General features: G+C 63.1%; 63 protein-coding genes (1 of these 63 running past the window's edge). 36 read left to right on the forward strand and 27 right to left on the reverse strand.

Features of this window, described 5'->3' with window-relative positions; all coding sequences use genetic code 11:
* From GY769_08415 to GY769_08440, 6 genes are all read left to right on the forward strand, one after another.
* The coding region (locus GY769_08415; protein MCP4201941.1) for a hypothetical protein at positions 1-667 on the forward strand (667 nt) is incomplete at its 5' end.
* Entirely contained in the window at positions 664-930 is a 267-nt protein-coding gene (gene xseB / locus GY769_08420; protein ID MCP4201942.1) for an exodeoxyribonuclease VII small subunit, read from the forward strand. The genes GY769_08415 and xseB, both read left to right, overlap by 4 nt.
* Positions 931-933: 3 nt before the next feature.
* Entirely contained in the window at positions 934-1,785 is an 852-nt protein-coding gene (locus GY769_08425; GenBank protein MCP4201943.1) for a rhomboid family intramembrane serine protease, read from the forward strand.
* The gene (locus GY769_08430) at positions 1,772-2,248 is read left to right on the forward strand and encodes a M67 family metallopeptidase (GenBank protein MCP4201944.1); all 477 of its coding nucleotides are present in this window, start codon (positions 1,772-1,774) and stop codon (positions 2,246-2,248) included. Before GY769_08425 ends, GY769_08430 begins: the two co-directional genes overlap by 14 nt.
* Positions 2,245-3,426, forward strand: coding sequence for a molybdopterin-synthase adenylyltransferase MoeB (moeB, locus tag GY769_08435; protein ID MCP4201945.1), 1,182 nt, complete (start codon positions 2,245-2,247; stop codon positions 3,424-3,426). The genes GY769_08430 and moeB overlap by 4 nt, the downstream gene beginning before the upstream one ends.
* Before the next feature lie 29 nt (positions 3,427-3,455).
* Complete coding sequence (locus tag GY769_08440; GenBank protein ID MCP4201946.1) at positions 3,456-4,856, forward strand: hypothetical protein; 1,401 nt, start codon at positions 3,456-3,458, stop codon at positions 4,854-4,856.
* Here GY769_08440 and GY769_08445 read toward each other — a convergent pair.
* On the reverse strand, positions 4,778-5,467 hold the full coding sequence (locus GY769_08445) for a molybdenum cofactor biosynthesis protein MoaE (GenBank protein MCP4201947.1): 690 nt from the start codon (positions 5,465-5,467) through the stop codon (positions 4,778-4,780). The genes GY769_08440 and GY769_08445 overlap by 79 nt on opposite strands.
* 74 nt (positions 5,468-5,541) lie before the next feature.
* Here GY769_08445 and GY769_08450 point away from each other — a divergent pair, with 74 nt between their 5' ends.
* Genes GY769_08450 through GY769_08475 form a run of 6 tightly spaced genes read left to right on the forward strand, consistent with a single transcriptional unit; the run spans position 5,542 to position 10,768 of the window.
* A complete protein-coding gene (locus GY769_08450) occupies positions 5,542-7,185 on the forward strand; it encodes an acyl-CoA carboxylase subunit beta (protein MCP4201948.1) in 1,644 nt (547 codons plus the stop codon).
* A 52-nt stretch (positions 7,186-7,237) separates the two neighbouring features.
* Complete coding sequence (locus GY769_08455; protein ID MCP4201949.1) at positions 7,238-8,626, forward strand: hypothetical protein; 1,389 nt, start codon at positions 7,238-7,240, stop codon at positions 8,624-8,626.
* A gap of 3 nt (positions 8,627-8,629) precedes the next feature.
* On the forward strand, positions 8,630-8,998 hold the full coding sequence (locus tag GY769_08460; protein MCP4201950.1) for a hypothetical protein: 369 nt from the start codon (positions 8,630-8,632) through the stop codon (positions 8,996-8,998).
* On the forward strand, positions 8,926-9,798 hold the full coding sequence (locus GY769_08465; protein MCP4201951.1) for an enoyl-CoA hydratase/isomerase family protein: 873 nt from the start codon (positions 8,926-8,928) through the stop codon (positions 9,796-9,798). The genes GY769_08460 and GY769_08465 overlap by 73 nt, the downstream gene beginning before the upstream one ends.
* Positions 9,789-10,499 carry an HAD family hydrolase gene (locus tag GY769_08470; protein MCP4201952.1) on the forward strand — a complete coding sequence of 237 codons (711 nt, stop codon included), beginning with the start codon at positions 9,789-9,791 and terminating at the stop codon, positions 10,497-10,499. Before GY769_08465 ends, GY769_08470 begins: the two co-directional genes overlap by 10 nt.
* Positions 10,496-10,768, forward strand: coding sequence for a hypothetical protein (locus GY769_08475; GenBank protein MCP4201953.1), 273 nt, complete (start codon positions 10,496-10,498; stop codon positions 10,766-10,768). The genes GY769_08470 and GY769_08475 overlap by 4 nt, the downstream gene beginning before the upstream one ends.
* An 8-nt stretch (positions 10,769-10,776) precedes the next feature.
* On the opposite strand, the gene GY769_08480 is transcribed toward GY769_08475, so the two are convergent.
* Both GY769_08480 and GY769_08485 read right to left on the reverse strand, forming a co-directional pair.
* Entirely contained in the window at positions 10,777-11,136 is a 360-nt protein-coding gene (locus GY769_08480) for a rhodanese-like domain-containing protein (GenBank protein MCP4201954.1), read from the reverse strand.
* Between the two features lie 35 nt (positions 11,137-11,171).
* On the reverse strand, positions 11,172-12,002 hold the full coding sequence (locus tag GY769_08485) for an alpha/beta hydrolase (protein ID MCP4201955.1): 831 nt from the start codon (positions 12,000-12,002) through the stop codon (positions 11,172-11,174).
* 65 nt (positions 12,003-12,067) lie between these two features.
* Between GY769_08485 and GY769_08490 the strand changes: the two genes are divergently transcribed.
* Positions 12,068-13,105, forward strand: coding sequence for a folate-binding protein YgfZ (locus tag GY769_08490; protein MCP4201956.1), 1,038 nt, complete (start codon positions 12,068-12,070; stop codon positions 13,103-13,105).
* Here the strand turns inward: GY769_08490 and GY769_08495 are convergent.
* Positions 13,102-13,476 carry an iron-sulfur cluster assembly accessory protein gene (locus tag GY769_08495; protein MCP4201957.1) on the reverse strand — a complete coding sequence of 125 codons (375 nt, stop codon included), beginning with the start codon at positions 13,474-13,476 and terminating at the stop codon, positions 13,102-13,104. The two genes, GY769_08490 and GY769_08495, sit on opposite strands and share 4 nt — an antisense overlap.
* Before the next feature lie 131 nt (positions 13,477-13,607).
* On the opposite strand from GY769_08495, the gene GY769_08500 reads away from it, so the two are divergent.
* Complete coding sequence (locus GY769_08500; GenBank protein MCP4201958.1) at positions 13,608-14,183, forward strand: thymidine kinase; 576 nt, start codon at positions 13,608-13,610, stop codon at positions 14,181-14,183.
* A 62-nt stretch (positions 14,184-14,245) separates the two neighbouring features.
* Here GY769_08500 and GY769_08505 read toward each other — a convergent pair whose 3' ends face one another.
* Both GY769_08505 and GY769_08510 read right to left on the reverse strand, forming a co-directional pair.
* Complete coding sequence (locus GY769_08505) at positions 14,246-14,656, reverse strand: acyl-CoA thioesterase (protein MCP4201959.1); 411 nt, start codon at positions 14,654-14,656, stop codon at positions 14,246-14,248.
* Positions 14,653-15,150: a TIGR00725 family protein gene (locus tag GY769_08510; GenBank protein ID MCP4201960.1), complete on the reverse strand. Its 498-nt coding sequence runs from the start codon at positions 15,148-15,150 to the stop codon at positions 14,653-14,655. Before GY769_08510 ends, GY769_08505 begins: the two co-directional genes overlap by 4 nt.
* A gap of 73 nt (positions 15,151-15,223) precedes the next feature.
* On the opposite strand from GY769_08510, the gene GY769_08515 reads away from it, so the two are divergent.
* The 3 genes from GY769_08515 to GY769_08525 all read left to right on the forward strand — a co-directional run bounded on the left by GY769_08515 (position 15,224) and on the right by GY769_08525 (position 17,494).
* Positions 15,224-15,787: a sigma-70 family RNA polymerase sigma factor gene (locus GY769_08515; GenBank protein MCP4201961.1), complete on the forward strand. Its 564-nt coding sequence runs from the start codon at positions 15,224-15,226 to the stop codon at positions 15,785-15,787.
* Complete coding sequence (locus GY769_08520; GenBank protein ID MCP4201962.1) at positions 15,784-16,635, forward strand: anti-sigma factor; 852 nt, start codon at positions 15,784-15,786, stop codon at positions 16,633-16,635. Before GY769_08515 ends, GY769_08520 begins: the two co-directional genes overlap by 4 nt.
* Positions 16,636-16,786: 151 nt before the next feature.
* On the forward strand, positions 16,787-17,494 hold the full coding sequence (locus GY769_08525) for a zinc metallopeptidase (protein MCP4201963.1): 708 nt from the start codon (positions 16,787-16,789) through the stop codon (positions 17,492-17,494).
* 54 nt (positions 17,495-17,548) lie between these two features.
* On the opposite strand, the gene GY769_08530 is transcribed toward GY769_08525, so the two are convergent.
* Together GY769_08530 and GY769_08535 are read right to left on the reverse strand one after the other, a co-directional pair.
* Positions 17,549-18,904, reverse strand: a complete 1,356-nt coding sequence (locus GY769_08530) for a phosphomannomutase/phosphoglucomutase (GenBank protein MCP4201964.1) — start codon at positions 18,902-18,904, stop codon at positions 17,549-17,551.
* A 41-nt stretch (positions 18,905-18,945) separates the two neighbouring features.
* Positions 18,946-19,956, reverse strand: coding sequence for an alpha/beta fold hydrolase (locus tag GY769_08535; GenBank protein MCP4201965.1), 1,011 nt, complete (start codon positions 19,954-19,956; stop codon positions 18,946-18,948).
* 97 nt (positions 19,957-20,053) lie between these two features.
* Here GY769_08535 and GY769_08540 point away from each other — a divergent pair, with 97 nt between their 5' ends.
* From GY769_08540 to GY769_08555, 4 genes are read left to right on the forward strand one after another with little or no spacing between them, the layout of a single operon-like run.
* The gene (locus GY769_08540) at positions 20,054-20,524 is read left to right on the forward strand and encodes a 23S rRNA (pseudouridine(1915)-N(3))-methyltransferase RlmH (protein ID MCP4201966.1); all 471 of its coding nucleotides are present in this window, start codon (positions 20,054-20,056) and stop codon (positions 20,522-20,524) included.
* Between the two features lie 54 nt (positions 20,525-20,578).
* A complete protein-coding gene (locus tag GY769_08545) occupies positions 20,579-20,977 on the forward strand; it encodes a TraR/DksA family transcriptional regulator (protein MCP4201967.1) in 399 nt (132 codons plus the stop codon).
* 23 nt (positions 20,978-21,000) lie between these two features.
* A complete protein-coding gene (locus tag GY769_08550; GenBank protein MCP4201968.1) occupies positions 21,001-22,407 on the forward strand; it encodes a tetratricopeptide repeat protein in 1,407 nt (468 codons plus the stop codon).
* A gap of 24 nt (positions 22,408-22,431) precedes the next feature.
* Positions 22,432-23,910 (forward strand): hypothetical protein, encoded by a 1,479-nt coding sequence (locus GY769_08555; GenBank protein ID MCP4201969.1) that lies wholly within the window; start codon positions 22,432-22,434, stop codon positions 23,908-23,910.
* Here the strand turns inward: GY769_08555 and GY769_08560 are convergent.
* Positions 23,907-24,812, reverse strand: coding sequence for a hypothetical protein (locus GY769_08560; protein ID MCP4201970.1), 906 nt, complete (start codon positions 24,810-24,812; stop codon positions 23,907-23,909). The genes GY769_08555 and GY769_08560 overlap by 4 nt on opposite strands.
* A gap of 78 nt (positions 24,813-24,890) precedes the next feature.
* On the opposite strand from GY769_08560, the gene mutM reads away from it, so the two are divergent.
* From mutM to udk, 3 genes are read left to right on the forward strand one after another with little or no spacing between them, the layout of a single operon-like run.
* The gene (mutM, locus tag GY769_08565) at positions 24,891-25,733 is read left to right on the forward strand and encodes a bifunctional DNA-formamidopyrimidine glycosylase/DNA-(apurinic or apyrimidinic site) lyase (GenBank protein MCP4201971.1); all 843 of its coding nucleotides are present in this window, start codon (positions 24,891-24,893) and stop codon (positions 25,731-25,733) included.
* A gap of 47 nt (positions 25,734-25,780) precedes the next feature.
* The gene (locus tag GY769_08570) at positions 25,781-26,494 is read left to right on the forward strand and encodes an HAD family hydrolase (GenBank protein ID MCP4201972.1); all 714 of its coding nucleotides are present in this window, start codon (positions 25,781-25,783) and stop codon (positions 26,492-26,494) included.
* Between the two features lie 39 nt (positions 26,495-26,533).
* Positions 26,534-27,160, forward strand: coding sequence for a uridine kinase (udk, locus tag GY769_08575; GenBank protein ID MCP4201973.1), 627 nt, complete (start codon positions 26,534-26,536; stop codon positions 27,158-27,160).
* Positions 27,161-27,170: 10 nt separating this feature from the next.
* Here the strand turns inward: udk and GY769_08580 are convergent, their stop codons facing one another.
* Complete coding sequence (locus GY769_08580) at positions 27,171-28,964, reverse strand: SLC13 family permease (GenBank protein MCP4201974.1); 1,794 nt, start codon at positions 28,962-28,964, stop codon at positions 27,171-27,173.
* A 135-nt stretch (positions 28,965-29,099) separates the two neighbouring features.
* Here GY769_08580 and GY769_08585 point away from each other — a divergent pair, with 135 nt between their 5' ends.
* On the forward strand, positions 29,100-30,014 hold the full coding sequence (locus tag GY769_08585; GenBank protein ID MCP4201975.1) for a hypothetical protein: 915 nt from the start codon (positions 29,100-29,102) through the stop codon (positions 30,012-30,014).
* Between the two features lie 16 nt (positions 30,015-30,030).
* Here GY769_08585 and GY769_08590 read toward each other — a convergent pair whose 3' ends face one another.
* Positions 30,031-30,546: a hypothetical protein gene (locus GY769_08590; protein MCP4201976.1), complete on the reverse strand. Its 516-nt coding sequence runs from the start codon at positions 30,544-30,546 to the stop codon at positions 30,031-30,033.
* Between the two features lie 68 nt (positions 30,547-30,614).
* Between GY769_08590 and GY769_08595 the strand changes: the two genes are divergently transcribed.
* From GY769_08595 to GY769_08610, 4 genes are all read left to right on the forward strand, one after another.
* A complete protein-coding gene (locus GY769_08595; protein MCP4201977.1) occupies positions 30,615-31,301 on the forward strand; it encodes an O-methyltransferase in 687 nt (228 codons plus the stop codon).
* Positions 31,302-31,386: 85 nt separating this feature from the next.
* Positions 31,387-31,947: a CAP domain-containing protein gene (locus GY769_08600; GenBank protein MCP4201978.1), complete on the forward strand. Its 561-nt coding sequence runs from the start codon at positions 31,387-31,389 to the stop codon at positions 31,945-31,947.
* 127 nt (positions 31,948-32,074) lie between these two features.
* Positions 32,075-33,955 carry a hypothetical protein gene (locus GY769_08605; GenBank protein ID MCP4201979.1) on the forward strand — a complete coding sequence of 627 codons (1,881 nt, stop codon included), beginning with the start codon at positions 32,075-32,077 and terminating at the stop codon, positions 33,953-33,955.
* 69 nt (positions 33,956-34,024) lie between these two features.
* Positions 34,025-34,834: a hypothetical protein gene (locus GY769_08610; protein MCP4201980.1), complete on the forward strand. Its 810-nt coding sequence runs from the start codon at positions 34,025-34,027 to the stop codon at positions 34,832-34,834.
* Here GY769_08610 and GY769_08615 read toward each other — a convergent pair.
* The gene (locus tag GY769_08615; GenBank protein ID MCP4201981.1) at positions 34,831-36,132 is read right to left on the reverse strand and encodes a cystathionine gamma-synthase family protein; all 1,302 of its coding nucleotides are present in this window, start codon (positions 36,130-36,132) and stop codon (positions 34,831-34,833) included. The genes GY769_08610 and GY769_08615 overlap by 4 nt on opposite strands.
* 310 nt (positions 36,133-36,442) lie before the next feature.
* Here GY769_08615 and GY769_08620 point away from each other — a divergent pair, with 310 nt between their 5' ends.
* From GY769_08620 to GY769_08640, 5 genes are all read left to right on the forward strand, one after another.
* A complete protein-coding gene (locus tag GY769_08620; protein MCP4201982.1) occupies positions 36,443-37,723 on the forward strand; it encodes an NAD(P)/FAD-dependent oxidoreductase in 1,281 nt (426 codons plus the stop codon).
* Between the two features lie 32 nt (positions 37,724-37,755).
* On the forward strand, positions 37,756-38,073 hold the full coding sequence (locus GY769_08625; protein MCP4201983.1) for a TusE/DsrC/DsvC family sulfur relay protein: 318 nt from the start codon (positions 37,756-37,758) through the stop codon (positions 38,071-38,073).
* A gap of 145 nt (positions 38,074-38,218) precedes the next feature.
* The gene (locus GY769_08630; GenBank protein MCP4201984.1) at positions 38,219-38,632 is read left to right on the forward strand and encodes a hypothetical protein; all 414 of its coding nucleotides are present in this window, start codon (positions 38,219-38,221) and stop codon (positions 38,630-38,632) included.
* Between the two features lie 197 nt (positions 38,633-38,829).
* Positions 38,830-39,123 carry a metal-sensing transcriptional repressor gene (locus GY769_08635; GenBank protein MCP4201985.1) on the forward strand — a complete coding sequence of 98 codons (294 nt, stop codon included), beginning with the start codon at positions 38,830-38,832 and terminating at the stop codon, positions 39,121-39,123.
* Positions 39,124-39,168: 45 nt separating this feature from the next.
* Positions 39,169-40,392 (forward strand): MBL fold metallo-hydrolase, encoded by a 1,224-nt coding sequence (locus tag GY769_08640; protein ID MCP4201986.1) that lies wholly within the window; start codon positions 39,169-39,171, stop codon positions 40,390-40,392.
* Between the two features lie 12 nt (positions 40,393-40,404).
* Here the strand turns inward: GY769_08640 and GY769_08645 are convergent, their stop codons facing one another.
* The 5 genes from GY769_08645 to GY769_08665 all read right to left on the reverse strand — a co-directional run bounded on the left by GY769_08645 (position 40,405) and on the right by GY769_08665 (position 44,056).
* Complete coding sequence (locus tag GY769_08645; GenBank protein MCP4201987.1) at positions 40,405-40,977, reverse strand: hypothetical protein; 573 nt, start codon at positions 40,975-40,977, stop codon at positions 40,405-40,407.
* Positions 40,978-40,987: 10 nt separating this feature from the next.
* Positions 40,988-41,506 carry a sterol-binding protein gene (locus tag GY769_08650; GenBank protein MCP4201988.1) on the reverse strand — a complete coding sequence of 173 codons (519 nt, stop codon included), beginning with the start codon at positions 41,504-41,506 and terminating at the stop codon, positions 40,988-40,990.
* 360 nt (positions 41,507-41,866) lie between these two features.
* Positions 41,867-43,123, reverse strand: coding sequence for a (Fe-S)-binding protein (locus tag GY769_08655; GenBank protein MCP4201989.1), 1,257 nt, complete (start codon positions 43,121-43,123; stop codon positions 41,867-41,869).
* Positions 43,124-43,138: 15 nt separating this feature from the next.
* A complete protein-coding gene (locus GY769_08660; GenBank protein MCP4201990.1) occupies positions 43,139-43,780 on the reverse strand; it encodes a hypothetical protein in 642 nt (213 codons plus the stop codon).
* Between the two features lie 9 nt (positions 43,781-43,789).
* The gene (locus tag GY769_08665) at positions 43,790-44,056 is read right to left on the reverse strand and encodes a sulfurtransferase TusA family protein (protein MCP4201991.1); all 267 of its coding nucleotides are present in this window, start codon (positions 44,054-44,056) and stop codon (positions 43,790-43,792) included.
* A 174-nt stretch (positions 44,057-44,230) separates the two neighbouring features.
* On the opposite strand from GY769_08665, the gene GY769_08670 reads away from it, so the two are divergent.
* Positions 44,231-45,061 (forward strand): RNA polymerase sigma factor, encoded by an 831-nt coding sequence (locus tag GY769_08670; GenBank protein ID MCP4201992.1) that lies wholly within the window; start codon positions 44,231-44,233, stop codon positions 45,059-45,061.
* Between the two features lie 92 nt (positions 45,062-45,153).
* The gene (locus tag GY769_08675; protein ID MCP4201993.1) at positions 45,154-45,480 is read left to right on the forward strand and encodes a hypothetical protein; all 327 of its coding nucleotides are present in this window, start codon (positions 45,154-45,156) and stop codon (positions 45,478-45,480) included.
* Here the strand turns inward: GY769_08675 and GY769_08680 are convergent.
* The 10 genes from GY769_08680 to GY769_08725 form a co-directional block, all read right to left on the reverse strand.
* A complete protein-coding gene (locus GY769_08680; protein ID MCP4201994.1) occupies positions 45,469-45,753 on the reverse strand; it encodes a hypothetical protein in 285 nt (94 codons plus the stop codon). The genes GY769_08675 and GY769_08680 overlap by 12 nt on opposite strands.
* A gap of 9 nt (positions 45,754-45,762) precedes the next feature.
* Positions 45,763-46,917 (reverse strand): radical SAM protein, encoded by a 1,155-nt coding sequence (locus tag GY769_08685; protein ID MCP4201995.1) that lies wholly within the window; start codon positions 46,915-46,917, stop codon positions 45,763-45,765.
* Complete coding sequence (locus GY769_08690) at positions 46,904-48,103, reverse strand: lipoate--protein ligase family protein (protein ID MCP4201996.1); 1,200 nt, start codon at positions 48,101-48,103, stop codon at positions 46,904-46,906. The genes GY769_08685 and GY769_08690 overlap by 14 nt, the downstream gene beginning before the upstream one ends.
* Positions 48,100-49,251: a hypothetical protein gene (locus GY769_08695; protein ID MCP4201997.1), complete on the reverse strand. Its 1,152-nt coding sequence runs from the start codon at positions 49,249-49,251 to the stop codon at positions 48,100-48,102. Before GY769_08695 ends, GY769_08690 begins: the two co-directional genes overlap by 4 nt.
* A gap of 2 nt (positions 49,252-49,253) precedes the next feature.
* Positions 49,254-50,174 (reverse strand): radical SAM protein, encoded by a 921-nt coding sequence (locus GY769_08700; protein MCP4201998.1) that lies wholly within the window; start codon positions 50,172-50,174, stop codon positions 49,254-49,256.
* 83 nt (positions 50,175-50,257) lie between these two features.
* Positions 50,258-50,719, reverse strand: coding sequence for a hypothetical protein (locus tag GY769_08705; protein MCP4201999.1), 462 nt, complete (start codon positions 50,717-50,719; stop codon positions 50,258-50,260).
* Positions 50,720-50,735: 16 nt separating this feature from the next.
* Positions 50,736-51,764, reverse strand: coding sequence for a lipoate--protein ligase family protein (locus GY769_08710; protein ID MCP4202000.1), 1,029 nt, complete (start codon positions 51,762-51,764; stop codon positions 50,736-50,738).
* Positions 51,761-52,246, reverse strand: coding sequence for a MarR family transcriptional regulator (locus tag GY769_08715; protein MCP4202001.1), 486 nt, complete (start codon positions 52,244-52,246; stop codon positions 51,761-51,763). Before GY769_08715 ends, GY769_08710 begins: the two co-directional genes overlap by 4 nt.
* A gap of 64 nt (positions 52,247-52,310) precedes the next feature.
* On the reverse strand, positions 52,311-54,356 hold the full coding sequence (locus GY769_08720) for a (Fe-S)-binding protein (GenBank protein ID MCP4202002.1): 2,046 nt from the start codon (positions 54,354-54,356) through the stop codon (positions 52,311-52,313).
* Positions 54,357-54,369: 13 nt separating this feature from the next.
* Positions 54,370-54,824, reverse strand: partial view of an electron transfer flavoprotein subunit alpha/FixB family protein gene (locus GY769_08725; protein MCP4202003.1) — the 3' end only. 511 nt of this gene lie beyond the right edge of the window; only the last 455 of its 966 coding nucleotides appear in the window; its start codon lies beyond the right edge, outside the window — the gene reads right to left on this strand; the stop codon is at positions 54,370-54,372.

A 54,824-nucleotide genomic window follows, 5' to 3' on the forward strand; every position in this document is an offset into this window, starting at 1 on the left:
CGCGGAAGAGCTCGCCCGTGCCAGGGTCCCGGTGATTACGGGCCTCGGTCACGAAATCGACGAGGCCGTGGCCGACCTCGTGGCCCACACGAAGACCAAGACTCCGGCCCAGGCGGCGGAGTTCCTGGCCGCGCGAGTGCGCTCCGCGGACGTGCGTCTGACGGAGCTCACGGAGCGCGTTGTGAGAAGCGCTCGCGCACCTCTCGCGGCGGTGCGTGTGTCCCTGCAGAGGCTGAGCCGTGAGTTCTCCAGGGCTCGTTATCAGGTGACCGCAGGTGTTTCGCGGCTGAGCGTGCTGGTCCGCCGCCTTCGATCGGGCACGGGTGCGCGTCTCGCCGCGGCGGTTGGCCGTTCGAGCGCCCAGAGATCGCAGCTCCGGGCCGTGGCGTCCGTACGTGTTCGCCAGGCCGAAGCGAAGGTTGATCAGCTGGCAGTTCGGGCAAGTCGATCGTCACGCGCTGAGATGCGACGCCAGAGTGCCACCTTGACCAACCTCGAGCGCCTTTGCCGTCAGCTCTCACCGGAGCGAACGCTACGCCGGGGGTTCTCGATTACTCGTGACGAAGACGGTAAGGTGTTGCGAGCAGCTACGGATATTGCGCCCGGAAGCCGCCTTCAGACGCAGTTGGCCCGGGGAGTAGTCAATAGTCGAGTGGAGTCCCGATGAGCCCAGAGAGCGATACCAAAAAGAAAGACCTCGAACTCAGCTTCGGTGAAGCGATCTCCGAACTCGAGGAGATCTTGCAGCGAATCGAAGCCGAGGAGACCGACATCGACGAGCTCGCCGGTCAGCTCAAGAGGGCCACCGGTCTCTTGGATCTGTGTCGAGGGAAGATCCGCAAGGCCGAGACCGAGGTCAACCAAATTGTTGCCGATCTCGAGGCCGCCGAGGCCGGCGATGCGCCCGGGGGCGAAACGGAAGATGGCTAGTTGTTGAACCGCCAGACGAGCGGATCGGTTGTTTGCCCTTCCTGTGGCAAGCTGGTCGGGGTTCAGCAGGAAGCCTGCCCGTTCTGTGGCCGGAAGAACCCCGGAATGTGGGGTTTTGCGGGCGCCCTGCGCAGGCTGGATCTGGAGGATGGAGCCACTCACCTCATCGTCTGGGGATGCATAGTGCTCTACGTCCTGAGCCTCGTGGTTCAGCCTTCGGCGATCCGCTTCGAGGGGCTCTTCGGTTTGCTGTCGCCTGGGCGCGAGGCGCTGGTGCGGCTTGGTGCGAGCGGAGCTCTGCCGGTGGTGGTGGCGGGCCGATGGTGGACGGTTCTGACGGCCGGCTGGCTGCACGGGGGGCTGCTCCACATCTTCTTCAACATGATGTGGGTGCGTCAGTTGGCTCCGGCAACTACCCATCTCTACGGGCCGGGACGAATGCTCCTGATCTACTTGATCTCGTCGGTGGTTGGCTTCGTGGCCAGCTCCTTCGGTGGTGCGTACCTCTATCCACTGGCCTTTGTCATGGGGGGGTCTCCCTACGCGATCAGCGTCGGCGCGTCAGCGGCGGTGTTCGGACTACTGGGTGCAATGGTCTACGCCGGGCGTCGCGGTATCGCCGCGCATCTCGGTCGCCAAGCCTGGGGCTATGCAATTGCGCTCTTCGTTTTCGGGTTGATCGTGCCGGGCGTCGACAACTGGGCTCACCTGGGCGGTTTCGTCGGTGGTTTTGCGCTGGCTCGCATGCTCAATCCCTCGCTGCCCGAAAAACTCGATCACACTGTGGCAGCCGTAGTGATTCTCATCGTGACGTTGGCTGCGATCGGTCTCTCCTTTGTCGTTGGATTCGGCTGAACGCGGCGGCCCGATCGAAGCCAGGCGGTCTCTCGATCTGCCGGAAGAGCTTCTCGAGCAACTGGTTCGGCATGCCCAGGCGAGTCTGCCTGAGGAATGTTGCGGCATCCTGATCGGATCGGAAACCGGGTCCGGCCGGACGCGCGTATGCCATGCGATGCCGGTCGAGAACATGACCACGGAGCGAAGAAAGCACGAATACCAGGTGGCGCCGCTGGCCATCTTGGAAGCGCAGCGCCAGGCTCGGGAGGACGGACTGGAGATCGTGGGCTACTATCATTCTCACCCGAGCGGCTCGGCTCATCCGAGTGCACTCGACCGCCGTAACGCTTGGCCGGACACGTGTTATGTCATCCTCGGCATGCGCGGCGGCAAGCTGGCGGAGGTCAAGAGCTGGCGTCTGGGCCGCCGCGGCGGCGAGTTTGTCCAGGAAACGCTGAACTTCGATCGCCTTGAGTCATGACGAGCCAGACATCGCAGCCAAGTCAGGAAACCTTGACCCACGAAGAGATTCGGCGGTACGGCCGCCACCTGATCCTCCCCGAGGTGGGTCGCGAGGGGCAGGAGAAGCTCAAGCGGGGCAGAGTGCTGCTCATCGGAGCTGGGGGCCTGGGCTCGCCGGCCGCGCTCTACCTGGCGGCGGCGGGCGTTGGCACGTTGGGTGTCGCCGAGTTCGACGAGGTCGACGAAACCAACCTTCAGCGCCAGATTCTCTATGCGGCCGGTGATGTCGGCCGGCCCAAGATCGAAGTTGCGACAGAGCGCCTCAAGGAAATCAATCCTCACGTCACGGTCGAACCTCATGCCTTTCGGTTCGATGTTTCGAACGCTTTGGACTTGATCTCGAGCTACGATCTGGTCGTCGATGGCAGCGACAATTTCTCGACGCGATATCTGGTCAACGACGCCTGTGTGCTGGCGGGGAAGCCTGATGTCTTCGGCTCCATCTTCAGATTCGAGGGACAGGTCTCGGTCTTCTGTGCGCAGGAAGGTCCCTGCTACCGTTGCCTGTTTCCCGAGCCGCCACCTCCCGGAGCCGTGCCGTCGTGTGCCGAAGCGGGCGTGCTGGGTGTTCTGCCCGGAGTCATCGGATCACTTCAGGCCAATGAGGCCTTGAAGCTGCTTTTGGGTAAGGGCCGGCCGCTGGTCGGACGGCTGCTGCTCTTTGACGCGCTCGCGGGTGGCTTTCGCGAGCTCGTCCTGCCTCGAGACGACGCCTGCTCGGTTTGCGGCACGAATCCCACGCGAACTGCGCTCGAGCAGTACGATGAGACCTGCGCGACGTCCGAGACCGAGCCCGCGGTTTCGGAGACTCCGGGGAAGGGGGTGGACATTACTCCCGAGAGACTCCAGGAGTGGCTCCGAAACGGATCGCCGCTGACCCTGCTCGACGTGCGGACGGCGGTCGAGGTACAAATCTGCCGGCTCGACGGCTCTGCTTGGTTCCCGGTGAACGAACTGGGCGAGCGGTGGCAGGAGATCGACCGCGAGCAGCGCTCGGTGGTGTACTGCCACCACGGGACCCGTTCGGCGCAGGTGGTTCGTTTCCTGCGCGCCCAGGGATTCTCGGATGTTTGGAATCTCGCCGGTGGCATCGATCGCTGGAGCTTGGATGTCGATTCGAGTGTGCCTCGGTACTAGCCCGGGAGGCTCGGACGGGCGGTGATCTGGTGAGACGCGACCCCCTCGGCAAGCTCTTTCTCTTTGCGCTGGTGATTGCGCTGGCGGGACTGGCGGCCGTCACCCGGTTTCCAGACTCGTGGCTGGTCCACAGGGTGGCCAGGGCCGCGGTCATCGGTCCCTGGGTCGAGCGCCTGGCCGAGCTCTATCGCCAGCCGCCTGCCCCGGCCGAGGAGACGGACCTGGAGGGCGGCGTCGAGGTCATCTACCGGATCGCCTCCCGGCGGGGTCAAGTGCTGCCGACAATCCTGGTCGAGGAGGGCAGCACTCTCTTTGCCGAGGCCTCCGAGCAATCGACGCGGCTGGCCTCGCTGCCGGCCACCAGCGTCGAGCTTTTCGATCGGAAGGGGGACTGGTACGAGGTCGAGTACGACGACCTGAGAGGGTGGGTCTTTGTTCCGGAGTACCGGGAACCTCTCGCAGGCCAGCCGCCGCCCCTGGGCAGCGAGCCGGCGCCTCCTCTTCCGCTGCCGTCGCGGCCACCCGATCCGGAGGTGCTGGCGTCTGCAACCGAATTGCTGGCGGATTCAAAAGGCCCGGACAAGCTCGGGCCCTACAGGCTCTACACGGACGAAGAAAACCGAGGCCTCTTGATCTTTCTCTCCGCAGTAGCCGCTCAACTCGAGTCGGTGTACGTCAGCCGCTACGACGTGGAGCCCCTCCCGGGGGCCCGGGAGGCGGTGGTTCTGTTCGCTTCGGAGGCGAGCTATCTGCGGTTTCTCGAAGCGGCGTCCGAGGTGCCTCAGGTGTCGGTTCCAGGAATGCTCCGTGCGGGAGTGGTGGCCACCTATTCCGAGGGCCGTGGCTGGAGTGAGGTTGCGGGAACCCTGATTCACGAGCTCACTCACCTTCTCAACAAGCGCGCTCTGGGACCGGCGCTCCCGCCCTGGCTGGAGGAGGGACTGGCGGACGATCTAGCGCAGTCTCGAATCGAGGGGCTCCGAATCTTCCCGGGAACGCTCGGTGGCTCGTCGGTTCGCACGGGCACCCGAACCGAATACAAGGGCGGTCAAGCAGCCGTGATCGAGCTGGGTCGAGCGGTGAGTGAGGGGGAGTTGCAGGCGCTTCGGTCGTTGGTCGGGCTCGACTGGGAGGCGTTTCAGCGCGACGAGCGTCGCTTTCTGCGTTACGGGCACTCCTCGTTCTTCGTCCGTTCGTTGCTGGATTCGCCCGAACCCGGCCTGGCCACAGCGTTTCGCGGATTCTTGCGCGATGTCTCGGAAGGACGGCCGGCCACGGCCGAGGCGCTACTGAACCGGTTGGGCCGTTCCTGGGAGAACCTGGACTCGCGATTGGTGGCCTTTGTCCGAACTCAGGCGGATGAGGCGGGTCTGCCGGTTCCGGCCGCAAGCGGTTCTTCCTCTCGCCAGGCGAGCGAACCGTCGTCGTAGTGCTCCAGCTTCCAGATCGGGGTTTCGCGTTTGAGCCGCTCGAGCGCCTGGGCGCATGCGGCAAAGGCCTCACTGCGATGCGGAGCCCTGGCGGCAATGGCGACGCTCAGCTCACCCACCGGGACGTCACCCAGCCTGTGAACGATCCGAAGCTGTGTGCCTTCGCGCGACAGGTCGCGGCAAATGGCAAGCAGCCTGGCCTCGGCCATCGCTCGATATCCCTGGTAGGTGATCTTGGTCACACCGCGGCCCCTGCTGTGGTTTCGAACGCGACCCAGAAAGAGCACCTCGGCACCGCAAGTGGGGTCGGGGATCGAGACCTCGCTCGCGTCAATGGGCCGCGAAACCAGTCGCACGGGTGTCGTGTCGCCTCCCGAAACCGGGGGCAGCAACGCCACCTCGGCAGAGTCCGTCAAAGTCGTTTCCGGTGGCGCCAGCTCGCCGTTAACGGCAACGGCAAGCCGGTCGCGAAGCGGTCCAAGCCCCGGGGCCTCGACCTCCAGTCGAGCGAGCAGCTTGCCCACGGTGGTGCCCTCTTCGACGTCGAGCTCGAGCTCTCGGCTGCCCAATGCGTCGGCCGCGGTCGCGAAGGCCAGGACACGAACTTTCATTAAGAGATGCTACAACGCTTTTTCGATAACCTTGTGCCGCAGAGGGAGGCCTTGTGACTGCAATCCAAAGTACTCTGAACAAGAACGAGCTCTACGCCAAGCGCGACGAGCATTGGCGTGGGCGGCTCGAGGATCTGCGCCGGCAAGAGGACGTGATTCGCGAAGGCGGCGGGCCGGAGCGGCATGCGAGGCAGGCCGCGAAGGGGAAGCTCAGCGCCCGTGAGCGAATCGGAGCCCTATGCGATGAAGGTTCGGCATTCCTCGAGCTGGGTCTCTGGGTGGCGCACGGTTTCTACGAGGAGCATGGCGGCGCCCCGGCGGCCGGCGTGGTTGTGGGCCTGGGCACGGTTTCAGGCCGAGACAGTGTGATTGTCGCCAATGACGCGACCGTCAAGGCCGGGGCCTGGTTCCCCTTGACCTGTAAGAAGGTCCTGAGAGCCCAGGAGATAGCCCTCGAGAATCGCCTTCCGATCATCTATCTGGTCGACTCCGCGGGTGTATTTCTGCCCATGCAGGACGAGATCTTTCCCGACAAGGAGCACTTCGGCAGGGCCTTCTACAACAACGCGCGATTGTCCGCGGAAGGGATCTTCCAAATGGCGGCCATCATGGGTCCCTGCGTGGCGGGCGGTGCCTACTTGCCGATCATGAGTGACGAGTCGCACATCGTCGAGGGCACGGGTTCGATTTTTCTGGCCGGGGCGCATCTGGTGAAAGCGGCGATCGGTGAGGAGATCGACAACCAGGAGCTCGGAGGCGCCCTCGTTCAGTGCGACGTGTCCGGTGTCGTCGACCACCGGCATCCCGACGATCAATCGTGCCTGGCTGCGATCCGGCGACAGTTCGCGCAGCTCGCGGCTCCTGAGACCGCGGGTTTCGCGCGGCGTGAGCCGGCGGCGCCGGCCTATCCGGTGGAGGAGCTACACGGCCTCCTGCCGATTGATCGGACCCGGCCGTACGATTTTCACGAGGTGATCGCTCGGATCCTTGACGGAAGCGAGTTCGACGAGTTCAAGGCGAACTACGGTAAAACGCTTCTTTGCGGAACCGCTTGGATCGAGGGGTGGGCGGTGGGGATCGTGGCCAACCAGCGTTCGATCGTGTCGCGCAGAACCGGCACCGGGCCCGCCGACAAGGAGCTCCAGATCGGTGGCGTGATCTACTCCGATTCCGCCGACAAGGGGGCGCGGTTCGTGGAGCTCTGCAACCAGAAGGGGATTCCTCTGGTGTTCTTTCAGGACGTTACCGGCTTCATGGTCGGCAGCCGGGCCGAACGGGGCGGAATCATCAAGGATGGCGCCAAGATGGTGAACGCCGTTGCCAACTCGGTCGTGCCCAAGATCACGGTTTTCACCGGCAATTCCTTCGGTGCCGGGAACTATGCGATGTGTGGCAAGGCGTACGGTGCGCGCTTCGTCTACGCGTGGCCCTCCGCCGCGATTTCGGTGATGGGGGGCGAGCAGGCCTCCAAGACCCTGCTCTCGATCCAGGTCAAGAACGGCGCGGATGAGATCACCGAGGAAGAAAAGGAGGCTCTGCTCGAGAAGATTCAGAGGCACTACCGAGACGCGGTAGACCCGCGCTACGCGGCAGCTCGTCTCTGGGTCGACGCGATCATCGATCCCTGCGAAACCCGGGAGACCATTGCCCGTTCCCTGGAGGCGGCCGCGCGCAATCCGCATGTCGCCGAGTTCAAGACCGGTGTGCTGCAAACATAGCCGGCACGATTCCTGAGCCCTCGGATCGTCCGGTATCATCTGCAGGAGAACGATGTCGGAAGTCCAGATATGTGATGTGTCGTTGCGCGACGGCATGCAGATCCTGAATCGGCATGCCGTGATTCCGCTGGAATCGCGGCTTCAAGTCGTGGAGGCGCTGGTGCGCGCCGGAGTTCCGTACATCGAGGTCGGGTCGTTCGTGAACCCTCGTGTCGTGCCCGCGATGGCGGACACCACGGAGCTCTTGAAGAGAATGCCTCCTTACGATGGTCAGATCGCCGCGCTGGCACCGAAGCTCGAGTACTACGAGATTCTGCGCAACGCCGAGCGAGTGAACACGGTGGCCTTGTTCGTGGCGGCTTCCGAAGCGTACTCGCAGGCCAATACCCGCATGACCGTGGCCGAGGCCCTGGATGCGGCGGAGGAGGTTGCGAAGGCGGCGCGGCGTGACGGTTTCCAGCTGCGGGGTTATCTCTCGTACGCTTTCAGGGACAAGAGCCAGCCCAACGAGGAAACTCCGCTGGAACTGACGGAATCGATCTGCCGGCGACTCATCGACATGGGTTGCGGAGCGGTAGCGCTCTCGGACACGGACGGTCTGGCGACGCCGCTGGATATCGAGCGGGTCATTGGCCAGATCGAGGATCACATCGGGCTCGAGCACATCGGCGTCCATCTCCACGATCGGCGCGGGCTGGGCGTGACCAACGCCTACGTCGCCTATCAGGCGGGAGTGAGGATTTTCGACTCGTCGATTGGAGGTATCGGCGGCGCGATCACGGTGCGGCATTCGGTCGGGAACATTGCTACCGAGGAGCTGGTCAGCATGTTCGAGAGTCTGGGTGTTGACACCGGCGTCGAGGTCGGACCGCTGGTGGAGGCCGGTTGCAGGGTCTCCCAGATGGCCGATTATGTCGGCGATCCGCCGCCGCCGAGCAAGATCATCCTCGACGAGCTGGCCATCCGCCGTGCCGAGATCGAGGCCAGCGCGGGACTCGAAGCGGACCTGAGCCTGAAGGAGCTCCTGCGCTCGCTGCTAGGACTGCTCGGCAGGGGCGAATCCGACAGTGACCTTTCGGTTGGCGAACGGCTGGAAGAGGCCCGAGATCAGGTCAGTCTTTTTCTGCACGCACCAACCAACCGGGCGGCGGTGCTGTTCAGCCTTTTCTCCATGCTCATGGCGACCGGAGTGGCCGCACTTTTCGTGAGGGTGCTGCCGATGGCTTGGGTGGCGCGAAGCGAGGTGATCGCGATCACCCTGTTCAGCCTCGGTATGGTCATGCTGCTCGGGATCCTGTTGACCATGATCCAGGTATCCGGCGGCGTTCGGTTACCACGCGAGCTCAATGCCAGAGAGCGGGAGATTCTGCGCGATGCGATTGGCGGCGTCGCCGAAGAGCTCAGCGCTCGAACCGGCTTTTCACGGCAGTACGAGGTATAGCCAGTGCGGGTACCCCTTTTGGGCGAAGAGCCTGACGTTCGATTTCACGAGAACGCTCGCGATCTGGCGGTTCAGTACATGCGCCGTTATGGCGAGCGAGTGATACGAGACGCGGTAGCTGCCGCCAGGGCTCGCGAGCACCCCATCGTGTTGAAAGCCGATGTCCAGTATGCGGCCCAGCGGCTCAGAGCCAGTGGGCGCAATCGCAGAAACGTCTTTCTCCAGTTCCTGGGAGCCGGCCTGCTGGGGGTCTTCGTGCAGGGCTTTACTGCCGAGATGCTCAGTGGCGACCCCAATCCGTGGACGGCGGTGGTCTACGTCGTGATCGGTTTTGTCGGCATCTTCAGCGTATTCTGGTCGCTGATTCGGTAGCTTCGGGGAAGGCCGGCGAACTGACGACGCTCAACGAGACCCGAGAGGGCGACCTGCTGTGGCTGGAGCTCAACGAGCCGAGCCGAGCCAATGCCCTGTCACCCGATCTGATCGAGCGCCTGAGGGCAACCTACCGTCGCGATCTTCGCTCCGAGGGCGTGCGAGCGGTTCTCCTGGTGGCAGAAGGCAAGCACTTCTCCGCGGGTGCCGATCTGAACCACCTGCGGTCTCTGCGAGATGCCGGGCACGAATCGAATCTGGCGGACTCGCATGCAATCAAAGATCTGTTCGAGGCGGTGCTCCGGCAGCCGGCGCTGACGGTGGCGGGGGTTCAGGGTGCCTGTGTTGCAGGCGGCTGCGGTCTCGCGACGGCACACGACTTCGTGGTTGCCGAGGACAACGCCCGTTTCATGTACAGCGAGGTACGAATCGGTTTCGTGGCGGCACTGGTCGCAACGTTTCTGCCGCTGCGGCTCAAGGGGGCGGATGTGCGAGAGGTTCTGCTCAACCCCGAATTCGTGAGTGCCTCGGAAGCTCTCGAACTGGGTCTCGTCAATCGCGTCGTGGCGCGCGGGAGAGCTCGGCAGGAGGCGAAGGCATTGGCGGAACAGATCCTCGAGCGGGCAAGCTCGGAGTCGATCGCGCGCACCAAATCCCTGCTGCTCGAGGTGACCGGCCGCCCTCTCGCCGAGGCTCTGGAGACTGCGGCCGAGGCGAACGCTCGGGCGCGCGATACCGACGATTGCCGTCACGGCATCACGACGTTTCTCGAGACCAAGGCGCCGCCCAAATGGCGTTAGCCAAGCTCGTGCTTTTCGATATCGACGGTACGCTTCTGTCGATTGCGCGGCGCGAGCTGAGTGTCTTCGGGCTCGCGCTCGAGCGTGTGTTCGGAACTGCGGGCCCGATCGACGACTACAGTTTCGCAGGCAAGACAGATCATCAGATCGCTTACGAGCTTCTGTCCCTTGCCGGCAAACCGGCAAGGGAGATCGAGTCGGGCCTACAGGACGTGCAGAAACGCTACTTCAAGATGCTGGGTGACATGCTCGATGCGTCCAGCATGACCGTGCTTCCCGGCGTGTTCGAGCTTCTCGACGAGTTGGCTGAGGATCCTACGATCGTTCTGGGGCTGCAAACCGGCAACTGGGAAGTCGCCGCCGCGATCAAACTGGCGCGGTTCGGTCTGGATCAATACTTCGCTGTCGGGGCTTTCGGCGACGGTCACCCCGATCGCAGCACTCTGCCGCCGATGGCCCGGGAGAGAGCGGAAAGGCGGCTTGGAAGAGCGATTCGCAGGGGAGATACGGTTATTATTGGAGACACCACACTCGATGTGGACTGTGCCCGGGCATGGGAGATGGTCTCAGTGGGTGTGGCGACGGGGAGCACCAGCCAGACAGAACTGCAGGCCGCGGGCGCCGATTTGGTGGTGCCGACGCTGGCGCAGCTCGACGCCGACCGGCTCCTCGATCTGATTTCCCGAGAGGGCCCAAAGTGAGCAGCTACTCCATCAGTCCCGGTGTGCGGAAGACCCTCGAGGAGTCTTTCGTCGAACAGCGCGATCTGATCGACGGCCTGCGGGAGCACAGGGGCAAGGAAGATCCGTCCGAGCCCGGGGTCTACTTGTGCTCCTTCTTGATGACCGTCCGCCGGCCAATGGACCTCGAGACCGCCGTGCGACGGGAGGTTCGGGTAAGAATGCGTGCGGTGGGCGACGGCTACGAGGTCATTGCAGTCCAGGGACTGGGCGGTGAGCTAGCGGGCTGAGGGCGCGCCTAGGCCGCGGTCTGACCGGTCTCCTCGGGCAAGCCCCTGCGCCGCCATTCGTAATAGCCGCCGGTTACCTCGACGACCCGGCGAGCCCCGATCCCTTTGAGCGCTAGTGCTGCGCGGCGGACCGCAGCGTCGGCGTGTCCGGTACCGACAACGAAGAACTCCGTGGCCATATCGGTGCCCTCGGGAAGCTGTTCCAGATGGTCGGCGTCGATACTAATGCTGCCCCGGATCCGCCTTCTTGCGTGGTCGGTTTGCGGTCGCACGTCCAGTACGGCAAAGGGCGGAAAGTCATGCCCGAGACGCCGCTCGAGCTCATCCGCATGGGTGTGGAAGATCACACCCTCAAAATGCATATCCATAAAGACTCCTCGTTCCACCCGAATCCGTCGGGATCCTACTTCAGGTGGCGTCTCAGCCAGCTTTGGGTGGCGTTCATGGCCTCGATCAGCTGTGGCGTGGGTCCGGCAAACGGGTGTGAGACGCCGAAAGTGTGCGAGGCACCAGAGATGCGCAGCAGCGATACCGGCGGTCTGGCCGCCGCCGCCAGGGCTTCGGCCTCCTCGACCGGGACGGTCTCGTCGTCGTCTCCGTGGATAATCAGCCATGGGGCCTGGCGCGCAGTTGCTGCCGACACCAAATCGAGACGAGATCGATGGGCCTCGAGATCGTCGAGCACCTCGGTGCCGAGTGCCAGCTCCTGTCCGGTTCTTGCGTTGACGATCGGGATCGAGCCCTCGAGGCGCCAGTGTCGCTGTTCCTCATCGGTCAGACGGTCGAATGTCGACACCGCGGACCAGGTCACCAAGGCCTTCACGGGCGACGCCGCCGCGGTGAGCAGAGCGGTTCCTCCGCCGCGGCTGTGTCCAATAATCGCTATGTTGTCGGGGTCCGCGGCGTGTGGCGCAATGTCCCTGCCGACCGAGCCTACGATCGAGCGGAGCTCCTCGAAGTCCTTGGAGAAGCTGGCGGTCCGGAAGGCCTCTGGATCGGTGACCAGCTCATCTCCGGGCTTCATTCCCGAGCCCGAGAGATTGAATCGAATCGCGACATAGCCGCGATCGGCCAGGAGGTCGGCCAGGTAGGGAAAGAACCCCCAGTCCATGAAGCCCTTGAAGCCGTGGCAGATCACAACCGCGGGCCTCAGGCCTTCTTCTTCGGGCAAGTGAACCACGCCGAAGAGATTGCGCTCATGGACGCGGTGGCGAAACAGCTCGGCCGAGGGCATGGGGCCATGATCCTATCTCGAAGTTCTGCCTGAGATAGTCGTGCTTCCCAGTTAGACTGATCTTCGTGCCGGAACACGTTGACTCCTCGTCGTCCAACGAGTCCGCTCTCGCGCAGGGACACGCCGCGCTGCTGGAAGAGGCCGCGCTCGTTGAGTCTCGTTCCGCCGATTGGCTTCGGCTCACCGGAGCCGATCGGCTGCGGTTTGCCAATGGTCTCGTGAGCTGTGATCTGCGTTCGTTACTTCCTGGGCAGGGTGCCTACGGCTTTTTCACCGACCCGAAGGGCAAGATCATTTCGGACGCCGCCTTTCTAGCGTCGGACTCGGAGCTCTGGATCGAATTGCCTCGGGGCCGGGGAACGGCGATCGCAGGGCACATGGGCAAGTACGTGGTGGCCGACCAGGTCGAAATCGAGGAGCTCGAGCACTGCAGCATGTGCGCCGTAGCGGGGCCCGAAGCGGGCGGCAAGCTGGCCGAGGTCTTGGGAGAGCCCCTCGATGGCACTGACTGGAGCGGCATGGTCGTCGAGACTCGCGGCGGCCGGCTTCTGATCCGGTCCGACCGACGCCTCGGGGTTCCGGCTTGGGCGCTCGGCGGGTCGGGCGAATCCGTAACTTCGGTGCTCGACGCACTCAAAAGGGCCGGGGCGCGGTCCGTGCATGCAGCCGCGCTCGCGGCCGTACGAATCGAAAAAGGCGTGCCCTGGTTCGGGCTCGACTTCGGCCCGGACATCGGCGGCGAGAGCAGCTTTCCCCAGGAGACAGGGATCGAGGACTGGGCGGTGAGCTACGAGAAGGGCTGCTACCTCGGCCAGGAGGTCGTTGCCAGAATCCACTTTCGCGGCAAGGTCAACCGCAGCCTGCGGGGCCTGGTCTTTCCCGCCGGCTCCGGGCCGGCTTCGGGAATCGAGCTCACCTGGAGCGACGAGGTCGTCGGGGTCATGAACAGCGTCGCCTATTCGCCGGCCGCGCGCCGGCCGATCGGCCTCGCGATCGTGCACCACAAGGCCGAGCCCGGCTCCGAGTTGTCGACACCGGCCGGCCCATGCCGGCTGGTCGAGCTCCCTTTCGGTGCCCAGGGGCTCTTGGAGCGGGGGCGCTAGACCGAAAACGACGAGCCGCAGCCGCAGCTGCCGGTGGCCTTAGGGTTGTTGAACTTAAAGCCCGAACCGGCGGGGCCAAGCAGGTAGTCGATCTCGGTGCCGGTGAGATAGCGGGCGCTCACCGGGTCCACGAATACCTTGAGACCCTCGAACTCGTGCACGCAATCGGTATCCCGGGGCTCGAGCTCGAAATCGAGGGCGTATTCGAAACCGCTGCAGCCGCCACCGCGCACGGCGACGCGAAGTCCGGATTCGGCATCGAGATTCTCCGCTTCGCGGGTCATCTTGACCATCTGCACGGCCTTGGGCGTCAGACTGATGGGGAATCCGGGTGTGATCTCGAGTTCGGTGGTGGTTTCGGTTGTGCTCATAGTCCTGCTCCCGGCCATGACGGCCTTTGGAAACCTTAGTCAGCGCAAAGGACCAAGTCAAATCACGTGTTGTGCCCCCATGGACCTCAGGCATGACAACAGGCCGAGGCTGCGATACATTCCGGCCGGCCATGAACGTCCGCAAGCTCCACGATCGCTCGAGAGGTCGCATTGAGGTCATCACCGGGGGCATGTTCTCGGGCAAGAGCGAGGAGCTGGTGCGCCGCCTGGTTCGCGCGCGGATCGCGCGCCAGCGGATTCAGGTGTTCAAACCCATCACCGACTCGAGGCATCCACCGGAGGTTCTGGTTACTCGGGATTCCCGAGAAGTGGCCGCCGAGTCCGTCGTCGATAGCGCGGCGCTGCGCCGGGCAGTTGATCCCCAGGTCGACGTGGTAGGAATCGACGAAGCGCAGTTCTTCGACTCCGGCCTGGTCGACCTGGTCACCGAGCTTGCCGATGATGGAGTCAGGGTAGTGGTCGCCGGGCTGGACCAGGACTACATGCGCCGACCCTTCGGTCCGATGCCGGCCATCATGGCCCTGGCCGAGTACGTCGACAAGACGCATGCCGTTTGCGTTCAGTGTGGCTCCGCGGCGGTCTACAGTCAGCGCATCGCGGGTGGCGACGACCAGGTACTGGTCGGTGACGTCGAGGCCTACGAGGCTCGCTGCCGCGACTGCTACGTTCCGTACGAGAGCGACTGAGCTCCGGCTGGGGCTCGACAGGCGTTGGCCGAGCCCGGTGCAGCCGCCTGAAGCCGGAACTGCTAGCCGTCGGCTGGGTCCTTGGGCTCGATCGGAATCGGGTTTCCTTGGCGGTCGACATGAACGTAGACAACCTCGGCCTCGGTGACCGTCACTTTCTTGTTGCCGCGAATCCGACGCTCCGCCTCGACCACGACTTTGATCTGAATCGAGGTCCTGCCGACCTTGAGGACATCGGCATAGAAGCTGACGAGGTCGCCGACGAAAACCGGCTCGTGGAATTCGACGGCGTGCATCGCGACGGTCACGAGAATCCCATGGCAGATGCGGTGGGCCTCCACGGCGCCGGCCTGGTCGATGTAGGAGAGGATGATCCCGCCGAAGATCGTCCCCACCGCGTTGGTGTCGCGCGGCATCATTATCACCCGTATGGCCGGTCTCTGGTTGGGCCGAGGCTTCGGGCCGTTGCTCATGAAGGTCTCCTGGCGTTGTCAAACGCGATGGCGACGGCCTCAGCGGGAGTCTGGGCTCGAAAGAGCAGCGCTTCTTCGCGGCCGTCGGGTGGGCGAACTTCGAGGCCCGAGAGCAGGACCACCGGCACTCGGTGCTTGAGCGCGAGGGCGATCTCAGACAGCGTTCCCCAACCCCCGCTCACGGCGATGACCGCGACAGCCGAGAGGACGATGACCTGGTTTCGCGCCTGGCCGATGCCGGTAAAGATCCTGTGCTCGAGGTAGTCGTTCGGGACTTCTTCTCCGCGCCGTCCCGGCAGAATGCCGATCGCGACGCCGCCCGCTTCGGTGGCCCCGCGCGCCGAGTGCTCCATAACGCCGCCCCGACCTCCACAGATGACAACGCCACCGCGGCCGGCTATCTCGCGGCCGACCTCGGCGGCAAGCGCGGCGACTTCCGCGGTTGCCGCAGCTGCGCCAATGACGGCAATCGGCGTCGCGGGGGACTCGAACATTGTCGTCATGCTATCGTAGCGACCGCTTTCGTTACTTTGTATGGAAGCCTCTGGCGAACGCAAGAAGGGCAAGATGAGACCGCCGGAGGAGGAGCTCGTCGAACGTATCGCCGACGGCGATTCGGAATCTCTTTCCGAGCTCTACGACCGCTTCTCCGGCATGCTGCTCGGGCTGGCGACCAAGATCCTGGGAAATCCCTCGGACGCCGAAGAGGTACTTCAGGAGGTATTCGTTCAGGTCTGGAAGCAAGCGTCTCGCTACCAGCGGAGCCGGTCCTCCGTGTCGACGTGGTTGGTTCTGATAGCCAGGAGCCGCTCGATCGACAGGCTCAGGAGCCGGAATGTGAAACTTCGTACCGCGAGAGAGGCTCAGCGGGAGAATCCTCGTATTCATGCATCCCCAGAGGGCCTGGGCAACGTACTGATGGAGGAGCGCCACAATCGCCTGGCACGGGCGCTGGCCGAACTGCCCGAAGAACAGAGAGAGGTGCTCGAGATGGCCTACTACCGGGGAATGACGCAACGCGAGGTATCGGAGGTGACGGGCACACCATTGGGGACCGTGAAGACAAGAACACTGCTGGCTATGAAGAAACTGCGGATCGCGCTCAAGGATGAAGTAGAGGATTTGCTGTGACTGAACGAGACAACGACCGGGACGAATCGCAAGAGCGCCTGATTCTGGAACTGCTCGACTCGCGAGTCCCTGACGAGCTTCTCGGTGGAGAGTTGGGATCCGAGTTTCACCGCGAGTATGTCGAGGTTCTCGGCCTCCTGCCTAGGGCACTGCCCGAAGTGCCGCCATCGGCCGAGGTCAAAGATCGGATTCTCGCGGCGGTCGAGCGCGAGGCAGCCGCGGATCGGGAGCGTGCCGCGAGCCCACGAGCCACGACTTCGATTCCCGCGCGGACGGCCGGATCGGTCGCGAGCAGACCGAACTGGCTCCTGCCGCTGGCCGCGAGCATCGCCGTGGCCATGATGGCCGTTACCGGCTGGCTGGTGATCCAAGTGCGGGACCAGCAGTTTCAAATCGCCGAGCTCTCGAACGAATTGGAGCGCGCCCAATCCGTCACGGCGGCCCTGGCGACGTCGCAAGGGATGCTGGCCGAGGTCCGGTCAAGGCTCGCCTTGGTGACGGCCCCCGGCGCGGAGTTTTGCGCCTTGAGTCCCCCCGAGGGCAGTCCCGCAACCGCGGCCCGAGGCATGGTGGTCATGCACCCCGTCAAAGACGAGTGGTTCCTGAGAATCGAGGGCCTGGGTCCGTGCCCCCGCGGGCGCAAGTACACGGTCTGGTTCGTCACCGAAAGCGGTGAGACGCCCGGTCCGGTCTTCGCGGTCAAGGCCAACGAGGCCATCGAGCTCACCGTGAGTGGGCGTCCCGAGGGGATCGAAGCGATCATGATCACGCTCGAAGATGACCCGGTGCCGGAAGCGCCGTCGATGGCGCCGTTGCTTTTCGGCGACGAGCGAATGCAGCTCCTCTAGGCTCTTTGCAGGCCCCGGGGCGGAGTCTCCTTCCGGACCGCTAGAATCGCTGCCGGGCCGCGGAATTCTCCGCCGAGGTTTCTCGTTCTAGGGACTGAGCTCGTTCGGAGCCGGTAAGGCTTCGGGCCATGAATCGCTAGGAAGGATCCGCATGTTTTTCGACCCTCTCTATCTGTTGTTTTTCATTCCCCCCATGCTGCTCTCGCTGTGGGCGAGCTGGAGAACCAAGAGCACCTTTGGCAAGTACTCCAAGGTCGGCACCGCGAACGGTCTGACCGGAGCCCAGGCGGCTAAACGCCTTCTGGACAGGGCGGGCATCGCCGATGTCAAGGTGGTCAGCACGAGTGGCTACCTGTCGGATCACTACAACCCGATCAACAAGACGCTGGCTCTTTCGGAGCCGGTCTATGCATCGAATTCGGTCGCCGCGGTGGGAGTCGCCTGTCACGAGGCGGGACACGCGATCCAGCATGCCCGCAACTATGCCCCGCTCTGGCTGCGCTCCGCCCTGGTGCCGACCGCCAACATCGGCTCCAAGTTGGGTTACTGGGCGATGTTCGGAGGCCTCATTCTTCTCTCTGCAGCTCCGGCCTTCGGGATGAAGGTATTCATCCTGGGGGCCGTTCTGTTCTCCGCGGTAGTTTTGTTTCAGCTCGTCACTCTGCCCGTCGAGTTCGACGCGACGGCGCGCGCAAAGCGCCTGGCGGTCGAGACCGGCATTGTGCTCGAGGGGGAGCGGGGAGGAATGGACCGGGTGTTGAACGCTGCCGCGCTGACCTATGTCGCCGCCGCGATCGCGACCCTGGCACAGCTCCTGTACTTTCTGTACCGGGCGGGCCTTCTGGGCGGCCGGCGCTAGGAGGCCGGTAACGGCCCGACCGGCCCGACCAGTCCGGCCGGCCGGCTGTCTGTGCTAAACCGGGCTGCCGAGGAGGCTTTCGAGCTCTTGGCGATGTCGAGCCAGATCGGCGTCGTTCGCGGCTTCCAGCACCAGCCGCAGGTAGGGCTCGGTGTTCGAGGGGCGGACGTTGAACCACCAGTCCGGGTACTGAACCGTAATGCCGTCGAGATGGTCGACCTCGGCGTCGGCGTAGCGCTCGGCGATCTCGGCGATCTTGCCGGCTTTGTCTTCAACCGTGAAGTTGATTTCCGGGCTCTTGGCGTAACGCATCAGCGGGGCGACAATCTCGGACATAGGCGCCTTGCGGTCTCGCAGCAGATTGAGCATCTCCACAACCGCCATCAAGGCGCAGTCGGCGTAGTAGTTGTCCCGGAAGTAGTAGTGCCCGGCCAGTTCACCGCCGAAGATCCCGTCCTTCTGTCGCAACGTGGCCTTGATGAACGAGTGACCGACGCGCTCTCGTACGGGTATGCCACCGTTCTCCTGGATGTATTCGGCCACGGCGCGTGACGAGCGCAGGTCATAGATGATGTGGCTGCCGGGCGCAAGCGTGAGCAGCTCGCCGCCGATGAGCGCCGTCGCCAAGTCGCTGCCCACCGGTTCGCCTTTCTCGTCGACGAAGGCTGCTCGATCGGCGTCCCCGTCGAACGAGATGCCCAGATCCGCGTTCTCGCTGATCACCAGTTCCGACAGGTCCCGGAGATTCTCGAGCTTCAGTGGGTTGGCTTCGTGGTTCGGAAAAGAACCGTCGAGCTCGAAATAGAGCGGAACAAGCTCGATTCCCAGGCGCTCGAGGTGAGCACGATACGTCGCGCCCATGCCGTTGGCCGCATCCACCACCACGCGGAGCGATTGGCCACGGGTTTCGGACTTCAGAAACGACAGCACATGGTCGCTGTATTCGGAGGCGATGTCCTTCGTCGTGAGGGTGCCGCGGGTCGGGGCCTCATCGAACTCTTCCTTCTGGACGAGCTTTTCGAGCAGAGGAATGCCGTGATCGCCGGAGACCGGCCGCGCGCCATGACGGCTGAATTTGAGCCCGTTGTACTCGGCCGGGTTGTGACTGGCCGTGACTTGAATGCCGCCGGCCGCGTTCAGGTGCCCGACGGCGAAGTAGTTCATCGGAGTTGTCGCCAGGCCAATATCGATCACACTAAGCCCGGAAGTCAGCAAGCCATCCACAAGCGCATCCTGAAGGGGTCTGCTATGCGTGCGCATGTCACAGCTCACGACGACCGAGGGGTTTCGGGTGAGCTCGTCGCGGTCGAGCACTGCCCGGAAAACGAGCCCGACCTTGCGGGCAATGTCCTCGTTGATTTGCTCGGGGTAAAGACCGCGAACGTCGTAGGCCTTAAAGATTCCTGCCATGTGTTCTTTCCTTCTCCTTGAACAGATCTGTGTCGGTCCGGTCAGATCGGGTCGGTTCGCTCGGTGTGCCGCGCCAGGAAACCTTCCAGGGGTTTCTGAAAGCGCGCCGGGATCTCGGTGTGAGGAAGGTTACCGGCTCCTTCGAAGACCTCGAGCTCGGCGTGGGGAAGGCGCGACAGCCACAGGTCCGCGACTTCGACCGCCGGCATGGTTGCCTGTCTTCCCCAGGCGATCCAGACCGGTGTGTCGAGGCGCGCGAGGTTCTCGTCGATTCGATGGTTCAGGTAGCCGCTCAAAAATGCAGCCAAGGCCAGATGCGAACCGGGTTGGTGGCTGGAGTGATAGTGATGCTCGATGACCTGAGCGTCAACGCGGTCCGCGGCGGCATAGGCATCTTTGCGCAGATGGCCGGCAATGGCGGTACGGCTGGTGTAGAGGTTGAGGGCCGAGGTGCCGACGATTGGAAGCTGTAGCATGCGATTGACCAGAGCGTCCTTCACGTCCGGCTCTTCGCCGCTCAGCGCGATGCCCGAGGGAACGATCAAGCCGAGCGCCTGGACCGCCTCGGGGCGGTCCAGTGCGACCTGAACGGCGTAGGCTGCTCCCAGACCGGCTGCGAGCACCACTGCCTTGGAGGCCACTACGTCTTCGAGGAAGTCGGCGACCTGATCGATGTAGAGCTCTCCGTCGTAGGGCAGTCGAGGTTTCTCCGATCTGCCCCAGCCGATGAAGTCGGGCACGAAGACCTCGAAACGGCTCGCCAGGCGCTCCGCCAACTCGTGCCATTCCTCGGCGTCGTGTCCGGGTCCGAAGGAGTGCAGACAGACCAGGGGCGGACCATTCCCCAGGCGTTGGAAGGCGACCTCGCCGGCCTTCCAGGCGTAGCGGTGCGTTCGCCCCCAGCCGGGGGCTTCCAGGCGCCGGTTACGGCGGGCAATGATGGCATTGGCGGCGGCTGGGACCCCGATTGCGGCGCTTCCGAGTAGCAGGGCTCGAAACAGGCGTTTGCGTCGTTTTCTGCGGTGCTCCTCGGAGTTGCTGCGAGCGACCATGGGCCGCCGATGATAGCAGCGAGTGGAGCGCCTCAGGCCGCGAAAGCTAGAATGCGCAGCCATAACCCGGATTCCGAGCTCGTCGATGAAAGCCAAGATGAGACCAGCAATTGTCACGATTTGGGCCGGGCGCCATCGTCGCGATGAGTGGACGGCTCTCTGCGACAGGTATTTGAGCCGAATCCGGCGGCGAGTGCCGATCGAGGAGCTGCCGGTGCGGGCAGGTGGTCGGGGCCGGGCTCGACTGGAGGCTGAAGGCAAGGCGATCCTGGCCGCAGTTCCCGAGCGCAGCTATCTCATTGCCCTGGACTCGCGCGGCAAGCAGAGAACCTCGTCGGACCTTGCCCGCTGGCTCGGCCGGCGGCTGGAAGGGAATCGCAGGCCTTTGGTCTTCGTGGTCGGCTCAGATTTGGGAATTGCCGCGGATTTGCTCGAAAGGGCCAACGAAACACTGTCGTTCGGAGCCATGACGCTGCCTCACGAGCTGGCCAGGGTAGTGCTCTACGAGCAGCTCTACCGAGGCCTATCCATTCTGGGAGGAATGAAGTACCATCGCGAGCCGTTGTAAGCCTCGAAAGGTCGAAACGAGCCTTCACGGCCTACGAGTGAGAGGAGAAGACAGTTGGCAAGAGCGACAAGAAACAAGAAAAAGTCGGCGAAGATGGCCAGCCGACAGATAGAGATAATCCGCAAACGACTCAGCGAGAAGCGCCAGCAGATCATGAATCTCTACGTTCACGATCTGCGCGCCGGACAGAAATTGAGCGATGCCGGCGCCGAAGATCTCGTGGACCGGGCAAATGACGCCTACAACCGGGAGTTCATGCTGTCTCTCTCGGGCAGTGAGCGCGACGCCCTGCTCGAGGTCGAACACGCCTTGGAGCGTCTGGATGGCGGCGACTTCGGCCAATGCAACCACTGCGAGGAGAAGATTCCGGCCAAGCGGTTGCAGGCGGTTCCGTGGGCACGGTACTGTATTGACTGTCAGGAGCAGGCCGAACAGGGTATTTTGCTCGACTGAGCAAACGCCACAGGCAGCTGGAGATGCGATTTCGGACATTCCTCGGAGTCCTACTTGCAGTCGTAGCTGTCGTAGCGGTCTCCTACATCTCCAATCTCAATATCGACCTGCTGGCGACCCGGTTCGTCGTGACGCCGAAGGTCTCGGTGTCGCTGGCCTGGGCGCTGATCGTGGCTTTTCTTCTCGGTTTCCTGCCCACGGTCGCAGTCCTTCTGACCCAGACCCTGAAAAAGGACTTGGCCAGCCGGCGCGCGCGCCGTCGAGAGCGCGAAGCTAAGAGTCTCGACCACAGCTTTCGACGCGCGGTGGACTATCAGAGCGACGGTCTCTGGGGGAAGGCGTCCTCCGAGCTCGAGGGGCTGCTCGCCGAGCGTCCCGAGGATTTCTCCACCCTCGTGCGCTATGGCGAGGTCTTGAGGAGCCAGGGGCGAGCGGAGGAGGCTCTGGAGATCCACCGGCGGGCCTCGGTGCTCTACCCGCGCAGTGTGGCGGTGCTCTACCAGCTGGCCGAAGATTACTCGGCCCGTGGGGAGTACGAAGTTGCCGAGCAGGTGCTCGATCGCATACTTCGTGATTTCTCGGGGCAAGGGCTCCGAGGGCTCAGGCGCAAGAGGAACAAGCTCCTCAGCCAGCTCGATTGGCGAGAGGCGATGCGGGCGCAGGAGAAGATCGAAGCTCTGATCGCCGAGGCCGGCGACGTGTCGGAGCTCGAGAAGGAGGCGGCAGTTCGAACCGGTCTGACCTACCAGCGAACCGTGACATTGCTCAATGAGGACCGCCTCGAAGAGGCCGACGAGCTACTCGACGGCATTTTGGAGGAGGAGTCCCGCTTCGTCCCGGCCCTCATCCTGAAGGGCGAAGTCGAGCTGGTGCGGGACGAGCCGGACGCGGCGGTCGCTGCCTGGCGGAGAGGATTCGAGGTCATGGGCAGCCCGGTGTTCCTCCTGCGCATCGAAGACCATTTCATCGAGCGCGAGCAGCCGCTCGAGGCGATTTCGACACTGCACGCGTTGCGGGACGTGGGAGAGAACGATCTGCTCCCCCGGTTCTTTCTCGGTCGGCTCTACTACCGGCTCGAGATGCACGACGAAGCCTGCAAGGTTCTCGAGAGCTTGTCCGAAGATCTCGAGGAGTCGCCTTCATTCCACTTTCTGATGGGTAAGGTGCGCCAGCGCAGGGGCGAGATTGAACTTGCGATGCAGTCATATCTCGCCTGCGCGCAGAGATCCGGAGCCAGTACCGGAGAGTTTGTCTGCCGGGCATGCGGCGCGCACACGCCGGATTGGCACGATCGCTGTGAGGAGTGCGGTTCCTGGAACTCGGTCGAGCTGGATTTTGCCGAGGAGGCATTCTCGGCAGACGAGCTGGGAGTGCGGTTAGCGCCGGCCCAAGCGATCTACGACCAGGGCTGGCAACCCAAAGAATCCTAGCTGCGACTGGAGAGAGGCCGGAGGATGCTCGACTTCGAGACGCTGGTCGCGTCGATCGGTTCTGATGCGACCAGCCCGCTTTATCTGATCGCCGGCGACCGTGTCGTGTCTGAGCCGGCGGCTATGCGCCTGGGCGAGCGGCTCGCCGAGATCTCCGGCACCAGGCCCGAGGTGCGTAAACGTCCCGAGGACATAGCCGCCATGCTCGCGGATCTTCAGACATTCTCGCTTTTTTCTTCCGGCAAGGTGATCGTCGCCGTCGATACCGCTCTCCTGGCGGATCGAGACGCGGCGGCGTCATTGATCGACGACGCGGCCAAGGCGCTGCCGATAGCAACGCGGGGCCCGGGAGAGGCTGCCGATCTGAGTCCGGGGGAGCGTCGCGCGGCGGTGCGGCTCTTTCAAGCACTGCGGCTCTTTCAGATCGACCCCTATGGCGGACCGGCCGAGGCCGCGATCTCTCAGCTGCCGGATTGGGCCCTAGCCGGGGGGCCCGCGATGAAGCGCAACCGTCGTCGCGGGCGGCCCAAGAAGGAAGTCACCAAACTGCGAGCCGAGCTCGAGGCCCTGGTCGAGGCCGGGCGTCAGGGCGAGATCCTGGGCGCTTCCGACGATGCTCTCGCGGGGTTGGGGGACTTGCTCAGCCGCGGGCTTCCCGACGGACATTTTCTAGTGCTCGCGGAAAGCTCGGTGGCGAAAGAGCATCCTCTGGCCGCCGTTCTGGCCGCCCGGGGTGCGTTCGTGCAACTCACGCAGGTGACCTCCGGTCGTAAGGGCTGGGAAGGGCTCGAGCCGCTGGTCGCTGAGCTCGAACGCGAAACCGGCGCGAGCATCGAGCCTCGGGCGGTTGAGGAGCTGGCGAGTCGAACGTTGCGGCACGAAAGAGCCTTCTCACGGGCCGGAGATGCCGCGGATACCGAGAGCAGCTCGAGGTTTGCAGCCGAGTACCGGAAGCTGGCTACGCTGGCAGCGGGCGGTTCGATCACCGCGACCCAGGTCAGAGACACGATCGCGGACCGCGGCGAGCAAGACGTCTGGTCGATTCTCGACGCCATCGGCAGCGGAGGCTCGTCCGGCGCGGGAGAGGCGGTGGCCAAGCTCGACCGATATCTCGTCGCCGCGCCGGATCCGATCGCGGCGCGACTGTCGTTTTGGTCCCTGGTGGCCGGTTTTTGCCGTCAGCTCACCGCCATTTCCGGAGCATTCTCGGCCAAGCTGGTTGCGCCGGGAGAAAGGAACTACCGCAAGTTCAAGGACGGCATCGCGCCGAGGCTGCAAGCCGCCTTGCCGTCGGGCGACGCGAGTCCGCTGGCGGCGCTCCATCCCTACCGATTGCACCGGGCCTATCTCGTCGCCGGCCAGCTACCGGCGGCGCGGCTGGCGGCGCTACCGGCGAGGGTTGCCGAGACTGAGGAGCTCCTCAAGGGAAAGTCGACCTCGCCCAATACCGCGCTGATCGCCTTTGTGGCCGAATTGGCCGGTGGCGTCGGTTCGGATAGCTAGCCCCGGCCGGAGCGAAGGGCCGGAAAGCCGTGGGCCAGCCGTAGGCGCTCGAGCGTTCCGAAATGGGAGGCCGGAGCTCCGCTGGTCATGAGCTTCAAGACCATGGCCGAGCGATCCGACTTGTGCCGCTCCAGCCAGGCGGCGACTCGGCGGCGATTCCTGGGGCTCGAGAGCCGAGCATCTGCGATCACGTCGATCGCTCCCGCTCGGCGGGCGGCGGCGAACAGGGGATCGAGCTCGTCCGCCGAGCTGTTGATTCCCGGCAGGATCGGGCAGGGGATGATCACCGCAATGCCGTCCCGTGAAAGGCGGCGGGCTATTTCGAGCCTGGCGGCCGGAGGGGAGGCATTCGGCTCCATCTGAGCTGCCAGTCGCACATCGAGCGTGGCGATCGGCATGTGCACGGTTATCGAGTGATTCAAGTCCAGCTGTCCGAGAAGATCCTGGTCGCGCAAGATGAGAGGAGAGCGAGTCGTGAGCTTGAGTGCGATACCGCTGGCTTCGGCGAGGACCTCCAAGATCGAGCGGGTGACGGCGAAGCGCTCCTCGGCGGTCGGATAGGCTTCGAAGCGATCACCGATGGCGACCGAGAGCGTCCTGTGGTTGGTGCGCGCCAGCTCACGGCGAAGAGTGTCGGCCAGACCCTCACTGACCAGGACTCTGCGGCTCGCCGGGCGGGACCGCGCGCACGGGTTCAAGAGACCGAACCCAGAGCCCCGGTATGGCTCGAGCTTCCAAACGGCTCGGTCGTCAAGGAGCCCGAGGCCACGGACGGAGCTTCGATCGATCGCTGCAGCGGCTCGGGAGAGACGGTATTCGACGCCCTCGCCGCAACGGTCAAAGGCCGCCCTGCCATACGGTGTCGGAGTGGGCGTGAGATCGAGGGCGCATTGTCTGAGCATGGTTATCTCTGATTTACGCCTTAGTTTCGCCTTTTGGGCCTCGGCTGTCAAGGGCGGCAGCCCAGTACAATCCGAGCCGTGCCCGAGCTTCCCGAAGTCGAGGTTCTGAAGCGGAGTCTGGAGCCTCGTCTGACGGGCGGCAGGATCCGGTCCGTGAAGGTTCATGAGGCTCGGTTGCGCGAACGGGTACGAGCCGGGCTCCTCGACCGGCACTGCGCCGAACGGCGAGTCCTGGGCCTGAGGCGGCGCTCCAAATACCTGCTCGTCGATCTCGAGGGCGGCCACACCCTGGTGATTCACCTCGGAATGAGCGGCCGCTTGACGCTGGGGTCTCCGGCTGGCAAACGCCACAAACACGACCACGTGACGTTTTCGATCGCTCCGCGAGGGCGCCCGAGGAGTTTGTTGGAGCTTCGTTTTCGGGATCCGCGGCGCTTTGGTTTGGTCTTGTCGATCGAAACCAAGAGTCTCGATCGAGACCGGCACTTCGCCCATCTGGGCGTCGAGCCGCTATCCGGTGCCTTCTCGGGCCGTCTGCTGGCCGAGCGCGCCGCCGGTCGCCGGGCTCCGATCAAGTCGTTTCTAATGGATGCTCGGAATGTCGTGGGAGTGGGCAACATCTACGTTTGCGAAGCTCTCTTCCGCGCCGGTATCCACCCCCTGCGAGCGGCCGGGCGGATCGCGCTCGAGCGCTGGCAAGCTCTCGCCGCAGCCATCGTCGAGGTTCTGCGAAGTGCTATCGAGCAGGGAGGAACCACGCTCAACGACTTTGCGGACGGAGAGGGGAACCCGGGCTATTTTCGGGTGGCACTCGAGGTGTATGGTCGGGAGGGAGAGCCATGCCGCCGGTGCGGTCGAGCGATTCTGCGAAGAACCCTGTCCAACCGCAGCACGTTCTATTGTCCAGGTTGTCAGCACTAGGGGGCGGCCCACACCGACGTCGAGCGCAAGTGAGAGATCGAAGCTCAATGAAGACCGAGGCGGTACTCTTCGACATGGGCGGCGTGCTGCTGGATTTCCAGGGCAGTGCCGGGGTGCCTCGCGGAAAACTCGACTGGCGCGGGCGGGAGGCCTTGCTGCGCTTTCTGAATCAACGCGGCGCGGGGCTCAGTGAAGAAGATCTCGAACGGACTCTCTTTGGCCCCTGGCGCCACGAGTATGATCGCCGTTACGAGCTCGGCCGCGAGGCGGACTGGGCGCCTCACCTCAGGAGGTTGCGCAAGCTCGCCGGCAGGGGTCTGCGGACACCGACGAAGACCCTGCTGAGCCTCTGGTTTCGGCCGCTGGCCGAACAGATCGAGCTCTTGCCTGAAGTCCGCGAGGTTCTCGAAGAGCTCCGCGGCCGCGGCCATCGGATGGCGATAATCTCCAACGTTGCGCTGCCGGGAGCACTCTACGCCCGCCTTCTGAGGCTCCGGGGCCTGACGCCGTACTTCGATCGCATGTACTTCAGCTACGACGAGCAGCACCGCAAGCCGTCGCCGGCCATGGTTCGCCGAGCCCTGTCGGATCTCGGAATCGGCCCGGGCGCCGCGGTCATGGTCGGTGATCGGCGTCCGATCGATATCGTTGCCGGTAGAGCGGCCGGCGTTAGGACCATCTGGCTGCGCACCGACGACGGCGGCGGTCCGGCGGCCGATGTGACCATCGATTCCCTGATCGAGCTGCCCAGGCACGTTTGAGGCGAGGAAAGCGCGAACTTGGATACAGTCGCAGACAGGATGAACCATGCTGTTGCTCTCGGTGTGGCGGGCGGAACGGGATCTGGAAAGACCACGGTTGCCCGCGCTTTGCTCGAATCCGTGGGGCCCGACCGCATCTCGTTTCTTGCTCAGGATGCCTACTACCGAGACATAGAGTGGGAGAGCGCCGAGCAGCTGGAGGCGCACAACTTCGATCACCCCGACGCTCTCGACAACGACCTCCTGGTGGACCACGTGCGCAGGCTCAAGCGGGGGCAGGGAGTCGACGTACCGGTCTACGACTTCGTCGAGCATCGGCGAACCAGGGAATCCATACGTGTCGAGGCGCGTCCCGTGATTCTTCTCGAGGGCATCTTGCTTTTTGTCGAGCCGATTTTGCGATCGCTGCTGGATTTCAAGATCTTCGTCGACACGGCGGCGGACGAGCGTTTCATCCGTCGGCTCGAGCGCGACATTCGCGAGCGGGGGCGCACGCTCGAAAGCGTGATCCAGCAGTACATGGACAGCGTAAGGCCGATGCATCTGGAGTTCGTCGAGCCGTCGAAACGGTGGGCCGACGTGATCGTGCCCCAGGGAGGCGAGAACAAGGTCGCTTTGGAGATGGTCGAAGCTCGGGTCGAACAGCTGCTGGCGAGTGGCTTGTAGGCCGGGCGGCCTAGGGTTGAAACGGCCAAAAGACGGGGATCAGCCAGGTCGCGACCAGCCAGAAGATCAAGGTCAGGGGACCGCCAAACTTGAAGAAGTCGTTGAAACGGTAGGCGCCTGGTCCCGAGACCATCGCGTTGGTCTGGTAGCCCACCGGGGTCATGAAACTGGTCGATGCGCCATAGGCGATCGCCATCAAGAAAGGCTTGGCGTCGACCCCCAGATTCGAAGCGGCTCCGATCGCGATCGGGACCATGAGAATCGCGGTGGCGTTGTTGGAGAACATCGAGGTCAAAGCCGTTGTCGCGACGTAGAGCAGCGAAAGTAGGGCATGAGGCCCGTAGCGCATGCCGAAGGGCTCGATCCACGAAGAGATTAGAGCGGCGAGTCCGGTGTTCTCCATGGCCAATCCGAGCGGCAGGATAGCCGCCAACAGGAAAATCACGGTCCAGTCAATGCCGCGATAGGCCTGTCGTATCGTGATCGTACGGGTCAACAGCAGAAAGACGGTTCCGAGGATCGCGGACTTGAGAATCGGCATGATCCCAGCCGCGGCCAGAATGACGACGACCGGAATGGTCGCGGCGCATATCCACCAACGCCTCGCTAGTCGCAGGCGAACCTGGCGCTCGCCGAGCGAAATGAAGTCTTCAACGTCAGAGAGCGCCTCGACGCGTGATTTCGGACCGAAAACCAGCAAGGTGTCCCAGGCCTTGAGCGGAATGGACGCGAGTTTGTCTCGAATCAGATCTCCGGTGCGATTGAGCGCGAGCACGAAGGCTCCGTACTGGCGACGGAAGTTGATCTCACGTAGCGTGTCGCCGGTCAGGCGCGAGACCGGAGACAGCTGCAATTCGGCCAGAACCGTATGCTGGTCGTTCAGGTCAGCGTCGCTGAGCTTGATATCGGTCAGGAGCAGCAGGCCTTCCTTTTCCTTGAAGGCCACGATGTCTTCGACGGCTCCGCGAACGAGAAGCACGTCGTCGACTCGCAGCGGTGTATTGCGAATCTCCGCCGAGATTTTCTTCTTCCCTCTGAGGATTTCGAGCACGGTCATCTCGTAGCGCTCGCTGATGTGCTCTTCGACTACGGTTCTATTGACGAGCTTTGAGCTCGGCGCCACTTTGAGCTCGGTCAGGAACCCGTCGAGATGGTACTTTCGAGTCAGGCTCGAGGCGAGGCTGCGAGGCTCCAGAAGCCGCATCGGCACCAAGGCCACGTAAACGAACCCGATCGCGAAGAGCACCGAGCCCAACGGCAGGAACTCGAACATCGAAAACGGTGCGAGCCCATGTTGAGGCGCGAGAGAGCTCACCAGTAGGTTGGTCGAGGTACCGACCAAGGTTGCCGTTCCTCCGAAGATCGCCACGAACGACAACGGCATCAGCAGTCGGGAAGGGCTGAAGCGATGGTGACGGGAGAGGTGAATGGCCACCGGCATCAGTACCGCGACCGCGGCGGTGTTGTTGAGAAAAGCCGATACCAGTCCGGTGAGCAGGAGCAGCAGAAGAGCCGGTTTCCAATGACCGCCTCCGGTCCAATCGGAGATTCGGTAGGCGAGCCGGGTCACCAGGCCGCTGTCGACCAAACCGGCGCTCAAGATGAACATCATCATCACCGTGATCACGGCCGGATTGCTGAACCCGGAGATGGCCTCTTCCGGCGTGACCAGCCCGAAGAGCAGTAGCAAACCGAGACAGGCCAGCGAAACGACGTCCATCGGGAGCCACTCGCGCACGAAGGCCGCTAGCGCGAAGAGAATGATTCCGACGAGAAGGAGGATCTCCAGGTTCACCGGTGTCATTTACCCCATAGACTGACTCGAATTCAGCGGCGCTGCGAGTCTAGCAAGTGGACCGACCCTGTTCACGGGCTGGCCATGATCGGCGGACTGTCCTAGGATGAGAACTGCGCCTGAGAGGTCAACTAAGGAGACCCCATGATAAGCCAAGGAGTTCATCTACGTAGTCTGTTGATTGTCGTTTTGGCGACCGGACTGGCGGTGGCCGGGTGTGCGCAGCAGCCCGACCCGGTGGGACGGCTCGGCACGGGAGCCGGCGAGATCCAGCTTGGTTATCCACAGGTGGTGGAAATGGAGTTCGCCTGGGAAATGAAGCGAGCTCTCGAAGGGCTGGCCGGCCAACCGCGCGTCTTCGTTCACCTGCTGGATTCCCACGGAGACATTGTTCGGACGTTTGACCATGAGCTGCCGGCCGCCTGGAAGCTCGGAGGAGAGCTTGCCTACAAAGTCCCGATCTATCAGTCGGCGCTTGCGCCCCCTCTGGAGAAGGGCCGATACAAGCTCACCAGCGGCCTCTACGACATGGAGGGCAACCGCTGGCTCCTGGAGAATACCGGCGCCGAAATCGGCGACGGCGAGTACGAAGTTGCAACGGTATCGGTGGTGGATTCGGGACCGAAGATGCCTCAGTTCTTCTTCTCGTCCAGTTGGATGCCGGTGGAGGGTGGCACCGACCTCCAGATTCTCGCGCGACGGTGGCTGACCGAGGATGGAGTCGTCCGGTTGGGAGGGCTGACCAGTGCCGGCAAGCTCTGGCTCAACGTGGGTATTCCGGAGGGCGGCGGCGCGCTTCAGGAACCGGTAATGAAGGAGGGCGCGGTCGAGCAAAGCGTATCGGTGACCACGACCTGTGGCGATGCCGCGGTCCAGGTCTCCGGCCCGGGTAGCCACTCTGTCGAGCTTCCAATCGCGCTCCCGGAGCGAGGCGAAGCGGAGGAAGCGGGACCGGCCGAGTGTGAGGTCAGCTTCACGGCGAACTACCACCTGATGTCGCAAGAAGGGGACCAGAGCCGCACTGTGGCTCTCGAGGGGCTGTCCTGGTCTTCGGACTAAGGACCGCCGGTCGTCTTTAGCCGCCGTCCTTGGCCATCGCGAGCGTGACCGAGGCGCTCACCGGCAGTCCGGCCACGTCGCCGAGTGGCGTCCAGGTTTCGGTATCATCTTCCGTGGCAATCTTCATCCAGCGCGCTTCACGCAGGGTGACCTGGATCTCGAGCTTGCCGTTGGCCGGCTCAGGTCGTGACGTTTCGGTACTCCAGAAGTTGTAGAGCGGCAGCTCGCTCTTGCCTTGGGGCGAAAGCGGAAACATGAAGAGATGGCTTTCGTAGACCGGCAGCTTCTGGCCGTTGATCGTGACGGTGAACCCCAGCTGTGTCGCAATTCGCTCGTCGGAGTTTTCGATCTCGACTCGGAGTCGACAGAGGGTGTCCGCGGCCGGATTGGCCGGTTCGATATGGATCGCCGAGATGTTGAGCGCCGGGGCCACCTCTTGTGCCGCGTCCTCCTGGGAAAAGGACGGCGCCGTATGGCCCAGAACGAGCAGGGCTGCCGCCGACATCAGAACTGGAGAAAAACGCCGAGTCATCCTATGAACCTCCAAGCTTGCCCCGCCCTCCGCTTCACCGTACTCTAGCGCACGGCAGCTTCAGAGGCATGAAAGACCGCGCGGACGCCATCCTTCGAACCGACCAGGCCGCGTACCTGGAGCGCCTACTGCCGCCACGAGACGAGCTGCTGCAGGAGATGGAATCCTACGCGGCGGCCGAGGACATACCGATCTCCGACCCGGAAGTCGGCCTGGTGCTTCAGATGCTGGTGCGGGCTACCGGGGCGGCGCGCGTTCTGGAAGTTGGCGCGGCCATCGGCTACGGGACGATTTGGATGGCGCGCGGCGGCGACACCGTGCACGTGACCGGGCTCGAGAGAGATCCGGCCCGCATCGCAATCGCCAAGGGCTTCCTGGAGCGGGCCGAGGTCGAGCACCGGGTTCAGTTGCTGCCGGGAGAGGCGCTCGACGTAATGCGGGGACTTCAACCTCCGTTCGATCTGATCTACCTTGATTCCGACAAGCGCGACTATCCTCGCCTCCTGGATTTCAGCCTGCAGCTCGCGCGCGTCGGGGGCCTGGTGGTCATCGACAACCTCCTCTGGAAAGGACAGGTGGCCGAGCCTCCGGAAGACGTGGACGAAGAGGACGAAGAGGCCGAGATCCTGCGTACGTTCAACGGCTACTTCTCGATGCATCCTCAACTCGATTCTCTGGTGCTGCCCGTGGGAGATGGCCTGGGACTGGCGGTCAAGACAAAGCCTCTGATCACCGACCTCGGCGGTCCTTACTAGCTGAATCCGCCTTGCTTTGTGAGCCTTGTCACAGCGGAAGGGGCTGGATCTGTCTAGCCTGTCGACAGGCAAACGGATGATAGGCATGAAGACCAGACAGGCGAGACCAGCCCAAGCGATTGCGCTGCCTACCGAGATCCCGGCCTCCTTGTGGTTTGCGCCGCCGTTTCTTCTGATCTTGCTTCTGGCTCTGGCGTTCCTGGTCGCGTGCGGTGGTGGAGGCAACAGCCCGACCGATCCCCAAGTTCTCAGCGTGGCGGTAGTCGAAGACCAGAGCTTCCAGCTCATCAACAGCGCCCGGGGCGAAGAGGGTGTTCCGCAGGTGACGTTCGACGATCAGCTCAGCCGGATTGCGCGCGAGCATAGTGAGGCAATGCGCGACCGAGGCTTTTTCTCACACACCGATCCGGACGGCAACGGCCTGCGCAAACGCCTCAAGGCTCATGGGGTGTCTTTCTCAGCGGCCGGAGAAAACCTCGCCCTGGTCAGCGATTCCAGCAATCCGGCCGGTCGTGCGCACCAGCAGCTGATGGCGAGTCCCGAGCACCGAGGCGTGATGCTCGCGGAGCGCTTTCGCAGGGCCGGCGTCGGCGTCGCGCAGACCGGCAGCAATTTCTGGATTACCCACATCTACCTCAAGCCGTAGATCTTCTGGCCGAATCGGGCCGGTGCGGAGAGGAGTGGTTCTCGGGGGGTTGCCGGCTGTGACAACCTTGGTTGGCTCCAGCTAGAGAAAGCCAGTGGCAAGCGGCGTCAATCGACAGGATGAAGCGGTGGTAGCCGCACCCAAGGCCCGGGTGCCTGCTCGTCGACGCTTGGACGTCTATTCGGTTCTCGGCGCCCTTGTAGCGGGGCTGGCGCTGCGTTTCCTGACTTTGCCGGCGATGACCCGCGACGGCCTGCGGTTGGTGTCGATGGACGACTACGGCCACTTGCGCCGAGCGATGGCTACGCTCGCGAACTTCCCGCGAGTGCCGGCCTTTGATCCATACCTGCATCATCCCGAGGGCGCCATCTGGATTTGGCCTCCGGGTTTCGACTTTGGCATCGCTGCGATTGCGCGCTTGCTTTTCGGAGCCGGCGCCGAGCTTGCGGAAGTGACCCTGGTCGCGGCTCTGGTACCGCCGCTCCTCGGGGCCGCGACGATCTGGCCCCTGTTTCTGTTCGTGCGGAGATCGATCGGCCACGTCGAGGCTCGCTGGGCTGCGATCTTTTACGCCATGCTCCCAGCGGCGGTCGTCTGGTCGAGCTTCGGTCACGCCGATCAGCACTATGCGGAGGCTCTGGCGCTAGTACTGGTCTTGGCTGCATTCTCTCGAATCTTCACCGGCGATTGGGCGCTGGCCGACAATTGGTCCGACATCGTACTTGGCGGCCTCACCCTGGCCGGCGCGGTGCTCGTGTGGCAGGGTGCGGTGTTCTTGGTGCCCATCGTGGCTCTGGCTGCGGTTCTGGCTCGGCGCTCGCTGCCGACGGCGATGGCTCTGTTGCTGGCCTCCGGGGTTGTCGCAGTCTTTGCCTGGGGGTACCCGGGGCCGGTCAGCTATGTTTCTTTCGGTCGTTTCCAGCCGGTTTTTCTGGCCCTGTGGGCCGGTCTCGTCGGTCTCGTCGGTTTGCATCGGTGGGGTTTCGTCGCTGCCGTCGCAGTGGGATCCACCGTCGCCCTCGTCTGGCCGCCGATTGCGGGTGGCGTTCGCCATTTGCTGTCGGCGACCTCGGGCGGAGAGCTGGTCGCCGGCGGCTACGATGTATATCCCAAGGAGTGGCTGAGTCTGATCTTCGAGTACCGACCCCTTTTCGGCTCGGGCCTCGGTCGCCCGCTGCGGGAGCTATCGGGTGGGCTGCTGGTGGTGCCCTGGGTGGCCGGTTGGTGGGCCTATCGGCTCTGGAGACACCCGGACGAGCGCCGCCGCCTGGCGCTGCCGCTGATCGCGGTTCTGGCGGTAGCCGCCATGGCGCTGTCACAGCGCCGATATGTCTATTACCTCGTGATTATGGTGGCCGTCGTGCTTGCCGACGCGGTCGTGAAGCTCGCGCGAAAGGCCGCTTGGGGGCGGTTTGCAGCCGTGGCCCTGATGCTCCTGGCATTCGCGCCGACGGTTCCCCGATTGGCGCGGCAGGTGCGCATCGAGGCCGCTGCAGGCAACGACGTCTTCTGGACGCTCGAAACGCTCGCGGCTCTCGATCCGCCCGATGTCGCGCCCTTTGCTCTCAGCGGTGTAGAGGCCGGCGAGGTCCCGGCGGTCCTGGCGCCTTGGTCGCTCGGGCATCTGGTCACGCTGCTTGTCGGGCGACCCGCGATTGCCGACAACTTCGGCTACGGGTTCGATCGCCAATCGTGGGTCTATACGGCGCCTCCCGGATCGGATCGCGAGGTGTTGCGACGGCTTGACGACTGGAACTGTCGCTACCTCATCACCACGGATCTCGATCCGGTTCTCGCGGCCTACGCGGCGGCTGCGGGGCACGGTTCGGTGCCGCCCGATCGAATGCTGGTGAACCGCGTTCATCGCTCGAATGCAACCATGCCGCTGAGTTTTCTGGAGCTCGTGTTGGTTTCCCGAACCGGAACAAGATTGCAGGATGGTTCGTTCCTGCCCCGCCTGAAGGTCTTCCGAATCGGACCGTCGACGTCGGGGTCCGTACTCCCTTGAGTCGCTTGGCCACGGCCTGGGCCTTAACCCTTCGATCTGCGAGCCCGGCTGCGATAGCCTGCGTCTCTGATGAGACGCCAAGGCGTGAAGCGGTTCGTGAGCCGGCTCCATACTCAGTTCCGCAAGAAGCTCGAGCTGGGCCATTCACTGCGCGAGCTCGAACCCTCTCTTGCCGCCGAAAGACTCCTCTTCGACGCCCCGACCCTGACCCCGGAGCTGGTCGATACCATCAAGTTGATATCCCCCCAGTTTCACCTGCGCGTCGGCGAGGAGAAGTCACGCAGGTTCTGGGAGTTGAATCAGAACGGGCTCTGTTGGGGCGAGTACCGGGCTCTCGAGCCCTATGTCAAAGGCCTGACTCCGTCCAGGGTGCTAGACATCGGTCCTGGTCTGGGCCGCTCGACGATATTCTTCAAGAAGCTCATGAGTTGGCAGTCGGTGCCCTTCCATCTCTACGAGGGCACCGGGAGCTCGACCAAGTACACCAAGGCAGGTCCTCGATTCGACGACTCCTTCTGCGGCAACCTCGAGATGCTCAGGTCGATTCTGACTTATAACCAGATCGAGAACTTCGAGATCTTCGACGCCCAGACCATGGGCAGCAGCCTCGCCGACCTACCGGGTCCGTACGATTTCATCTACTCTTTCTTCGCTATCGGATTCCACTGGTCGATCGGGCATTTCCTCGAAGAACTGCTCGACTTGATGCACCAGCGATCCGTGGGTGCATTCACGCTGCACGACCGCTTCAGCGACTTCTCCGAGCTGGGTAACACGCCCCATCGAGTGGTCGAGTTCCTGGGGAGCTGGCCGCGCGGGCGCTGGTCGCGCATCGTGGTGCTGGCCAAAGACGAGGAACTGCTCGAAGCGGCCGCTTAGCCCGTCTCTGCGGTCGCGGACACCGGTTCTGCTACGTCGATCTGATCGAGCGCGTAGGCGAGATCAGCGATGATGTCGTCGTGGTGCTCGATGCCGACGGAGAGTCGAACCAGCCCGGCGGTGATGCCGATAGCGAGTTGCTCGTCGACCGGGATATCCGAGTGGGTCATGGTGGACGGGTGCTCGATCAGAGACTCGGTGCCGCCCAGGCTGACGGCGAGCTTGATCATCCGAACCGCGTTCAGAAACTGGAACGCTTCTTTTTCTCCCGCGCGGTCGATCTCGAACGCGATAACGCCGCCCGGGCCCGTGCACTGGCGCCGGTAGATCTCCTTCTGCGACTCGGTCTCCGGATAACCCGCGAAGTGCACCCTGGAGATCTGCGGGTGTTCTACCAACCAGGCGGCCACCTTCTCGGCGTTCTTGCGGGCGCAGGTCATGCGCAGCTTCGCCGTCTCGAGGGATCTCAGCATCAGCCACGCCGAGTGAGGGTCGAGCATGGTGCCGAGAATCGTCCGTAGGGCCTTGATCTTCTCGATCAGCTCCACCGATCCGAGCGCGGCACCGGCCAGAAGATCACAGTGTCCGCCCAGGTATTTCGTCGCCGAGTAGAGGACCAGGTCGGCTCCGTGCCTGAGTGGACTCTGGTAGAGCGGGCCCAGGAACGTGTTGTCTACCGCGCACAGAGCTCCGAATTCGTGTGCCACGCGCGCGCTGCCTTCGATATCGGCCAGGGTGATCGTCGGGTTGGCCGGGGTTTCCAGGAAAACCATGCGGCACGGGGTCCCCTGAGCTTCGAGCTCCCGGCAGATCTCCTCCAGTAGCGTCGGGTCTCCGCCGGCCGGGAACTCGCGGGTCGGTATACCGAAGCTGGGGAGGATGTGTTCCATCAAGTAGTCGGTGCCGCCGTAGACCGGGCGGGAGAAAATAACTGAGGTCGCGACCGGCACCAATGCGAGCAAGGTCGTCGAGATTGCGGCCATGCCCGAGCCGAAAACGGCACTTTCTTCGGCTCCATCCCAGAGGTTCAGGCGATCCTCGAGGATCTCGAGGTCGGGGTTGTTGAGCCGGCTGTAGATCAGTCCCATGGGCTTCAGCGGGTCTCGTTCTTCGAGCCCGTAGGCCCAGGAGAAGAATTCCTTGCCCTCTTCCGCCGAGCGGAATACGAAAGTGGAGGTTTGAAAGACCGGAGGCTTGACGGCTCCTTCGGAGTCTTCCGGCCGATAGCCGTAGCTCATCATGAGCGATTCCGGGCGCATGCCCGAGAGCTTGGGAGGTGCTTTTCGGCGTCGTTTCATGGCAATTCTCCTGTCCATGATTGTGAAAGGGAAGATCGTTCTCTGCCAGCTGTGGCCGGGTAGCGACAGCCCCTACCCTGATGGATTGGTGAGGGAGGAGCGCCGCTTTGCTTCGACGCCAGTTACTTCTGTGGGGTGCCCGGCCGGCCGATACCCGCGGGGGTATCGGTGCCGCCCACCCCTTGGGGTGGTCTGTGCGACTACCGGAGAAAAACGCGGCTCACCACCCTGCCGGGTGTGCCACGAGCGTTTTCTGGTTGCTACAAATGGATTCGACGCAAGTGCTGGAAAGGGTCCACAGGAGAATCCGATGAAAGATCTAGTCATCCTAGGAGCGGGAACCGCGGGCACGATGGTGGCGAATCATCTTCGGAGCAAGTTGCCCGGCGGCTGGCAGACAACGGTCGTCGATCCCGAAGCCGAGCATCTCTACCAGCCGGGGCTGCTCTTCCTGCCGTTCGGTGCGCGCGACGAAGCCAAGATGATCCGAAGGCGCGAGAAGACACTGGCGCCCGGCATCCACTGGATAGAAAAGCGGGTCGAGGAGATCGATCTCGACGAGCGCACGGTGGCGTTCTCGGGACACGATCGGCAGCACTTCGATCAGCTGGTAATTGCTACGGGCTCGAGGATCTGCCCGGAAGAGACTCCGGGCCTCACGGGAGAACACTGGGGCAAAGCGATTCATGATTTCTATACCCTCGAAGGTGCGCAGCGGCTGCGTGACACCCTGGCGACGTTCGAGCGCGGGAGACTCGTGGTCAACATCGTCGAGATGCCGATCAAATGCCCGGTAGCGCCGCTCGAGTTTCTCTTTCTGGCGGATGACTTCTTCAAGAAGCGAGGCATTCGCGACCAAGTGGAGCTGGTCTATGTCACGCCGCTTGACGGCGCCTTCACCAAGCCGGCCTGCTCGGACGTCCTGGGCTACATGCTGGACGAGAAGGGGATCTCGCTCGAGACCGAGTTCAACACGGGCGAGGTCGATGGTGATTCGCGGATTCTGCGCTCGTACGACGATCGCGAGGTCAACTACGACCTGCTCGTGACCGTACCGACGCACATGGGAGCCGAGGTGGTAGAGAAGTCCGGGTTGGGTGACGAGCTGGGCTTCGTGCCGACCGATAACCACACGCTACAGGCCGCCGGCCACGACAACATCTTCGTGCTCGGGGACGCCGCCAATGTGCCCACCTCCAAGGCCGGTTCGGTGGCGCACTTTCAAAGCGAGGTCGTGGCCGAGCACGTCATGCGCTCGATCCGCGGCGAGGAGCTCCACAGGGGCTCCGACGGCCATGCCAATTGCTTCATCGAGAGCGGTGACGGCAAGGCACTTCTGATCGACTTCAACTACTACACCGAGCCGTTGCCGGGACACTACCCCCTGCCGGCGGTCGGCCCGTTCAAACTGCTCGGCGAAAGCCGACTCAATCACATCGGCAAGCTCTCGTTCCGATGGCTCTATTGGAATGCCCTTCTACCGGCGCGACCCATGCCGATCTCGAATCGGATGTCGATGGTCGGTAAAAAGAGCATCAAAGCGCCAGGCGGTCCGAGCGCTCCGAAACAAACCCACGAAAAAGCCGCGTAATCTAATACGGGGCGCAAGGAGGTCAAAGAGGAATGCCAGCGGTCAACTACGCAGGACATGAAGTAGAAGTGAACGAAGAGGGCTTCCTGGTCGATAGTGGCCAGTGGAGCAAGGAAATCGCCGAAGCGCTTGCGACCGAAGCCGGAATCGGCCCGCTGACCGAGAAGCACTGGGAGGTCATCGACTTTTGCCGCAAGGACGCGGAAGAGCAAGGCACCCCTCCCGGTCTGCGTCGTATCTCGAAGCTCTCCAGCGTCAACATGAAGGAGCTCTATCAGCTCTTCCCCAAGGGTCCCGGAAAACTCGCCGCCAAGGTGTCGGGCCTGCCCAAGCCGCAAGGTTGCATCTGACCTCGAATCGAAACAAGGAGACAAAGTGCCTACAGCTACCCTCGAACGACCCACTGTCGATACCGTTCTTTCCGACGACATACAGAAGCCCGAACGCAAGCCCATCGAGGCGGTGAGCATCATCTGCTCGAAAGGAACCCTCGATATGGCCTATCCGGGCCTGATTCTGGCCAACGCGGCGAGAATGTCGGGAATTGACGCGACCCTGTTCTTCACCTTCTGGGGCCTGGACATCGTGACCGAGAAGAAGATCGACCATCTTCACACCGCCACCGTCGGTAACCCGTCCATGCCGATTCCCACCATGATCGGCGGTCTGCCCGGCATGGAGACCCTGGCGAGCCTGATGATGAAAAAGGAGATGGGCAAGCTCGAGATTCCTCCAGTGCGGGAGATGATCGAGATCTTGAGTGACAGCGGAGCGAGGCTCTATGGCTGCCGGATGGCCATGGACATGTTCAAGTTGGAGACAAAAGACCTCGTGTCGCAGGTTGAGGACGTGATCTCCGCCATGGACTTCTACGACAAGAGCGCCGGCGCGCAGCTCATTTTTATTTGATCCTTCAAGGGGGCCGGGCTCAGGGCTTGGCCCCTGGGCCAGCAGATGGGTTGACAATACTATACTGGGTATAGTATCGTCTTTCGACGGGCTCGAAGCGGGTGGAGTCGCCAGTTTTCTAGGGGACGCCTTGACCTCTAAGGCGAGTCTGTTCATCTGAGGCTCAAAACACCCAATTCTTCGAACCAGGAGGCCACATGCCGGTAGCTGCCATCGAAGCCGAGGTCTTTGCAACCGAGGCCGAACGGAAGAAACTACTCAGTCGCCTGGCTCGAGTCGAGGGCCAGCTACGGGGTGTGCAGAAGATGATCGAGTCGGGCAAGGACTGTGAGCTGGTCGCGCAACAGTTGGCCGCAGCCCGGGGGGCGCTCAACAAGGCCTTCTACGAGCTGATTGCGTGCGCGTTCAGGGCCAAGCTCGGCAGCGGCCATACACCCGAGATTGAAGATCGTCTCTCCGACATGGCCAGCCTGCTCGCCAAGTACGCCTGAGGCCGTCCCCGGATCGATTCGTTGCAGAGCCAAGGAGCCTCGAACATGAGTACCGACACAGCCACCAGTACCGAATGGTCCGCTCAAGAACTCCACACGAAACTCGATAGCAGCCAGGACTTCTTCGTTTTCGACGTTCGGGCCGAGGACGAGTTCGAAGCGTGGCAGATCGAAGGCAAGAAGGCGCTGCCGACGGTCAACTTGCCGTACTACGAGATGCTCGAGTTCGACGAGTTTGATGAGGTAACCGACTCCTTCAAGGCGTTCCTGGAAGCCGGAACCGCCGACAAGCTGCCGCGTAACGTTCCTATTCTGGCAGTCTGCGCGAAGGGCGACACCTCGGAGTTCGTCGCCGAGGCCCTGCGGCAGCTTGACTTCGAGGCCTACAACCTGACTGGCGGCACGGTAGCGTGGGGTGACTACTACGACATCAAACCCGTAGTGGCAGGGGACGCGACGGTCTATCAGGTCACCCGTCCGGCAAGAGGCTGCTTGAGCTACGTCGTCGTAAGCGGTGGCAAGGCCATCGTCATCGACCCACTACGCCACATCGACCACTATGTCGCCCTGGCGGAAGCCAAGCGTTTCGAGATTGAACTGGTACTGGACACTCATGGTCACGCCGATCACATAAGCGGCGGTCCCGAGCTCGCCGCGAAGCTCGAAGTTCCCTATCATTTGCATCCCTACGATGGGATTCATCCTCTCGACGTCCTGCCGGCGAAGATCGGCTACCGCTATCTCAAAGACGGCCAGACCTTCACGGTCGGCGGCAAGACGATAGAGACGCTCCACATTCCCGGGCACACGCTCGGCAACGTCGCTTTTCTCTGGAACGGCCGGTATCTCTTCACCGGCGACAGCATTTTCATCCAGTCGATCGCCAGACCGGATCTGGGAGGGCACGGCGACACCTGGGCACCGCTGCACTACGCCTCGCTGCGGCGCTTGCTCGAGCTGCCGGAGTCGACGCTGGTCCTTCCCGCCCACTTTAGTGGATTGGGCGAGGCCGGCGATAGCGGCTTGTTCGCAGGCAACCTCGGCGAACTGATCCAATCCAACGAGGGACTGCAGATGGCCCGGAAGTCGGAAGAAGAGTTCGTCGCCTACATCCTGGCGAGCCTGCCCAAGTTCCCGAAGGAGTACATCGACATCAAGCGGGTCAATGCCGGCCTGCTGGAGGTCGGCGAGAGCAAGGCCTCGGAGCTCGAGCTGGGCAAGAATATCTGCGCCCTGGCCCAAGCCTACGAAGACAGCGCTGAATCGTAGGCGGTCCCTTTTCTATTCTTTCCAGGAGAGTTCGTAGCTCATCAGGTGAAGGCCGTCGCCCAGGGCGCGACGACTCGACTCGGAGAGCCTGAAATCGCTGGCACCCGCGAGCTCGACAGCTCGTTTCGAGTATCCGGCGCAGGCCGGTGGAAGCCAGTCGAGAAAGATCTCGGGCAGCTCGAACTCGAGTTCGGCGTGGCCCTTCTCGGCGTTCGGCACGCGGACCTCTCCCGCCAGAAAGAAGCGCTGCCAGAGCATTGGGTAGCGCTTGATGACGAACGAGGGGTCTGCGAAACGAAAAAAGAACTTGTGGACCGTGGTCAGACTGCGATCGGCGATGTACTCGTACATCCGGGCGGTTTCTTCTTCGGGAATCGCTTCCATGACCTTCTCGAGAGTCGCGAGCATGTCCTTGAAGGCCTGGAACGGATAGGTACCGGTGACGAGCAGATTGTCACTCCAGACCTCGGCTGCCGCCGGTGGCAGGGCGGCGAGAATCTGCCGCCACCTGTCCTCACCGTGTCGAGCGCGAAGAAACTCCTCGGCGTAGACGAAATTCGGGCCCCGTGCCAGAACCTGTTGCATGTGAGTGCTCCTAACTCGTGCTTTCCTCGGGACAGACCGAGGCGTCGGAGGGCACTTCTCCCGCCAGCTGGAGAAAGCTCGTGAACGGGCCCATGTTTTTCATGGCTTCCCACTTCGGGCCCTTGAACTTCAACCGCCCGGTTATCATGCCTTTCATCGGACCGTAGTTGCCGGCCCCCATCTCCTGCCACCGGTGGGTTTGAGCGTGCATGATGTAGTCGACCCCGCTGATCAGCTCCTCGGTCTTGATCGGTCCACCATAAACGCAAATGGCCTTGCCGTCCTGGTCGGCAATATGGAGCTCGACCCAGGGCGACGCCTCGCAGTCCGTGCGGTAGATCTGGATGACCTTGTAGCCGCGGTCCTTGTTGTTGGCGACCCAGCCCGGCGCGGCCAGCTCGTCGGTTAGCGTCGGGTTCTCGTTCCAGGCCTCGCAGGCGAGCTCTGCCCACTGCGAATCCATCAAGACGACGACAGCCGGTTGCACGGTCTCCTCGCCCTCAGTTTCAGGGGCGGGCTCGTCCGCCATGGCTTCGGGGGCGGCTTCCTCCACTTCGAGACCTTCTTCTTGAGCACCGATTGGCGGGGCCAGCAGACCGCCGATCAATAGCAGCGACAACGCGAGTGAAAGAGTTCTCATGGTTTCCTTTCCTTGGAGTGTCTTGGAGAGCGGGCCGCCCGGGGGCAGCAAATCACCATTTCGACATTTTGAGATATAAGGGCTGCCAGAGCGCCGGGTCAGGGGGTGGAATCTCGGCCACCCGTCTAGGCGGGTTTCCCTAAGACAAGCCTCGGCCCGGCCTGTGAACCCGCTTCCCACTTCAGGCTCTCGAACTTCACCGTCGGTCATCGTGTCTTCATGACTCCCTGTCGGTGTTCGCTATCGGTGTCAGGCTAGCGCTCGCGCGGTAACCTCCGCCAGGTTCCTGACTTCAATGTCGAGGCCGAAGTGTTCGCCCAGATCGCTGATCTGGTGGCGACAGTTGTCGCAAGAGGTGACGACAACTCGGGCGCCGGTGTTCTTGATCTGTTCAGCTTTCGGTTGGCCGGCAGCAATTCGGGTATCGCGCCACTCTTCGACCGCGACCAGACCGCTTCCAGCACCGCAACAGAAGGCCTTTTCTCGGTTGGGTGTCATTTCGCGAAAGTCGGCGGCGGCTGCGTCCAGCACCGCTCGAGGCTGCTCTGCCAGGCCGCTTTTCCGCGACAGGTTGCAGGAGTCGTGAAGGGTGATCGGATCGGGGTTTGCCGTTGGATCGAGCTGGATTTTGTCGTCGCGGACGTAGTCGTGGATGACCTCGACCAGGCTCCGGATGCGGAAGGGCAGCTCGCCGAACCAGACCGGTACGCTCCAGCGGTACGAGAAGACAGCGTGGCCGCACTCCGTGATGACGATCTCCCGGACGTTCAGTCGGGTGCCTTCGTCGATGATCCTCTGGGCAATCGCCTTGGCACGCTTCATGTCTCCCAGAAAGACGGCGTAGTTCGAGGCTTCAAACAAGCTGAGAGTCCAGTTGGCGCCGGCACGATGGAAGATCTTGGCCGCGGGAAGGATCGTGTGTGCTCCCGAGAGGGCAACGTACAGGATCTCAGCGCCTTCCTTTTCCATCGGTATGGAAGCTTCCGGATCACCGGTCTCCTCACGCAGCTCTTCCTCGAGGAAGCCGATCTGCTCCTTGAGCATGTCTTTGAATATGTGGAGGCTCTCGGCCCTCGCGATTTCGGCATCCGCCAGCTGCACCAGAATCTCCGGCGCTTTGCCGACGGCGGTCAGAGTGCCACGGGCCGCGGCCATCACCACCGGCGTGTCGACGCCCATGGGGCAGTTGATGACGCAGCGCTCGCACATCGTGCAGTGCCGGAAGGCGGCGTCCACCCAGGCGTCGAGCTCGTCCTCGGTCAGCTCTCGCGCGCCGGTGAAGCGCGGGAAGATGCGGCTCAGCCAATCGTGCCGTCGTTTGTAAACGCTGCGCACCCGTTCGGTCTTCGCTGCCGGAGCAACTTCCGGGTCGCCGCTCGCGAGATAGAAGTGGCAGGTGTCGGCGCACAGGCCGCAGCGAGTGCACAGGCTCGAGGCGTTGAGCGCCACCAGGCGGTTGTAGCGTTTGTCCAGCTCTTGGTGGGCCAGCGTGACGATATCGCTCATCTTCGGTCCCTTCTTCTACAGAACGCCTCTGCGGCCGTACCGCCGGCCGAAGAGATAGCGGGAAAAGAACCAGTAGATGTAGTGACTGATCTTGGACACCGGTACGTAGACCAGGAGCAGCGCGGTCATGACGAAGTACACGATAAGCCAGCCGGGGTGGTCGAGAAGCACCGCCGGGATCGCGATCGCGAACCAGACTTGCAGGATGGTCAGGCCGAAGAAATCATCTGGCCGGCTGATGGAACGAAGCTCCGGCAGAACCAGCCGCCAGTAGATCTTCAGGAAGCCGGCAAGCAGACCGAGGGTGATGCAAATTGCAGCCGCCCGGCGAACCGATCCCGTCATGAGACCCGGAGTGAAGGGAATCGTGAAGGTGGCGGTAATGGCGACGAAGATCCCGACATGGTAGGCGGCAAAGACGGCCCACCGCCGCCAATGGCGCCGGGTACTTTCCATGGCGAGTGGTGACAGGATCGAGGCGTAGGACGCGGCCACGGCGCGCCCGGTTGGCGTCTTCTGGTCGGCCTGCCCGCCCTCGACGGGCAGCGGCAGTCTGAGTAGCTGGCGGATTTTGATTGCGTAGAGCAGAACGAAGATCGCCAGCGCGATGAGCTGCAGGTCGTAAAGAACAAAAGTCAGCAGCGCGTCTCGAGTCAAAGCACTCTCCTATTTGGTTCGCTTGACCCAGAAGGCGAACTCCCTGCCATTTCGGCCGATCTTGAGCAGCTCGTGGCCGGTGGCGTGACACCAGGCGGGGATGTCGGCGAGCACTCCGGGATCTGTGGCCGAGGCTTCGATCACACCACCCAATTCGAGTCCCTTGATGGCGTTGGCCACCTTGACCACGGGCACCGGACAAACCAGGCCCTTGAGATCCAGGACTAGGTCGGGAGCCGGTTCTTCAACATCTTCGACAGTCTCGAGAACGGTCATCGCAGCACCTCCGTGGGTCAGGGTGAGAAAATCGCCTTTTCGGCATTCTGTGATATATCCCTCGTCAGCCGCACCGAGCCTGCGGGTGGAGTTTTCCCACCCCTTGAGGCGGGTCCGTCATCTTCGCGCCGCACAGACGATCCTTGAAGCGGACGTCGAGAATATAATTCCTCGATGACATCGCGCGAGAACACCACGCAGGGACCCGATCCCCTGGTTGGCATCCCGGCGGAAGAAGCCGTTCCAGGGCTCGTCGAGCGTCTGGGGAGCAAGGTTCTGACCCTGGGACTCAAATTCTGCGGCAATCGCGAAGATGCCGAGGATCTGGTCCAGGAGACCTTCTTGCAGGCCTATCGAAAGTGGGACCAGTTCGAAGGGCGCTCGGCGCCCGCTAGCTGGCTGTACGCAATTGCGGCCCACCGTTGCCAACGTATGCGCCGCCGCCGCGCAGGCGAGCCTCCTCGAACGGAATCACTCGACGAGCAGCTGCCGTCGGGCCTGGAACTGATCTCCCGGATTCCCTCGAAAGACGACGGTCCGCTGGATGCCGAGTTGCGCCGGGAGGCCACCGAGATCGTCGATCGAGCTCTGGGAGAGCTGTCGGCCGACTACCGGCTGCCGTTGGTTCTCAAGGAGATCGCAGAGTTGTCGTTACGTGAGATCGCCACCATCCTCGGCATTCGGGAGGCGACCGCAAAGACCCGAGTGCATCGCGGGCGCCTGGCACTGAGGGCAGCGCTGGCGGAGGCGCTGTCGCAAGAAGGTCAGAATCGCGGCGACCATTCGCGCCAGATTTGCCTGGATCTTCTACAGGCCAAAATGGACGCGCTGGACCACGGTACGGCGTTTCCGGTACCCAACGAACAGCTGTGTGAGCGCTGCCGGTCGTTCATCGAGAGTCTGGACCTCGCTAGCGAGGCCTGCAGCTGGATCGAGGGAGGCGATCTTTCGCCGGAGCTTCGGGATCGGCTGGTCGTCGAGTTCGAGCCGCGAGTGGCTCGATAGCTTCTTCTCGCCTGATCCGTACCGGGAACCTCGGTGCGTAGGCGTGTCTCTCAGGAGTAGAAGGTCCCACAGGGACCTCGAGGGATGCGGCTATGTCTCGAAGCTCAAGATCCACAGCGGCATTGTTCGGCGTCATGGCGATCGCGCTTGGTGCGCAGGTGCGAGGCGCCGAGATCCTTACACTCCTGGAGGCCATGGCTCGGGTGCGAGCCGGTGCTCACGAAGTCCAGGCGGCAGCCGCGCGTGTTCTGGCCGGCGATGCGCAGCTGCGCGAAGCACGTTCATACCGAAAGCCGCGGGTTCATCTTCAGGAGATCTGGACGCGGACGGACTCACCGGCCGAGGCGCTGGATCGACCAAGTCGTGGTCAACTGACAATCACCAACCTTCCCGCTCGCCGATTGTCGCTAGCGCGCTGACTTGCCATCTGAATCAGCTGGTTCTTGGCTCAACCGTTCGCAGTACTCGGTAAGGTCCATCATCAGGTCGCCGAACTTCTCGGGCGCACAAAAGAGCCGCAGACCCACCATTGCTTCGGCCACCACCTCCGGGAGATTCTCAGAGGTGAGGGTCCGGCCGGAGTCCCCGGAACGCTCGAGAGCCGTGCCAACCGCTGCCCGGACCGAAGCGTCGCTCAGGTACGGTTGCGTCACGGCAAAGAGGTCCTTCCAAAGGGCTTCGGACGCCGTCATTTCAACACTCTAAGCTAGAACGCTGTCAGGCCGACCGGCTGCTGGCGGTGCACAGAGCTCGGGCGGTCGCGCAGGTCCCGGGCCGGGTCGAAGAATCGACTCGAGATCAAGTTCTTTGCGGATAGGTGTTCGGTCGATGTCTGCCGGTTGCCAGGGATAGTCGCGCGGAGCCTCTCCCGGACGCCAACTTCCCATCGGGCGAGTGCAGCCGGGTTCGCCGCCGGATCCGGGGCAGCCGTTGGTCATGAAGGCGAAGCCCTCTTCGATCGCGGCGTCGACAAGCCCCGCCGGGGTATGGATTGCTTCGAGCATGCCTTGACCGTCGAATCTGAAGGCCCGAGGATCGAGGCCACGCTCCTCGAGTAGGAACTTCGCGAGCTGAATTCGGCGCCAGCGGCGCACTGGGCTCTTGACGTGATCCGCCATCCTCGAGTCCGGCTCGGGGTTGAAGCAGAAGAGATACGAGAAGATCTGGCGATCGAGGAGGCGTTCGAAGATCTCCATGAGATCCCGGTCGCTTTCGCCGAGGCCGACAAGTGTGTGGCAGTTGACCTTCCAGGGGCCGTAAATGTCACGAGCGGCAAACACGATGTCCCAGTAGTTGTCCCAGTCCAGGCTCCCCTTCGGAACATCGCTTCGAATCGACCGAAACAGCTCTTCGGTGACCGCGTCCATGCCAATACCGATCATGTCGGCGCCGGCTCCTTTCAGATCGTGAAGTCGCTCGCGGTTGAGAGTGGGTGGCGCCACCAGGATGGAAAGTGGCGTTTCGAGCCGAGAACGAATGCGCTTGGTGATATCGAGAGTGTCCCGATAGGCGTGACCGTGGGTCACCATTGAAATGCACAGCCGAGTCAGCCGGTCTCGATATCTCGCCATGCGATCGACCAACTCGTCGGTCTCGACCAGTGGCCACTTCACGCGGATGAACGACTTGTCTTCGTAGGCTCCACTGCGTGATCTGGCGAGACCACAGTAGCCGCAATCCGACTGGCACCCTTGCGGGTAGTTCAAAAGCAAGTTGATACCTCCGAAGTCGAAGGCGCGCATGAACTGGCCGGACTTGAATCGCAGAGCCAGGGCGCTGGCGTAGCTGATTCGGACGTGGTCCGGACTCGTTCGCTGCTCAGGCCGAGAGGCTTCGCCGATCTCAACCAGCGTCATGAGGTCTCCTCTCCTTTGCCGCGCTGCCGTCGGCTGGCGACGCCGTGACTTCCGCCTCCGGGAAATAGCAGGATCCTGTCGGGCGCACGGGGTGGGATCTCCGATTCAGCCGAACTCCCCGGGAGACGGCTCTCCAGATCGCGGCTGCCACCTCCCCGGGGGGGGCGCCCAGGTCGGTCATGTGAAGGCACTGGTGGACGGCTTCTGTGATGGCTGAGCGCTCTGCGCGACACCATTTGAGTGCGCTCTCGAGTCGCGCTACCCCGGCCGGCAGGACATTGAAGTCGCCGGTCAGGAGCACGCTCTTGAGGGCCCCGCCGTGGATGCCGACATGCACTCTCAGTAGCCCCTGGGGGGTCTTGAGGGTCGAGGTGGCTTGTACATCGCGCCTGAGGCTGCGCCGGTGAATCCAACTTCTGCTCGCGTAGCGCTCGGTCAGCTCTCGGTAGCGCCGGGCCTCGTCAGCGTTGAAACGGTCAGGACTCAATTTGACCCCGAATGCGCGGGCGATGCCGTCGGCCATTTGCTCTCGCACGTCCTGCGCCTGCAATCGGTGCCCCAGTTCGCGCGAAACGGTCGTCAATCGCTCTGCCACACTCGCCACCGCCTTGTCCGAGAGCTTGGCCCCGGGGATCTTGAGCACCTTCAACATGGTCTCGATGTCCAGATCGACGAGTAAGCTGGAGTGAAACAGCACGGCCCCGCGGGAATCGAAATAAACGCCAAGACCGGCAATCTTGCGGCCGCCAACTTCGAGATCGTTCTTGGAGCGGAAGCTCGCGATGATGCCGAGGCCGGCCAAGCCCGCAACAAGGCCAGCGGCGTAGCGGCGCAGCGTCTCGCGAGGATTCTCCTCAGGGGATGCACACGCGGCGATCGCCACTCCGAGCTGCCCGGGGCCCATGATGATTGCCCCCCCTCCCGTGGGACGACGTCCGATCTCGATGTCGTGAGCCGCGCACTGCGCCAGATCCACTTCCTCTTCCAGGTGCTGGTAGCGGCCGACCAGGGCACAGTGCTCGCGGTAGGTATAGAGGCGCAAAGCCCCGGTCCCACAGGCGCTCATCCGCGCGCTAGTATCTCGGCCGTAATTGAGCATCATCGCCTCGTCGAAGGCGAGTCCGGGCGCGGCTCCCACGGCGTCGGCGGTCAAGTAACGCCAGCTCTTGGAGTCGCGAGTCTTCACGTTGTCGTCAGGCTCCCGCCGGCCGCCGGTGATTCGGCGAGGCGGCCGCCGTTCGCGAGCGCCGAAGGCCAGCCCGGATCGAGAAAGCTGGGGACTCGCCGATGAATCTCGGGCAGCAGTTCGATGCCCTCTTCGTAGTCCACGATCCGGTTGATCAGGTAGAACATGTACATGACGGTGAGCCAACAGGTGAACTCCCGCTTGCTTCCCAGGTGTTTGCGCAGATTGATCATCACCCAGGAGAAGCGTTCCCAGACGTCGAAACAGTTGGAACAGTCGCGGTCCACGCCGGTGCAACAGCGGCGAGTCGAGTTGAGATCGGCATTGTAGGCGCGGAAGTGGGAGTTGTACGGATTGCCGTTGGCGAGTCGCCACCGGTTGACCTCGTTGTCGGCGCTGACGCTGGTACAGACTTCCCATCCCCACTGCTGACCGTAGAGCTCTCCCGCGGTGACGACGCCGCTGAGATATGAGGTGATCAGGATTCGTTCGGGGTAGCGTGCGATCGCGTTCTCGATCTCGCGCTGGGCGTCGCCGAAGTCCGCTTCAACCGCACAGTCGGCAGTCACTTCGCCGTAGAAGTTGAACAGCACCCGGTTGCCGTTCTCGACGCAGCGCGTTACGACCTCCGGAATCTCGTGTGCGCCGGCCGGAGTCACGGTGTAGTAGAAGAACGCTCGGGGGTCGTCGCGATAGTTGTCGAGCGCGGCCCGGAAGACGTCGAGCTTGCCTCCACCACGCAGCCTTCGGTCTGTCTGTGCGTTCCCCCACACGGAAACGCCGATCGGCATGTTCTCGAATCCGTCGACAGGAATCTTGCGCAGACCGTTTGTGGCCACATTCATCCAAAAGTTGTCGTAGATCTTGCGGAGGCGGTTGAGCATCAGACTCGGCTCGCCCCCGACTACCGTAACGAAATTGGTCCCGCGCGCTGTCTCCCCTTCGATGAAGGCGTCGAACAGGCGTTCATCCTGGGGCGCCCGGAAGCCGTCCATGCCCTCCTCGAAGAAGTAGCAGCCGTCGCATCTGATGTTGCAGGCATGCGTGAGGTCGACGGAGATCGACCTCAGGGGCCCCGCTCGTCGCACTTCCCGCCACAGGCGACGAAGGAACGGGTCCCGCAAGTACTCAGATAGCCGGTCTTTCATCTTTAGTTCGTCCAGGTCAGCGAGCAGCAATACTCGTAGTACTCCGGCTCGAGGCCCGAGCGTTCGGCGTAGTCGATGATGCCGTCGGCGGGGTAGGCGATGCCGTTGAGCCCATGGTCGATCGCGGCCTTGTCGAGAGTGGCCTTGGTCGCGCCCATAGGCCGACCGCAGCCGAGGTTGATGTGTGTCTCGGGCATGGCGCTCCGGGCCAGGGCGAAGAACTCGATCACGTCCTCGATCGGCGGTGGTTCGAGACTTGCCATGGGAGTTCCCACGAGCGGTGTCAGGACAACCAGGATCAGGGTTGAGACCGGATAGCGGAGAATCATTTCGAGCGCTCTCTGCTCACCGAGGAAACGGCCGTAGTGCAGGCCGAGAACAATGTGGGGAATGATGCGGAGGTTTTTCTCCGCCAGGAGCGCGAGTGACCGTTCGAACTCCTCAGCAGCGAGGTCCAGATGATAGACCTCGCGTATGGTCTCGTCCGCACCGATAACGTCGAGCATGACCCCGTCGACGCTTGCGTCGGCCAGGCCTCGGGCGAGGGACGGATGCACGACCCCGGAGTGGACGATGACTCTCATGCCGAGTTCGTCCCTGATGCGCTTCATGTTCTCGAGGTGGGGCTCGAGAGGCACCTCGCCCGTGCGTGTCGAGCCGCCGGAGACCAGGATTCCGTCGGTACCACAGCCTTGCAGGCGCTTCGCTGTCTCGAACAGATCTCGATCGTTGCTGACGGTGACCATGCCTTCGAGAACTTTGGTCTTGCAGTGATCGCATTGCAGGGCACAAGCCGTGCCGGTGATACTGACCGGCAGGAAGCGATTGGCCTTCTCGGGAGTCCATTCCCTGGTTTGCCAGCGCTTGAGCCCGGGAGCGTAGAACTGGGCCTTGACGCCGAAGTACTCTCGCCGCAGCCGCATGCCCTCGCTTTGGGTCACGGGCGGATCAATATCCAGCGCGGCCAACCCCGGGTCGCTGCCGAGTGCCATGGAATCTCCGCAGCTCATTCGGCGACCATTCCCTTGTTCTTGAAATCCGCTATTTCTTGCTCGAGCCAGGAGCGGATCTTGGTCGGGTCGCTCAGCAGAAGAGCCTCCTCGGCGGCGAGGTTCTGCGGCTCGATTTCCATCAGCCAGGCGTCGAGAGGGCTGGAGTTCACCAAGGAAGGGTCGGCGGACACTTCATGGTTGTGTGCCCGGATGATGCCTGAAACCGGCGAGATCAGAGGTCCGACGAACTTCGCCGCTTCCAGGTTTCCGAAGGCATCGCCGCGGTTCACGTGAGTACCGACCGGCTCCATCGAAATGGCTACGATGTCGCCCGACGTTTCGGCTCCGAGTGGATCGAAGCCGACGCGACGGGTGGTCTCTTTCCCGGTGCTACTGACCCAGAGATGGGTCTCGGGGTCGTAGTGTCGGCCGATGGGCAGTTCGTAGGGTCCGACTGTGATTGTCGCTGACGTCAAAGACTGCCTCCTGTTTCTATCGAAGAGCCGCTCCCGCTTCGAGCAGCTCGAGAACACGGTCTCCCTGATGCCCGAACGGCGCGAGTCGCCGCGCGAGGTCGGCGATCGGGCAACCCGCCAGCCGGCGTTCGATTTCTTTCCCGGCGCCGTTTAGCTGAGGGTTCGTGACGCAGAGGCGTTCGACCTTACCGTCGCGAAAAGAGGCCTGGACCTCCAGCTCGTCCCGGGTCGCGACATAGCACCAGATGTCCGCCGAGATCTTGACCTGGCGGCCGGGGCGCGATTCCGTCGCCGAATCCGGGCCTTCGAGCCAGTCCTGACTCTCGAAGCGCCTCTCCCAGCACTCGACGGCTGCGATCTCACGGGAGCTCAGCTCGCCTGCTTCGGCCGTCAAGCCGAGGCCGTGCGAGTAGGCGTCGATCAGCGCCGTTCGCGCGTCACGCATCGTCAGCCGCTCCAATCCCTCGGCAGCAAACGAGGTGACGTGTTTCTCCATCAGCCGCAGGCATTCCCGTCTCATCGACTCCGTAGGCAAGGCGAGAACTTCGGCCATGCGCCGATGGCGGAACTCGAAGATGGCGTTACCGACAACCGTCACGCCGTTCGCAATGCGGCCGGCGCCGGTTCCCGAGAGACGCCGGTCTTCGATTGCGATGTCATTGAGCCCTCGAATCCGGGCGTTCAACCCCAGAGTGCGAAAGGCCTCCACCGCGGGCGCGAGAAGTCGCTCATACAGGCGATCGACTCTTCGTGGCGCCTGCGCAGCCGGCAAGGTGATCTGGAAAAAGAGCTGGTCGGAATCGATGTAGACGGGGCCGCCTCCGATCTGGCGCCGAATCACCGGAAGACTGAGTCGCTGACACGTTGCGAGATCGATCTCGTCCAGAGGCCGATGGTATCCGAGGCCGACGTACGGCGAGCCGGGTTGGCACAGCGATAGCGTCGGGGCGGTCTGGGGAGTCATGGTCTGGGCAATTCCGTGCCATAGGGCCTGGGAGCGAAGGGCGTTCACCCGGCCGGCGTCGACGACTCTGAGACCGGTCACGAAGAACCTCCGATGCGACCTCGGTGGGGCTCTCCGCCACCGAGACCGTCTTTCAACTCGATTCCAGCCTGCTGAGCGGTGTCGTTCACGAAGGCCGTCAAGCCCTCTGTCAACTCGGTTCCGCGCACATGATCGTTGACCATCTCGCGCACCGCCAGGCCGGTTTGCACCATGTCGTTGATTCGCTCGGAGACCGCCACCCGGCTGAGTCGAGTCTCGCGCATCAGGTCCGCGATGCCGACCGGATCGATCCGATCGAGCTTGGTCAGGATTCGGAAATTGACCGGATCGCCGGCCACTCGAAACGCTCGCAGCAGAAGCTCAGAGGCATGCTCAGCCAGCTCTTGCCTTTCTTTCTGTTCGGCCAGCCAGCCGACGAATTCCTGAGCGGTCTCGAGACGATCCTGGCGGTCGAGCGCGAGGAGCAGCGTACGCAGCCGAGCCACGAGGCCGTGCTGGACCGAATCCGCCGGATCCTTCATCTGTGCGCGGCACCAGTGGCATCGAGAGCCGGGCGCAGTTCTTTCTCTGGGTCGGTCACGGCGGTCAGGCGGCAGCCTCCGACTCTGAGGCGTTCTCGCCTTCGATCGCGCGGGTCAGCAGATCCACGATGTCCACCACCTCGATTATCCCTTCATTGCCTGAGGTTTTGACCGCATCTCGATACATGGTTAGATCTTTTGGGCACGAAACGACGAAGTACTCGATGTTGCCGAGTGCAAGAGCTTCGCGGATACGGTTCTCGCTCGGACGTTCAGCGACGTCCTCGTGGTCTTTCATCCAGATCCGGCCGCCGCCGGCGCCGCAGCAGAACGAGTTCTCGCGGTTGCGCGGCATCTCGACGAGGTCTACGCCGCTGGCCCGGATGACGTCACGAGGCGCGTCGAATCCGCGGTTGTAGCGTCCGAGGTAGCACGGATCATGGTAGGTCGCTCGACCGCCGAGCTTCGCTTTGATCGGCAGTCGGCCGGCTGCGAGGAGCTCGACGAGAAGGGTCGAGTAGTGTACGACCTCATACCGGCTGGCACCGGCGTAGGGACCGTACTCGTTCTTGAGGGCGTTGAACGTATGCGGATCGGTGGTGAAGATCTTGTCGAACTCACACTCGGCGAGAAGCTTGGCGTTCTGCTCCGCAAGCGCATCGAACAGGCCTTCCTCGCCGACCCTGCGAATGTCGTTCCCGGCCGAGTGCTCGCCTTCGTAGAGGATGCCGAAGTCGACCTCGGCTTCATGGAGGACGTTCGCCACCGCCATGCTGACCTCCTGCGACTGGGGATCGAACGAAGCGAAATCGCCGACGAACCAGAGGTACTCGACGGCCTGTTTGCGAGCGTCGGGAATCTTGAAGTCGAGCTTCCTGGACCAGCGGGCGCGTTTGCGTGCCGAATCACCGAACGAGTTGCCCTTTTCGTCCAGGTTTCTCAGAACCTCGGCGACCTCGTCGGCCATCTTGCCCTCGAACACCATACCGCGGCGCATCTCGATCAAGTCCATCATCGGTTCGTTGCCTACCGGGCAGACTTCGACACACGCGTAGCAGCTGGTGCAAGACCAGACTGCGTCTTGAGTGATGGCAAATTCGAGGAGCTTGGGCGCGTCGCCGTTGGCGGACGCCAACTGGGCTGCGTGCTCGTTGGCGTAGTAGCGCTTGTTGATCTCGAGCGCCGCCGGCGACAGCGGCGTTCCGGATGCGTGTGCCGGGCAGGCGTCCTGGCAGCGGTTGCACATGATGCAGGCGTAGCTGTCGAGGAGCTGGGTCCAAGGGAGATCGGTGAGGGCCTCGGCGCCGGGCTGGGAGGAGTTCAAGACGCCCGCGAGCTCGCCTCGCGGCGTCCGTTTGGCGAGCGCCAGGTTGACCGGAGCGACCATGAGATGAAGGTGCTTCGAGCGCGGGAAATACGGCAGGAAAAGCACGATCAGGCCCATCGCCATCCACCAGCAGATGTGGATGGCGATCTCGAGCGCGTCCGCCGAGAATCCCCTGAAGGGAATCGACACCAGGCTCGCCGTCGGCAGCCAGGCGTCGCCGTGGCCTCGCTCGGCGAGGTGGAGCGCGGTACCGACCCAGCGCGAGCCGACGTGAAGGAGGATGAAAGCACCCACGATCAAAGAGTCGGTTCGGACGCCGCCCGTGGTGACCTTGGGGTGGAGCTTGACCGATGCGTTGAATGTGAGTGATTTGGGCTTCTGAACGAAGCGCCGCAAGAGCAGCATCAGCATGCCGGTCAAGACCAGCACGCTGAAGAGATCCGAGAAGAGATTAAACGCACTCGCGATCGGTCCGGCGCCGATTGTCGACCAGTCCTCGACAAAGGCCTCCAAGATGTCGTTGATGTTGACCAGGAGATAGAAGCTGAAGCCGAAGAAGATGAAGGCGTGGAAGAGACTCACCCAGGGGCGCGCCTTGAACACCGGCTTCTGCAGTCCGACGTCGATGAGCGCCCGGATGAAACGGCCGATGAGATTATCCGAGCGGTCGGCCGGCCCGCCGCGGCGAACGATCCGGACAATGTTCCGAAAACCTGTGAAAGCCAGTGCGCCGCAAACCAGAACCAGCAAGACGAAAGCGATGCGCTCAGGAGTCGTCAGCATCTCGAACCGGGGCTCACCCCTTGCGCTCCTGCAGCGCCTCGGTCAACTCCTCGCAGACGTCGAAGAGATCCGCCGCCATGCCGTAGTGGGCAACATTGAAGATCGGTGCATGCTTGTCGCTGTTGACGGCGACAATCGTTGCCGAGCTCTTCATGCCCTCGATGTGCTCGGGCGCTCCGGAGATACCGAGGGCAAGGTAGAGCTTGGGCGAGACCTTGAGTCCGGACTTGCCCACTTGGCGGGTCTTGGGCAACCAGCCCGCGTCGATCAGGGGCCGTGATCCCGCGACCGCGGCGTCAAGCTCTTCGGCGAGATCTTCGGCTACCTCGATGTCGTCCTTGCTGCCGATTCCGCGACCCACCGCAACCAGGATCTCCTGGGCCGTGATATCGACGTCACCGGCCTCGGGCTCGATCAACTGCTTGAAGCGGATCTTGCCGGGGGTGACCGGCGCCGGCAGGCTCTCGG

The sequence above is a fragment of the bacterium genome (genome assembly GCA_024224155.1).
GTDB lineage: Bacteria > Acidobacteriota > Thermoanaerobaculia > Multivoradales > JAHEKO01 > CALZIK01.

Excerpts from the sequence above, each read along its gene's own strand:
- xseB (MCP4201942.1), top strand. The coding sequence starts at position 664 with ATGAGCCCAGAGAGCGATACCAAAAAGAAAGACCTCGAACTCAGCTTC.
- moeB (MCP4201945.1), top strand. The coding sequence starts at position 2,245 with ATGACGAGCCAGACATCGCAGCCAAGTCAGGAAACCTTGACCCACGAA.
- GY769_08445 (MCP4201947.1), bottom strand. The coding sequence starts at position 5,467 with ATGAAAGTTCGTGTCCTGGCCTTCGCGACCGCGGCCGACGCATTGGGC.
- GY769_08455 (MCP4201949.1), top strand. The coding sequence starts at position 7,238 with ATGTCGGAAGTCCAGATATGTGATGTGTCGTTGCGCGACGGCATGCAG.
- GY769_08470 (MCP4201952.1), top strand. The coding sequence starts at position 9,789 with ATGGCGTTAGCCAAGCTCGTGCTTTTCGATATCGACGGTACGCTTCTG.
- GY769_08480 (MCP4201954.1), bottom strand. The coding sequence starts at position 11,136 with ATGGATATGCATTTTGAGGGTGTGATCTTCCACACCCATGCGGATGAG.
- GY769_08485 (MCP4201955.1), bottom strand. The coding sequence starts at position 12,002 with ATGCCCTCGGCCGAGCTGTTTCGCCACCGCGTCCATGAGCGCAATCTC.
- GY769_08495 (MCP4201957.1), bottom strand. The coding sequence starts at position 13,476 with ATGAGCACAACCGAAACCACCACCGAACTCGAGATCACACCCGGATTC.
- GY769_08500 (MCP4201958.1), top strand. The coding sequence starts at position 13,608 with ATGAACGTCCGCAAGCTCCACGATCGCTCGAGAGGTCGCATTGAGGTC.
- GY769_08505 (MCP4201959.1), bottom strand. The coding sequence starts at position 14,656 with ATGAGCAACGGCCCGAAGCCTCGGCCCAACCAGAGACCGGCCATACGG.
- GY769_08510 (MCP4201960.1), bottom strand. The coding sequence starts at position 15,150 with ATGTTCGAGTCCCCCGCGACGCCGATTGCCGTCATTGGCGCAGCTGCG.
- GY769_08515 (MCP4201961.1), top strand. The coding sequence starts at position 15,224 with ATGAGACCGCCGGAGGAGGAGCTCGTCGAACGTATCGCCGACGGCGAT.
- GY769_08525 (MCP4201963.1), top strand. The coding sequence starts at position 16,787 with ATGTTTTTCGACCCTCTCTATCTGTTGTTTTTCATTCCCCCCATGCTG.
- GY769_08530 (MCP4201964.1), bottom strand. The coding sequence starts at position 18,904 with ATGGCAGGAATCTTTAAGGCCTACGACGTTCGCGGTCTTTACCCCGAG.
- GY769_08535 (MCP4201965.1), bottom strand. The coding sequence starts at position 19,956 with ATGGTCGCTCGCAGCAACTCCGAGGAGCACCGCAGAAAACGACGCAAA.
- GY769_08540 (MCP4201966.1), top strand. The coding sequence starts at position 20,054 with ATGAGACCAGCAATTGTCACGATTTGGGCCGGGCGCCATCGTCGCGAT.
- GY769_08550 (MCP4201968.1), top strand. The coding sequence starts at position 21,001 with ATGCGATTTCGGACATTCCTCGGAGTCCTACTTGCAGTCGTAGCTGTC.
- GY769_08555 (MCP4201969.1), top strand. The coding sequence starts at position 22,432 with ATGCTCGACTTCGAGACGCTGGTCGCGTCGATCGGTTCTGATGCGACC.
- GY769_08560 (MCP4201970.1), bottom strand. The coding sequence starts at position 24,812 with ATGCTCAGACAATGCGCCCTCGATCTCACGCCCACTCCGACACCGTAT.
- GY769_08570 (MCP4201972.1), top strand. The coding sequence starts at position 25,781 with ATGAAGACCGAGGCGGTACTCTTCGACATGGGCGGCGTGCTGCTGGAT.
- udk (MCP4201973.1), top strand. The coding sequence starts at position 26,534 with ATGAACCATGCTGTTGCTCTCGGTGTGGCGGGCGGAACGGGATCTGGA.
- GY769_08580 (MCP4201974.1), bottom strand. The coding sequence starts at position 28,964 with ATGACACCGGTGAACCTGGAGATCCTCCTTCTCGTCGGAATCATTCTC.
- GY769_08585 (MCP4201975.1), top strand. The coding sequence starts at position 29,100 with ATGATAAGCCAAGGAGTTCATCTACGTAGTCTGTTGATTGTCGTTTTG.
- GY769_08590 (MCP4201976.1), bottom strand. The coding sequence starts at position 30,546 with ATGACTCGGCGTTTTTCTCCAGTTCTGATGTCGGCGGCAGCCCTGCTC.
- GY769_08595 (MCP4201977.1), top strand. The coding sequence starts at position 30,615 with ATGAAAGACCGCGCGGACGCCATCCTTCGAACCGACCAGGCCGCGTAC.
- GY769_08600 (MCP4201978.1), top strand. The coding sequence starts at position 31,387 with ATGAAGACCAGACAGGCGAGACCAGCCCAAGCGATTGCGCTGCCTACC.
- GY769_08610 (MCP4201980.1), top strand. The coding sequence starts at position 34,025 with ATGAGACGCCAAGGCGTGAAGCGGTTCGTGAGCCGGCTCCATACTCAG.
- GY769_08615 (MCP4201981.1), bottom strand. The coding sequence starts at position 36,132 with ATGAAACGACGCCGAAAAGCACCTCCCAAGCTCTCGGGCATGCGCCCG.
- GY769_08620 (MCP4201982.1), top strand. The coding sequence starts at position 36,443 with ATGAAAGATCTAGTCATCCTAGGAGCGGGAACCGCGGGCACGATGGTG.
- GY769_08625 (MCP4201983.1), top strand. The coding sequence starts at position 37,756 with ATGCCAGCGGTCAACTACGCAGGACATGAAGTAGAAGTGAACGAAGAG.
- GY769_08630 (MCP4201984.1), top strand. The coding sequence starts at position 38,219 with ATGGCCTATCCGGGCCTGATTCTGGCCAACGCGGCGAGAATGTCGGGA.
- GY769_08635 (MCP4201985.1), top strand. The coding sequence starts at position 38,830 with ATGCCGGTAGCTGCCATCGAAGCCGAGGTCTTTGCAACCGAGGCCGAA.
- GY769_08640 (MCP4201986.1), top strand. The coding sequence starts at position 39,169 with ATGAGTACCGACACAGCCACCAGTACCGAATGGTCCGCTCAAGAACTC.
- GY769_08645 (MCP4201987.1), bottom strand. The coding sequence starts at position 40,977 with ATGCAACAGGTTCTGGCACGGGGCCCGAATTTCGTCTACGCCGAGGAG.
- GY769_08650 (MCP4201988.1), bottom strand. The coding sequence starts at position 41,506 with ATGGCGGACGAGCCCGCCCCTGAAACTGAGGGCGAGGAGACCGTGCAA.
- GY769_08655 (MCP4201989.1), bottom strand. The coding sequence starts at position 43,123 with ATGAGCGATATCGTCACGCTGGCCCACCAAGAGCTGGACAAACGCTAC.
- GY769_08665 (MCP4201991.1), bottom strand. The coding sequence starts at position 44,056 with ATGACCGTTCTCGAGACTGTCGAAGATGTTGAAGAACCGGCTCCCGAC.
- GY769_08670 (MCP4201992.1), top strand. The coding sequence starts at position 44,231 with ATGACATCGCGCGAGAACACCACGCAGGGACCCGATCCCCTGGTTGGC.
- GY769_08675 (MCP4201993.1), top strand. The coding sequence starts at position 45,154 with ATGTCTCGAAGCTCAAGATCCACAGCGGCATTGTTCGGCGTCATGGCG.
- GY769_08680 (MCP4201994.1), bottom strand. The coding sequence starts at position 45,753 with ATGACGGCGTCCGAAGCCCTTTGGAAGGACCTCTTTGCCGTGACGCAA.
- GY769_08685 (MCP4201995.1), bottom strand. The coding sequence starts at position 46,917 with ATGACGCTGGTTGAGATCGGCGAAGCCTCTCGGCCTGAGCAGCGAACG.
- GY769_08695 (MCP4201997.1), bottom strand. The coding sequence starts at position 49,251 with ATGAAAGACCGGCTATCTGAGTACTTGCGGGACCCGTTCCTTCGTCGC.
- GY769_08700 (MCP4201998.1), bottom strand. The coding sequence starts at position 50,174 with ATGCGGCTGCGGCGAGAGTACTTCGGCGTCAAGGCCCAGTTCTACGCT.
- GY769_08715 (MCP4202001.1), bottom strand. The coding sequence starts at position 52,246 with ATGAAGGATCCGGCGGATTCGGTCCAGCACGGCCTCGTGGCTCGGCTG.
- GY769_08720 (MCP4202002.1), bottom strand. The coding sequence starts at position 54,356 with ATGCTGACGACTCCTGAGCGCATCGCTTTCGTCTTGCTGGTTCTGGTT.